General features: G+C 71.8%; 49 protein-coding genes, 3 pseudogenes and 2 CRISPR repeat arrays (1 of these 54 cut by a window edge). Of the genes and pseudogenes, 18 read left to right on the forward strand and 34 right to left on the reverse strand.

The features are described from left to right. Positions 1-500: 500 nt before the first annotated feature. Positions 501-1,550, reverse strand: coding sequence for a site-specific integrase (locus AC2CJA_RS00630; protein WP_484600640.1), 1,050 nt, complete (start codon positions 1,548-1,550; stop codon positions 501-503). 234 nt (positions 1,551-1,784) lie between these two features. Here AC2CJA_RS00630 and AC2CJA_RS00635 point away from each other — a divergent pair, with 234 nt between their 5' ends. Both AC2CJA_RS00635 and AC2CJA_RS00640 read left to right on the forward strand, forming a co-directional pair. Further along, positions 1,785-2,276 (forward strand): hypothetical protein, encoded by a 492-nt coding sequence (locus AC2CJA_RS00635; RefSeq protein ID WP_484600641.1) that lies wholly within the window; start codon positions 1,785-1,787, stop codon positions 2,274-2,276. A 1,104-nt stretch (positions 2,277-3,380) separates the two neighbouring features. Next, positions 3,381-3,560: a hypothetical protein gene (locus AC2CJA_RS00640; protein WP_484600642.1), complete on the forward strand. Its 180-nt coding sequence runs from the start codon at positions 3,381-3,383 to the stop codon at positions 3,558-3,560. Between the two features lie 146 nt (positions 3,561-3,706). On the opposite strand, the gene AC2CJA_RS00645 is transcribed toward AC2CJA_RS00640, so the two are convergent. From AC2CJA_RS00645 to AC2CJA_RS00675, 7 genes and pseudogenes are all read right to left on the reverse strand, one after another. Then, on the reverse strand, positions 3,707-3,886 hold the full coding sequence (locus AC2CJA_RS00645) for a hypothetical protein (RefSeq protein ID WP_484600643.1): 180 nt from the start codon (positions 3,884-3,886) through the stop codon (positions 3,707-3,709). A gap of 269 nt (positions 3,887-4,155) precedes the next feature. Beyond that, the gene (locus AC2CJA_RS00650; RefSeq protein WP_484600644.1) at positions 4,156-7,470 is read right to left on the reverse strand and encodes a type ISP restriction/modification enzyme; all 3,315 of its coding nucleotides are present in this window, start codon (positions 7,468-7,470) and stop codon (positions 4,156-4,158) included. Positions 7,471-7,761: 291 nt separating this feature from the next. Beyond that, positions 7,762-8,778 carry a protein-L-isoaspartate O-methyltransferase family protein gene (locus AC2CJA_RS00655; RefSeq protein WP_484600645.1) on the reverse strand — a complete coding sequence of 339 codons (1,017 nt, stop codon included), beginning with the start codon at positions 8,776-8,778 and terminating at the stop codon, positions 7,762-7,764. A gap of 84 nt (positions 8,779-8,862) precedes the next feature. Continuing rightward, entirely contained in the window at positions 8,863-9,285 is a 423-nt protein-coding gene (locus AC2CJA_RS00660; RefSeq protein WP_484600646.1) for a lasso peptide biosynthesis B2 protein, read from the reverse strand. Beyond that, a complete protein-coding gene (locus tag AC2CJA_RS00665) occupies positions 9,282-9,563 on the reverse strand; it encodes a PqqD family peptide modification chaperone (protein ID WP_484600647.1) in 282 nt (93 codons plus the stop codon). The genes AC2CJA_RS00660 and AC2CJA_RS00665 overlap by 4 nt, the downstream gene beginning before the upstream one ends. Next, on the reverse strand, positions 9,556-9,765 hold the full coding sequence (locus AC2CJA_RS00670; RefSeq protein ID WP_484600648.1) for a hypothetical protein: 210 nt from the start codon (positions 9,763-9,765) through the stop codon (positions 9,556-9,558). The genes AC2CJA_RS00665 and AC2CJA_RS00670 overlap by 8 nt, the downstream gene beginning before the upstream one ends. Positions 9,766-9,802: 37 nt before the next feature. Then, positions 9,803-10,006 (reverse strand): annotated as a pseudogene (locus tag AC2CJA_RS00675) (asparagine synthase-related protein); the annotation flags it as partial. A 144-nt stretch (positions 10,007-10,150) separates the two neighbouring features. Here AC2CJA_RS00675 and AC2CJA_RS00680 point away from each other — a divergent pair. Next, on the forward strand, positions 10,151-11,065 hold the full coding sequence (locus tag AC2CJA_RS00680; protein WP_484600649.1) for a hypothetical protein: 915 nt from the start codon (positions 10,151-10,153) through the stop codon (positions 11,063-11,065). 86 nt (positions 11,066-11,151) lie between these two features. Here the strand turns inward: AC2CJA_RS00680 and AC2CJA_RS00685 are convergent, their stop codons facing one another. Then, a complete protein-coding gene (locus tag AC2CJA_RS00685) occupies positions 11,152-11,715 on the reverse strand; it encodes a hypothetical protein (protein WP_484600650.1) in 564 nt (187 codons plus the stop codon). 90 nt (positions 11,716-11,805) lie between these two features. Here AC2CJA_RS00685 and AC2CJA_RS00690 point away from each other — a divergent pair, with 90 nt between their 5' ends. Beyond that, the gene (locus AC2CJA_RS00690) at positions 11,806-11,997 is read left to right on the forward strand and encodes a S1 RNA-binding domain-containing protein (RefSeq protein WP_484600651.1); all 192 of its coding nucleotides are present in this window, start codon (positions 11,806-11,808) and stop codon (positions 11,995-11,997) included. A 153-nt stretch (positions 11,998-12,150) separates the two neighbouring features. Further along, complete coding sequence (locus AC2CJA_RS00695) at positions 12,151-12,366, forward strand: helix-turn-helix domain-containing protein (protein ID WP_484600652.1); 216 nt, start codon at positions 12,151-12,153, stop codon at positions 12,364-12,366. Positions 12,367-12,537: 171 nt separating this feature from the next. Here the strand turns inward: AC2CJA_RS00695 and AC2CJA_RS00700 are convergent, their stop codons facing one another. The 9 genes and pseudogenes from AC2CJA_RS00700 to AC2CJA_RS00740 form a co-directional block, all read right to left on the reverse strand. Next, positions 12,538-13,362 carry a shikimate dehydrogenase gene (locus AC2CJA_RS00700; RefSeq protein ID WP_484600653.1) on the reverse strand — a complete coding sequence of 275 codons (825 nt, stop codon included), beginning with the start codon at positions 13,360-13,362 and terminating at the stop codon, positions 12,538-12,540. A 7-nt stretch (positions 13,363-13,369) separates the two neighbouring features. Further along, on the reverse strand, positions 13,370-13,675 hold the full coding sequence (locus AC2CJA_RS00705) for a hypothetical protein (protein WP_484600692.1): 306 nt from the start codon (positions 13,673-13,675) through the stop codon (positions 13,370-13,372). A 74-nt stretch (positions 13,676-13,749) separates the two neighbouring features. After that, positions 13,750-14,112 (reverse strand): annotated as a pseudogene (locus AC2CJA_RS00710) (NAD-dependent epimerase/dehydratase family protein); the annotation flags it as partial. Continuing rightward, entirely contained in the window at positions 14,109-14,840 is a 732-nt protein-coding gene (locus AC2CJA_RS00715; RefSeq protein WP_484600654.1) for a coenzyme F420-0:L-glutamate ligase, read from the reverse strand. The gene AC2CJA_RS00715 and the pseudogene AC2CJA_RS00710, both read right to left, overlap by 4 nt. Then, entirely contained in the window at positions 14,837-15,895 is a 1,059-nt protein-coding gene (locus AC2CJA_RS00720; RefSeq protein ID WP_484600655.1) for a glycosyltransferase family protein, read from the reverse strand. The genes AC2CJA_RS00715 and AC2CJA_RS00720 overlap by 4 nt, the downstream gene beginning before the upstream one ends. Further along, positions 15,892-16,770, reverse strand: a complete 879-nt coding sequence (locus AC2CJA_RS00725) for a hypothetical protein (RefSeq protein ID WP_484600656.1) — start codon at positions 16,768-16,770, stop codon at positions 15,892-15,894. The genes AC2CJA_RS00720 and AC2CJA_RS00725 overlap by 4 nt, the downstream gene beginning before the upstream one ends. Next, positions 16,767-17,993, reverse strand: a complete 1,227-nt coding sequence (locus AC2CJA_RS00730; RefSeq protein ID WP_484600657.1) for a methionine adenosyltransferase — start codon at positions 17,991-17,993, stop codon at positions 16,767-16,769. The genes AC2CJA_RS00725 and AC2CJA_RS00730 overlap by 4 nt, the downstream gene beginning before the upstream one ends. After that, on the reverse strand, positions 17,941-18,876 hold the full coding sequence (locus tag AC2CJA_RS00735) for a Gfo/Idh/MocA family protein (RefSeq protein ID WP_484600658.1): 936 nt from the start codon (positions 18,874-18,876) through the stop codon (positions 17,941-17,943). Before AC2CJA_RS00735 ends, AC2CJA_RS00730 begins: the two co-directional genes overlap by 53 nt. Continuing rightward, positions 18,873-19,730, reverse strand: a complete 858-nt coding sequence (locus AC2CJA_RS00740) for a sugar phosphate isomerase/epimerase family protein (protein ID WP_484600659.1) — start codon at positions 19,728-19,730, stop codon at positions 18,873-18,875. The genes AC2CJA_RS00735 and AC2CJA_RS00740 overlap by 4 nt, the downstream gene beginning before the upstream one ends. Positions 19,731-20,062: 332 nt before the next feature. On the opposite strand from AC2CJA_RS00740, the gene AC2CJA_RS00745 reads away from it, so the two are divergent. Both AC2CJA_RS00745 and AC2CJA_RS00750 read left to right on the forward strand, forming a co-directional pair. After that, positions 20,063-21,241 (forward strand): hypothetical protein, encoded by a 1,179-nt coding sequence (locus AC2CJA_RS00745; RefSeq protein ID WP_484600660.1) that lies wholly within the window; start codon positions 20,063-20,065, stop codon positions 21,239-21,241. Positions 21,242-21,618: 377 nt separating this feature from the next. Next, positions 21,619-22,593 (forward strand): tyrosine-type recombinase/integrase, encoded by a 975-nt coding sequence (locus AC2CJA_RS00750; protein ID WP_484600661.1) that lies wholly within the window; start codon positions 21,619-21,621, stop codon positions 22,591-22,593. 12 nt (positions 22,594-22,605) lie between these two features. Here AC2CJA_RS00750 and thrS read toward each other — a convergent pair whose 3' ends face one another. From thrS to AC2CJA_RS00780, 6 genes and pseudogenes are all read right to left on the reverse strand, one after another. Next, positions 22,606-23,832 carry a threonine--tRNA ligase gene (thrS, locus tag AC2CJA_RS00755; RefSeq protein ID WP_484600687.1) on the reverse strand — a complete coding sequence of 409 codons (1,227 nt, stop codon included), beginning with the start codon at positions 23,830-23,832 and terminating at the stop codon, positions 22,606-22,608. 188 nt (positions 23,833-24,020) lie between these two features. Continuing rightward, positions 24,021-27,078, reverse strand: a pseudogene (locus AC2CJA_RS00760) (Tn3 family transposase). Positions 27,079-27,319: 241 nt separating this feature from the next. Continuing rightward, the gene (locus tag AC2CJA_RS00765; RefSeq protein WP_484600688.1) at positions 27,320-27,796 is read right to left on the reverse strand and encodes an IS3 family transposase; all 477 of its coding nucleotides are present in this window, start codon (positions 27,794-27,796) and stop codon (positions 27,320-27,322) included. A gap of 15 nt (positions 27,797-27,811) precedes the next feature. Further along, on the reverse strand, positions 27,812-28,354 hold the full coding sequence (locus tag AC2CJA_RS00770) for a transposase family protein (RefSeq protein ID WP_484600689.1): 543 nt from the start codon (positions 28,352-28,354) through the stop codon (positions 27,812-27,814). An 85-nt stretch (positions 28,355-28,439) separates the two neighbouring features. After that, complete coding sequence (locus tag AC2CJA_RS00775; RefSeq protein WP_484600662.1) at positions 28,440-28,880, reverse strand: IS3 family transposase; 441 nt, start codon at positions 28,878-28,880, stop codon at positions 28,440-28,442. 26 nt (positions 28,881-28,906) lie between these two features. Continuing rightward, the gene (locus AC2CJA_RS00780; RefSeq protein WP_484600663.1) at positions 28,907-29,194 is read right to left on the reverse strand and encodes a transposase; all 288 of its coding nucleotides are present in this window, start codon (positions 29,192-29,194) and stop codon (positions 28,907-28,909) included. Between the two features lie 87 nt (positions 29,195-29,281). On the opposite strand from AC2CJA_RS00780, the gene AC2CJA_RS00785 reads away from it, so the two are divergent. After that, a complete protein-coding gene (locus AC2CJA_RS00785) occupies positions 29,282-29,710 on the forward strand; it encodes an NsdA family TPR-like regulatory protein (RefSeq protein WP_484600664.1) in 429 nt (142 codons plus the stop codon). 76 nt (positions 29,711-29,786) lie between these two features. Here the strand turns inward: AC2CJA_RS00785 and AC2CJA_RS00790 are convergent, their stop codons facing one another. The 6 genes from AC2CJA_RS00790 to AC2CJA_RS00815 all read right to left on the reverse strand — a co-directional run bounded on the left by AC2CJA_RS00790 (position 29,787) and on the right by AC2CJA_RS00815 (position 32,381). Continuing rightward, on the reverse strand, positions 29,787-30,203 hold the full coding sequence (locus tag AC2CJA_RS00790; protein ID WP_484600665.1) for a roadblock/LC7 domain-containing protein: 417 nt from the start codon (positions 30,201-30,203) through the stop codon (positions 29,787-29,789). 108 nt (positions 30,204-30,311) lie between these two features. Further along, entirely contained in the window at positions 30,312-30,986 is a 675-nt protein-coding gene (locus tag AC2CJA_RS00795; RefSeq protein ID WP_484600666.1) for a hypothetical protein, read from the reverse strand. Beyond that, complete coding sequence (locus tag AC2CJA_RS00800) at positions 30,983-31,471, reverse strand: hypothetical protein (protein ID WP_484600667.1); 489 nt, start codon at positions 31,469-31,471, stop codon at positions 30,983-30,985. Before AC2CJA_RS00800 ends, AC2CJA_RS00795 begins: the two co-directional genes overlap by 4 nt. A gap of 61 nt (positions 31,472-31,532) precedes the next feature. Continuing rightward, positions 31,533-31,709 carry a hypothetical protein gene (locus tag AC2CJA_RS00805; RefSeq protein ID WP_484600668.1) on the reverse strand — a complete coding sequence of 59 codons (177 nt, stop codon included), beginning with the start codon at positions 31,707-31,709 and terminating at the stop codon, positions 31,533-31,535. Continuing rightward, positions 31,699-32,133, reverse strand: a complete 435-nt coding sequence (locus AC2CJA_RS00810; RefSeq protein ID WP_484600669.1) for a hypothetical protein — start codon at positions 32,131-32,133, stop codon at positions 31,699-31,701. The genes AC2CJA_RS00805 and AC2CJA_RS00810 overlap by 11 nt, the downstream gene beginning before the upstream one ends. Then, a complete protein-coding gene (locus AC2CJA_RS00815; RefSeq protein WP_484600670.1) occupies positions 32,130-32,381 on the reverse strand; it encodes a hypothetical protein in 252 nt (83 codons plus the stop codon). Before AC2CJA_RS00815 ends, AC2CJA_RS00810 begins: the two co-directional genes overlap by 4 nt. 158 nt (positions 32,382-32,539) lie before the next feature. Between AC2CJA_RS00815 and AC2CJA_RS00820 the strand changes: the two genes are divergently transcribed. Both AC2CJA_RS00820 and AC2CJA_RS00825 read left to right on the forward strand, forming a co-directional pair. Further along, positions 32,540-33,823: an NsdA family TPR-like regulatory protein gene (locus AC2CJA_RS00820; RefSeq protein ID WP_484600671.1), complete on the forward strand. Its 1,284-nt coding sequence runs from the start codon at positions 32,540-32,542 to the stop codon at positions 33,821-33,823. Then, positions 33,820-34,134: a 4a-hydroxytetrahydrobiopterin dehydratase gene (locus AC2CJA_RS00825; protein ID WP_484600672.1), complete on the forward strand. Its 315-nt coding sequence runs from the start codon at positions 33,820-33,822 to the stop codon at positions 34,132-34,134. The genes AC2CJA_RS00820 and AC2CJA_RS00825 overlap by 4 nt, the downstream gene beginning before the upstream one ends. A 467-nt stretch (positions 34,135-34,601) precedes the next feature. Here AC2CJA_RS00825 and AC2CJA_RS00830 read toward each other — a convergent pair whose 3' ends face one another. After that, entirely contained in the window at positions 34,602-34,853 is a 252-nt protein-coding gene (locus AC2CJA_RS00830) for a type II toxin-antitoxin system RelE family toxin (RefSeq protein ID WP_484600673.1), read from the reverse strand. Positions 34,854-34,871: 18 nt separating this feature from the next. Next, the gene (locus AC2CJA_RS00835; RefSeq protein WP_484600674.1) at positions 34,872-35,165 is read right to left on the reverse strand and encodes a hypothetical protein; all 294 of its coding nucleotides are present in this window, start codon (positions 35,163-35,165) and stop codon (positions 34,872-34,874) included. 256 nt (positions 35,166-35,421) lie between these two features. Next, positions 35,422-38,075: direct repeats of the CRISPR family, unit length 28 nt; unit sequence GGACCATCCCCGCGGGTGCGGGGCCGAC. Between the two features lie 150 nt (positions 38,076-38,225). Here AC2CJA_RS00835 and cas3 point away from each other — a divergent pair. From cas3 to cas2e, 8 genes are all read left to right on the forward strand, one after another. Beyond that, positions 38,226-41,186 (forward strand): CRISPR-associated helicase Cas3', encoded by a 2,961-nt coding sequence (gene cas3, locus AC2CJA_RS00840; RefSeq protein ID WP_484600675.1) that lies wholly within the window; start codon positions 38,226-38,228, stop codon positions 41,184-41,186. Positions 41,187-41,478: 292 nt separating this feature from the next. Beyond that, positions 41,479-43,215: a type I-E CRISPR-associated protein Cse1/CasA gene (casA, locus tag AC2CJA_RS00845; protein ID WP_484600690.1), complete on the forward strand. Its 1,737-nt coding sequence runs from the start codon at positions 41,479-41,481 to the stop codon at positions 43,213-43,215. A 5-nt stretch (positions 43,216-43,220) separates the two neighbouring features. Next, positions 43,221-43,859 (forward strand): type I-E CRISPR-associated protein Cse2/CasB, encoded by a 639-nt coding sequence (casB, locus tag AC2CJA_RS00850; RefSeq protein WP_484600676.1) that lies wholly within the window; start codon positions 43,221-43,223, stop codon positions 43,857-43,859. Between the two features lie 224 nt (positions 43,860-44,083). After that, positions 44,084-45,235, forward strand: coding sequence for a type I-E CRISPR-associated protein Cas7/Cse4/CasC (gene cas7e, locus AC2CJA_RS00855; RefSeq protein WP_484600677.1), 1,152 nt, complete (start codon positions 44,084-44,086; stop codon positions 45,233-45,235). Next, positions 45,232-46,086, forward strand: coding sequence for a type I-E CRISPR-associated protein Cas5/CasD (cas5e, locus tag AC2CJA_RS00860; protein ID WP_484600678.1), 855 nt, complete (start codon positions 45,232-45,234; stop codon positions 46,084-46,086). The genes cas7e and cas5e overlap by 4 nt, the downstream gene beginning before the upstream one ends. Positions 46,087-46,091: 5 nt before the next feature. Further along, a complete protein-coding gene (gene cas6e, locus AC2CJA_RS00865; RefSeq protein WP_484600691.1) occupies positions 46,092-46,892 on the forward strand; it encodes a type I-E CRISPR-associated protein Cas6/Cse3/CasE in 801 nt (266 codons plus the stop codon). A 4-nt stretch (positions 46,893-46,896) separates the two neighbouring features. After that, positions 46,897-47,991 carry a type I-E CRISPR-associated endonuclease Cas1e gene (cas1e, locus tag AC2CJA_RS00870; RefSeq protein WP_484600679.1) on the forward strand — a complete coding sequence of 365 codons (1,095 nt, stop codon included), beginning with the start codon at positions 46,897-46,899 and terminating at the stop codon, positions 47,989-47,991. Next, a complete protein-coding gene (gene cas2e, locus AC2CJA_RS00875; protein ID WP_484600680.1) occupies positions 47,988-48,266 on the forward strand; it encodes a type I-E CRISPR-associated endoribonuclease Cas2e in 279 nt (92 codons plus the stop codon). The genes cas1e and cas2e overlap by 4 nt, the downstream gene beginning before the upstream one ends. A gap of 102 nt (positions 48,267-48,368) precedes the next feature. Further along, a CRISPR array of direct repeats spans positions 48,369-50,531; the repeat unit is 28 nt; unit sequence GTCGGCCCCGCACCCGCGGGGATGGTCC. A gap of 354 nt (positions 50,532-50,885) precedes the next feature. On the opposite strand, the gene AC2CJA_RS00880 is transcribed toward cas2e, so the two are convergent. Continuing rightward, positions 50,886-51,389, reverse strand: coding sequence for a hypothetical protein (locus AC2CJA_RS00880; protein ID WP_484600681.1), 504 nt, complete (start codon positions 51,387-51,389; stop codon positions 50,886-50,888). 217 nt (positions 51,390-51,606) lie between these two features. Continuing rightward, on the reverse strand, positions 51,607-57,241 hold the 3' portion of the coding sequence (locus tag AC2CJA_RS00885; RefSeq protein ID WP_484600682.1) for a DEAD/DEAH box helicase family protein. 2,393 nt of this gene lie beyond the right edge of the window; the window shows 5,635 of its 8,028 coding nt (coding positions 2,394-8,028); the start codon falls outside the window, past its right edge; it ends in the stop codon at positions 51,607-51,609.

Genomic DNA, 57,241 nt, shown 5'->3' on the forward strand with positions numbered 1-57,241 from the left:
TTCACACTCCGTGACTCGACACCTCGAAGCGTGGAGGACGGCCGCGTCGCACGTTCCCCGAAACAGAAGACCTCAGCAGGTCGGGTGACACGCGAGGTTAAACGCCAAGCTTAGTCAGGTCGGTATCGCTGTGGGTGGGACTGTAAAACGAGCGGTCCTGTCTCACATCCGGTGGTGACAGCCAGTCACGGGGATGGTGGCCAGGTCATCGCTCAGAAACCACAGATAGGCGTATCGCGACAGTCGTTCTCCGACCGCGGCCGACAGGTCGGCTTCTGTCCGTGAGAGGCCGGCGCCACAACCTCGGCGCCTTCGATGCGCTGCTGTCTGCTGCGGAGTACCGAGGTCAGGGCACCAGCTGCACTCTCTGTGAGACGGGGGCGCCCAGTTCTCGCGCTCTGTCACCACTGGATGTGAGACAGAGCCGAGACGACCAGGTTCGGAAAGACAACAGCTACTTACAGTCCTCGGTAGGAGCCGGGGGATCCGTCGGTCCCGCTCTACAGCACGCCGAGCAGGGCGTTGTCCTCCCACTGGTCGACGACTTCGAGGTAGCCGGCGAGGACTTTGGAGTGGGGGGCCCAGCCGCCCTGTTTGGCGATGACGATCTGGTCGTGGCCCTTGATGCGGGAGGAGGTGGCCAGGCCGCGGCGGGGGCTGTGGCCGGTGAAGCGGATCTCGATCCCGGCGCGCTGGCCGGCGCGGGTGACGATGTCGCCGATGGACTCGGGCCGCAGTCCGCTGTCCAGGACGGTGTGCCAGCGGTTGTGCAGGCGGCGCCATGCGTAGCCGTCCGGGTCGGTGAGGCCGGCGGCCTCCTTCCACGCCTGCCAGGCCCGCACCGGGCAGATCGAGGGCCGGGAGCCGTAGGGGACCGGGACGCTGCGGGGGCGGACCTTGGACACGCGCAGGTCGGCCTGGATGCCGCCGGGGGTCTCGGTGTAGTCGCGGACCCGGTTGGCGGCGAGTTCGTGCTCGCGGCCGGCGACGGCGAAGTGCATGAGGACCAGGGCGCGGTCGCGCAGGCCCATGAGGTTGTCCGGGCAGGCGGCGCTGATCTTCACCAGGTGCTCGACGAGCAGCGGCGGGGCCTGGCCGCGGCCGCGGGTCTCGCCGCGAGCCTCCATCTCCTTCACCAGCTGCTTGAGCCGGTTGCGGGCGAGGCGGGCGACGCCGTCCTCCAGGCGTACGCCGTGCTCGGCACGGGCGGAGACCACGGTGCCGGACAGGCGGCGGTCGATGGTGGAGGGCGCGGTGCACGTTCCCTTCCTGCCGCCGGGCTGGGTCCACAGCCACTCGACGAACATCACCAGCGTGCCCGGGGTGACGGCGAGCACGGGCACGCCGGAGGCGTTGCAGAACTTCGTCCAGCTCGCCCAGTCCTGGGCGTAGCTTCTGCGGGTGCTCGCCGGACGGCCGTCGGCGACGGTGCGCACGGCCTGGTGGTCGATGTGCTCCAGCGCGGCCCGGGTCGCGGGGTCGTACTCCTGCGGCCGGGCCGGCGCGGCCGGGATGACGACCGGCTCGACCGCTCTCTGACCATCTGACATGACCCACCCCGTTCGCCGGATTTGAAGCGCTTCTCTAGATCCCGGATATGGGGAGCTTATCCGGGATCCACGATCCATGGTCGACTCGTGGGGTCAAGGAAGGGGTGGGACCGGTGGCAGCCTCAGTCCGGCCGGTTCGGGGCGACCTGGTCTCGCCATCCGCCCTCTGCCGCCCTAGAAATACAAGGGTTTCCAAGGATTGCTAGGAGTGTCCTGGATGGCTAGCCTGACGGTATGACAGACACCGTGACCACCAACCGCTGCTACTGCGGCTGCCAGACCGTCATTGGCTACGGGCGCACCTTCGCCGCCGGTCATGACAAGATCGCCGAAGCCGCCTACCTCGCCGTCCATCACAACGGCTCCGTCGCCGAACTCCTCAGGAGCCAGGGCTACGGCCCCGACAACCCCGTCACCGACGCAGCCGTCGAAGCGGGCGCATGGAAGAAGTGCGACCACTGCGATTACAAGGGTGCGCCCGGGAGCATCCGCAACCACATGGCCAAGGTGCAGAAGGCCGAGAACACCCAGCGAGCGTCCCTGGAGAAGTCCGTTCGCGCGCTCGGCGGAACCTGGGACCCCAGCCGCGGAATGCAGACCCTGCGAGACGCCGGTTACCACCCCTCCGAGAAGTACATCCGAGAGGTGTACCGACGACTGGCGGCCAGCGGCCTGCTGGAGAAGGTGGATGAGCACCGGGCCATCTACTTCGTCATCAAGGAGTAGGGCCAGGCCTCCTGTCGCGGTGTCAGCAGTCGTGCCACTCGGCGCCCCGGTCGCCGGGCGCGAACTCCACCACCAGGTGGTCCGGGGGCCACCCCTTCCCCTTCGGCTCCACCTCGGCTACCGGACCCGTATCAGGATCGCCTGCTCGCCCACGCCCGGGACCCTGCGGGCCCGGGGTGAAGTCCGGCCGCCCCGGGAGCGAGGGCACCGAGGCAGCCACGGGAGGAGGCCCGGTGACATCGCGGTGCGGGGTCACCGGCTTGACCCCGATCTTTCCGACTCGCTCTCGTCGGGCCGGAGAGATGGGGGATACCTCAATCATCACGTGACGATTGACGCGGGAGTCGATACCGTGTCCGCGTAAGCGTCACGTGACGATTGATTGAGGAGGTCGCCATGGTGATGTGCCCGGTGTGCGGCGGGGTACTGCCCGCGCAGCGCGGCCCCCGCGCCCGGCGCTACTGCTCGCGTGCCTGCCAGGCCAAGGCGTACCGAGCTCGTCAGCGGCAGGGCCAGGAGCACCGAACCGCCCCTGAGGATGAGCGGAAGCTGGTGGAAGCGTACGCAGGGGTGCCCGCGACGGAACTCGCCGACAACCTGGCGGCCGCCGCCAGACGGTTGGCCGGAGCCCTGACAGCCGGAGAGCCCGCCAGTGCCTCCGACCTGAAAGCCGTGACGCGGATCCCGGCTGTTCTGGCGGATCGCGCCCGGCAAGTGGTCCGGGCCGAGGGTCCCCGGTCCGGCAGCCCGGACCACCCTGGGGCCCCAGCCGTCGATGTCGGCCCGGATTCACGCGCGGCGCAGGCTGGCCGATCCCGCGGTTCCCGGTCCAGAAGTCGGCCGACCGAGGAGGAATCACAGCGCACCGCAGTGCGGTCTCCGTTTCCCCAAGCATCACGTGACGATTCGGTAGCACCGCCCCCGGAACCCACCGGGGCACCACGGGACGACACACCCGCGAAGGCGGCACCGGCACGGCGCAAGCGGCTGTCGCAGAAGGCAGCTCGCTCTGTCGCCGACAGCGCCCGTCTGGCCAAGAACGCGAACCACCGCGACAACCATCGGTGGGATCTGATCGCCGAGGACGGCACGGTCCTGGGATACGTGGAACCGTCGTACGGCGGGACCGGCCGGACCGGACGCAACGGCTGGAACTACCGCCTCGCCGATTCCTTCGCGGTGAGCGGACCGTACCGGACGCGCGAGGAGTCCGCCGTGCAGTGCGCGCTGGCCTGGATGCGCGTCGCCACCGCTCCGGTGCGGCGCACCCTCACCGGCGATTGAGCCATATCTCAGCCCCCGGAGAAGCAGTCGGGACAGAAGGTCTTGTGGACGGGCGCTTCTGACCCGTCCCCTCGCGATTGGCTGGACGGCCTTCAGATTGGCGGCGCAGGAAGTGCGATGCCCCAGCCCTGGCTGGGGGCATCGTCTCAGCGAGAGTCTCCCTCCTGGGCCGTCTCGGCTGTCTCCTCCGGGGAACGCCTCGCAGGCGGCTGATCGTCGTCACGCTTGCGGAACTTGGTGATGCCCCAAGCTCCGGTGGCGATGGTGAGGGTGGCGCCGAGGCTGCCGACGAACTCGGGCAGCGCATCTCGAATGATTGCTTCCATGAAGAACGAAGGCCCGCCGAGGACCCCGCTGCGAGCCGCCTTCTTCCTGATCGAAGGGTTCGATAACGCCCCACACTGCCGTCTTCTCCCGGGGCCTGGAGGCGCGCACTCACCGCATCTCGGCCAGGACGGCGAACCAGCCGAGAGGTGAGTGGTGTCGGCATGTAGTGAGCAGGACGAGTATGCCGTCCGAGTGCCGACGGCCAGCGCGAAGTTGATGTCCCCGGCCTGCCTGCGGTAGAGGGGCGTGCTCCAGTTCCGAGGCTGGTCTACAGCAAGGTGTCTCCCATGCCCTTGAGAGCGGAATCCAGTGAGAAGCGGGGCTTCCGGTCCGCTGTGGCCTGCGGCCAGCGCACCCCCGCGGCAGCGAGGTCGTCCAGCGTGGCGATGCCGCCGGCGAGGATGGAATCCAGGGTCTCGGCCTGTTTGGGTTCGAGGCCGACCAGGCGGGTCAGGACGGAGAGCAGGTCGAGGAACTCGCCGGTCCAGTCCGGGTCCCACGCCGTGGCGTTGATGTCGTCGAGCGGTGAGCCGCGGCGCCCGCCGGGTTCCTTCTTGCGATAGTCGAACCATGACTTGATGATGTTGCGGCCGCCGACCGCGTAGTCCCACACCTGGCGGGTGACCGGTCCGAACTCCCCATCGCCCACGAGGATGGTCTGTCGGTCTTCGTCGTAGGCCAGTGTCTCCGGCAGGGCTGTGACGGGCTTCTGGCTGAGCGGGCGCTGCGGACTGCCCATCGGCAACCGCACATCGCCTACGGGCCGTCCCTCGCCGGTGAAGCACTGCCCGTAGGTGTGCAGCCAGAGTGCCTGACGGCCGAGGTCGACCGCCTCCGCCCAGAGCTCCGCGTCCGTCGTGACGGGGATGCGCACGCCGGGTGTGGTCAGTTCGTCGGCGAAGGCCTCGGTGAACGCCGGGTGGGCGACGATGCCGGCGACGTACGCGAGAACGTCTTCCGGGGCGACCGTGGTGCCGAGGAGAGTGGTGAGCGCCGAGGTCAGTCCCGGCGCGAGGTTGGGGACGCCGTCCGGGTGGAGGAACGGGAGAGTCCGGCCACCTTCAGAGCCCTTGAAGTAATGGAAGTCCGGGATCAGGGCGGAGAACACCACACCCGGGCCGGATCGTATGCTTTTTCGGTTTTGCTCGACGGTGAAGACCTGCCCCGGTATGCGCGCAGCCCAGAGGTCACGGCGGGGCATGTCCATCACGCGGGGGTCGGCGACCACCCACTGTCGGTCGAAGGACCGGTAGCCGACCCGTGCGAGGGCTGGTGTGGTCACGGTTTCGCTGAGAATCGGCTTCTCTGGGGTGGAACAGGTGTCGTTGCCCGGGAGCGCGGGCTTGGTCTTCTGCAGATTGGCGTCGCGGCCCTCCTTGAAGAGCCGTGCTTTGTGCTGACGGTCGCCTTCACCGATCAGCGTGGCCCACCGCCGCTCGAGGACGCTGTGGCTGGGCGCGTACACCCACCCGCGGGTGGGGAACACCCCTGGTGAGTACCAGGGGAGGAGGTTGTCGAGGGCTGGATAGTCGTCCCACTGGCTGGTGCTCGCCGGCGTGAGCGGGGCGGTCCAGTCGGTGCGGCAGTCGCGCCAGCCGTCATCGTCGAGCCGGGTGGCGGCCAGGGTGGCGAACTTGTCGGCGCGGCGCCCGGCCAGAGCGCGGTGGCGGATGCGGGCCGGTGTGGTGTTGTCGGTGTCGGCGCGGCGCACGAAGATCCCGATGGCCAGGGGCTGGCGCACGCCGGGGAAGATCCGGGTCGGTATGTCGGGGGTCTGGCCTTCCGGGGTGCAGTCGATGATCCACCCTTCGGAGGCGTAGCGGCGCAGGTAGGCGCGCATGCCCTCGAAGGCGGGCCCGGTGAGGTAGCCGGAGGTGGTGATGAAGGCGATGACGCCGAGGTCACCGTCCTCAGTGGCGGGAGTCGATTCCCAAACCTTCCAGGTGGCCCAGCGCCAGAAGAAGACGTACAGGTTCTTCAGCTTGGCCTTGAACCGGCTCATCCCGGGGACGATCCAGTCGTCCAGGATGGCCTTGTTGCCCTTCTTGTTCCTCAGCTCCAGGCCGCCGTTCTCGACCCAGCCACCGGCGCCGTTGGCGAGCTCGGCGTAGGGCGGGTTGCCTATGACAACGGTGACGTTCGCCCGGGCCTTGATCTCGTTGGCCCTGCGGCGGGAGGCCGCGATGAGCTGGAGAGCGGACCTGAGCTGGGTCTCGGCCGCGTGAGGATCGTCGAGGGTGTCGGTGACGAACAGCTTGAGCCCGCCGTCCGGCGGCACGGCCTGGTAGCGGTTGAGCTGTTCGGCGGCCCTCAGCTCGGCCACCGCGTACGGGCCCATCTGCAGCTCGAATCCGGCGACGCGTTCGGCGGCCCGGGTGACCGCGCCGGAGACGGCGCCCGGGCCGTCGTGGGCGGCGGCGTTCGCCGCGATCCGTTCGAGGACCGCGTGCAGATAGGTTCCCGTGCCCATGGCCGGGTCGACGGTGAACACCCCGGGATCGGCGAAGCCCCGCTGCTTGCCGAGTCGGGTGACGAGGACGTCGTCGGTGAGCCGGACCATCTGCTCGACGACCTCGACCGGCGTGTAGTACGAACCGGACCGCTTGCGCAGCTCGGGGTCGTACTCCTCGAGGAAGTGCTCGTACAGGTGCAGGTAGGTGTCGCGGCCACCGCGGCGGACGCGGGCCCAGTCGACGGCGTCGACGGTGCGGGCCATCAGGTCGAGGGTGACCCGGAAGTCCCGGGCCACGTCGTCGGTGAGGAGTTGGAGCGCGCGTCCCATCAGGGAGTGGTCGGCACGGAGCTTCTCGCCGATGACGTACAGAGACTCGCCGAAGACGGTGATGCCCTCGGTACGGGCCAGCAGCAGGGCGAACGTCACGGTCTGCGCGTATCCGTCGGCGAACGTCGCCTCGTCCGCGTGGGGGAACAGCATCGCCCGCCACTCGGCGGCCAGGCCGAGGAAGGGCTGCAGGCGCTTGTCGGCGCCGCCCCGCACGGCCGTGTGCTCGGCCGCGAGCTGGTCCAGCACCTCTCCGCGCAGCAGCCTCGTCATCCGGGCGATGGCAGTCACCAGACCGCCGACCGCGGTGATCGGTGCCGGCTTCCAGATGAGGAAGTCCGCCAGCAGCGCCTCGAACTCCGCCGGAGCGGTCACCTTGCCGTCGTAGAGGTCGCCCGTGAAGTACACCGTGCGCCGGTGCTCACCGTCCTGGTACAGGCGCCACTCGGTGCCGTTGGTGTACAGCAGGTTCGGCAGGTCCCGCTGCCGTTCCCACTGCACCTTGTCGTGGCCGCGTAACGCAGCCGGGGTGACGGCCTTGCCGGGGGCCTTCACCTCGACATAGCCGGTGATCGCCCCGTCGATGCTGACCCCGTAGTCCGGCCGCACCCGCCGTTCGGTGTCGCGCACCTCGTCGTGGAATACGGCCTGGACGCCGAGCTCAGGTCCGGCCGTCCGCAGCAGGTTCTCCAGCGGCGTGCGTATCGCGGCCTCGGGCTCCCCCGGCCCGGCCAGCTTCTTCGCGCACTCCCTGCCGAACACCTTGACGGCACCGGCAAGCCAACGCGGTATCTCTCCCACAGAGCCCCCAATCGAACAGAAAATGATCATGTCAGATCAGAGGCTCGGAGTTAATAGCCCGTCAGGAGAGTGGACAAGACGGAGAGTTGATGCTCCAGCCTTGATGGAACACGTGCCGGGAAGCTCGGTCGCGTACAAGGTGGTCAACGCGGCCGTCGGCGTACAGCGCACTGAACGCTGCCACAGCCGGTGCGAGCAATCCGAGCCCGGCGGAGGTCGAGCGCGATTGTGGCGGTGCCCCCCGGCCGACAAGCCAGGAGACACCGCCACGGAGGTTTCTGTGGCCTTTGGCTACCGGGACAGCCGCAGATGCCAGCCGCCGGCGGCGTCGTCCCGGTCCAGGGCGGGGGTGTAGGTCGCGGGGGCGGGGCGTCCGGCGCTCTCCCAGTCGGCGAGCCAGCCCTGGAGCGCGGCCAGGGACGGGGAGTCGGGGGCGTCGGCGGTGATCGTGCCGTCGGGCTGGACGACGGCGGCCGTGGTCGGTGTGGAGTGGCCCAGAGCCAGGGTGTCGGCGGTGAGGCCGGCCACGGTCAGATGCGGGCCGCCGGTGGTGGCCGTGAAGACCCTCCAGCTCGCCCAGTCGATCGGCTCTGCCTGGTAGGGCTCGGTGTGCGCGTTCTTCAGCAGCCGCTCCAAGTTGGTGCGGGCGCCGCCGTGCAGCCAGTCGTCCTCCTCACGCCAGGCGACGGAGACCCAGGACAGGGCGGGGAGGCGGTTCTCCCAGTCCACCCAGCGCAGCGGGACATCGGAGTCGGCGTACGGGGAGGAGTCGGTTTCGATGTAGCCGCCGCGGAAGACGGCCGTTACCTGCGGCTGCCCGCCGGAGAGAGCGATCTTCGCCACGACGGTGAGTTTGGGGACGTCGGCGATCGGCAGCGGAGCCACGATCACGGCGTGGTCGGCGAGCTGTTCCGTCCAGGCGTAGGGCAACAGGGGCGGGGTGCACCAGGCCACCAGCCGGTCGTACGGGGCGGGCTCGGGGTGTCCGGCGGTGCCGTCGGCGGTGTGGCAGCGGATGTTGGTCAGGCCGCGGTGGTGGTGCAGGAGGTTGGCCCAGCGGGTCATGTAGGGATCGACGTCGAGGCTGGTGACCTGTCCGCTGTCGCCGACGAGGTGGGACAGCAGGGCTCCGGAGTAGCCCGAGCCGGTGCCGATCTCCAGGATGCGCATACCCTCGGCGACGCCCAGGGTGGTCAGCTCGCGGTGGATCGCGGCGGGGTTGGACCGGTTGTCGGTGGGGCCGCGGTCGGCGTTGTGGGTGTAGTAGCGCTCGGGGACGGCTTCGGCGGCGTCGGCGACGGGAATCACGGCAAGACTCCTTGCACAGGGCGGACTTGTGTTCTGTCAACTGCTCCGGGCGGGTGAAGGACACGGCACCCGGCGGCATCGGGGCTACAGACGCAGGGCGGTGTAGTGGTGCCAGCCGGCCGCCGTGTACTCGCCGACCGGGCCGTGGCCGGGCAGGTCGGCCCACGCGTGGTACTCCACCGGCGGCGGGGTGAACCGCACGCCCAGGCACCAGTTGAGGCGGCGGCCGAGCAGCGCGGCAGCCAGGGTTGCGCCGAGGCTGGTCTCCAGGCAGGCGACGCGGCCGGGCCACCGGCGGCCGGTGTGCCGTACGGCCGCGACCAGGTCCTCGGCGCGCGTCGGCGTCAGCGGGCGGCGACCGATGCGGCGTGCGGTGCGGACGGCGGCCGTGGCGCAGCGAAAGGGCAGCCGGAGCAGGATCAAGGCCAGGGCGATGCCGGCAGCGGCTGCCAGGCGCTCGGGCGGAGTGCCGGCGCGGGCGGTGGACCACGCCTCGGTGCTGGTCACCGGCGCCACCTCCACGCACGGGGCCGGGGCAGGGAGGCGACGGTGAGCCCGGCGGCGGTGAGGGCGCCGGCGACCGCCCGCACGTCCCGATGAGCCTGGTGGGGCGGCAGGCCGTAGCGGGTGGCGTAGGCGGCGGCGGCCTGTTCCATGGTCTGGCTCGAGCACAGCAGCAGCACCGCGGCGGTGGCCGTCGGGGTCAGGTGTGTCCACCGGCCGGTGTGCTCGTCCAGGATCGCCCCGCCCTCGTCGGTGAGCACCGGATGGGTGCCTTCACGCAACGCCCACACGGTCGGTCACCTCCCACCAGGAGCCGGTTTCCGTCGCGGTGTCGAGTTGCCGCAGCCACACCTCGACGGCGACCGCCAGGTGCAGCGCAGCCTGGGCGACCGGCTGCCCGGCCGCCGCGCGGTCCAGCAGTGCCAAGACAGGCCCAGGGGTGATCAGGCCGAGCGCGGCCAGCCGCGAGGAGGCCCCCAGCAACTCCCGCAGGACGGGGGGCGTTGCGTTGCAGGCCCGCGTACGCCACGGCGTTGAACCCGCCCTTGGTGGTGCGGGCCAGCACGAAGTCGGGCAGCACGCCGCGGCCGGTGAACGCGGCGGCCAGCAGCTGCTTGTACCGAGTGGGGGCGCCGCGCTGGTCGGCGGGGACGGCGAGCGCGGCGCGCAGCACCTCGTTGTCCAGGTAGGGGGCAGCCAGGTCGATGCCGTATCCAGCGGTGATCTGCCGACATCCGCAGGTGTCGGCCCTGTTCTCGTATAGCTACGGCCAGGTGGCGTGTAGCTCTGAGTAACCGCTCTGGGCTCCGACATGACTCGGCGTGAATGCGGTCTGTTGCGGAGCGAGGGTGATCTTTAGGCTCTGCTCATGTCGAAGCAGAAGCGGGGCAGGAAGCACCGAACGCCGCAGAAGCGGGTCCCAGGCCGCTCCCCGGTGCCGCGTCCGCGCGGGGCGATCGCGGTGTTGCCGGGCGGCGGGCTGCCGCTGCGGGGGAGCATGGACCACACGGCGCGGATGCTGGAGCACGCGAAGCCGGACCAGCTGGTGGAACTGGTGCTGCCGTACCTGTGGGTGGCCCTCGCCGACGGCCGCGTCCCGGCGAACGTGTGCGTGGACGCCTGCATGACGCTGCGCAACGCCTACGGCCAGCTCGGCGTGCGGGCCGAACTGCTACCGGTCGACCTGGCCGTTCAACACAAGGACGGAGGCGGCACCCGCTACGGATCGCTCACCCCGAGCTGGACGGGCACTTCGTGGAACGGGCACTGCGTGCTGGTGCTGCCCGACTCCGAGCGGTTCGTGGACGCCACGGTGGAGCAGTTCGACGAGGTCCGTGAGATCGGAATGGGCCCGATGATCGGCAAGGTGGCCTTGACGATCGACGGTACACAGGACTCGCCGATGGAGCCGGGGGCGCAGGTCGTGCTCCGGCGCGGGGACCTGCTGCTGACGTACACGGTCGCCGGACCGGAGGCGCTGGCCTCCATCGTGGAACACCCCGAAGCGGTGGCCCACGCCGACGGTCACCGGCGCACCGGGGTGAACGTCGCCTCCTTCACCCTGGTCGCCTTGCGCGGTGAGGGGGTGCGTGGCCGGGCGATGCAGGCCCCCTATCCGAGGCTGCGGGCCCTGCTGCGGGCGGTCGGGGATGCCCCGTACGAGGCTGACGAGGCCGGGGATGTGCGGTTCTGCCTGCCCGATGAGGCCGGCCGGGAGCGGTGGCTGCGCCTGGACGAAATCCCGCTGCCGCCGACCACCCCGGCCGCGTGGCCGCGTCCGTAGAGGCGTCAGCCGAGATACGTCCGAATGGGATGGCAGGCCCCCGGCGGTGTGATCGCCGGGGGCCTCGTGTTCCGCGGTCCGTCAGGTCACGAGGCCGGAGCCGCGGGCGGAAGTTCGGCGTCGAGCCAGGTGATGAAGGCGAGCGCGGAGCCGCCGAAGTACTCGCGTACGCGGGCCTGGATAGCGCGCAGCTCGTGGCCGGGGACGAAGTCGTGGGTGGTGGTCTCGCCGCAGCCGCACGCGCAGTCTCGGGTACGGAAGGGCAGTTCCTCGGGCAGGTCGCCGTACTTGACGCTGTTGCGGGAGTCGTTGGCGAGCGGGTCGGGCTGGTTGATGTACCGGTCGTACATCGGGTGTCCGGGGCCGAGGAGGTCGGCTTCCAGGGCCTTCTTCCGGCCGCGGTCGGTGTCGTGCTCGGTGACGGCTCTGATCTCGGCGACGGCGCGGACCAGGCCCTGGCCTGTATCGGTGATGAGGACGAACCGCTCGCGGCTCACGATGCGCATGTCGAGCCGCCACACGCCGCGGCCGGCTTCCAGGGCCTCGGCCTCGGTCATGCGCGGGAAGTAGCCGATCGCCTGGTGTGAATGTCCGTAGTCGTGTGCACGGGTGAGCTGGGGGTTCACCGTGATGGGCAGGGGACTGTGCATCCTCCGGACATCCCGGAGTCGCCTGCACTACGGTCGTTTTGGCCGTAGTCGTGTGCGCGACGAGGGGGCTTCCGGATGGGAGATGGGTCGGTGGCCGAGCGCGGGGTACTGACCGCGCCCGACGAGGTCTGGGATAGGGCGGTGGAAAGGCCCGAAGAGGTCGTTCAGGTCGGCGAAGCACTCGCTGTCAAAATCCTCGAAGTCGACCCCATCCGGCGCCGGATCGCACTGTCACACAAACAGGCGCTCGCCGTCGCTCCGGAGAGGCACCGTCATCCCTGACGAGGAAGTCGACTCGATACAGCCGCATAGCGGGCGTGCAGAGGACTGCAGACATCAGCGCAGACGACTACGGAATCCGACACTGGTCGTCTGCGGCGGTCGCAGGGGATCATGACGGCAAGCCGCTGTCTCATAAAGGGGAGGAACCCGTCGATGTCCCGCAAGTCTCCGGCCCGCAGGCTGTTGCCCGGGCCCGAACGCGACAAGGTGGCCGCCGAGCTGAAGGCGAGGTACGACGTGGGCACCTCGATCCGGGCGCTCGCGGAGGACACCGGTCGCTCCTACGGCGGCGTGCACCGGCTCCTGGCCGACGCCGGGGTGACCTTCCGCTCGCGCGGCGGCGCAATGCGCGGCGACGCAGCTTCGTGATTCCCCTGCCGCCGCACCGCACCAAGGGCGGTGTCCTGCTCGGCGCCAGCGGTCCAGGGGACGAAGGCCCCTTCGGGCTATGGGGCGGTGCGGACCCAGAAGGGGAGGAGGGGCCCGGCGGCGGCAGCATCGGCCGGACGTCGTCGCGCCGCCGGGCGCGTCCAGTCTCGCCTACGCGCTCGGAGTGACCTCGCCGAGGGCTGCTTCGGCGGCTTTCCGCATCGCAGCCACGGGTGCCGGGGTGCGGCCGGTTTGGAGCTCGACCTGCCGGGCGGCCTGGTGCAGGAGCATGGGCAGGCCGCCGATGACGGTGCTGCCGGCGCGCCGGGCAGCCCCGGCGAGCGGGGTGGGCCAGGGCCGGTAGACCACGTCGAGCAGGACGTTTTCCGCCGCTGGCCACTGGAGCGCGAGCGGATCGGCGGCGCCGGGCGGCAGCGCGGAGACGACCAGTCCCGCCTGAAGGTGCCGGGCGGCCTCGTGCCATGGCCGGATACGCAGGCCGATCCCGATGCGCTCGGCCGCGCACGCCAGTTCGCCCGTGCGGGTCGCGTCGCGGGCGACGGCGGTCACCTCGCGGCAGCCGAGGGCGTTCAGGACGGCCAGGGCTGTGGCGGCGGTCGCGCCCGCTCCGAGCACGCACGCCGATTCCACCCGGGTGATCGCGGCGTCGAGGAGGGCCTGGAGCATGCCGTCGACGTCGGTGTTCTCGCCGATGAGCCGGCCGCCGCGGACGGTGACGGTGTTGGCGGTGCCGGTGGCCTTCACCGTGGGCGAGACCTCGTCGAGCAGGGGGACGGCGGTGCGCTTGAGCGGCATGGTCAGCGACAGCCCCGCCCAGGTCTCGTCCAGGCCGGCGAGGAAGGAGGCTAGCTTCTCGGGGGTGCAGTCGATGGCGCGGTAGCTCCAGTCCAGGCCGAGTGCCTGGTAGGCGGCTTGGTGCAGCACCGGGGACAGGGCCTGGCCGATCGGGGAGCCGAGCACGGCGAGCTGCTTCATCACGCTCCTACGTGGGGAGTTCGTCGTCGGCGAAGGCGCCGCCCATGAAGCGGTCGGCCAGCGGGCCGGTCTCGGGGTGCTGGTCGGCGCTGTCGGCCGGCTGGTAGCCGAGGGCGTCCCAGCCGGTGCGCGGCCACCATGACTCGTGGTTGGCGGAGGTGCCGTACACGGTGAGGAACGGGCCGGTCAGGGGCCGGGTGGCGGCGTTGTAGAACAGGGTGGTGGCGTCGCGGGGGCTGAGCCAGGTCGCCCGGTGGCGGGGTTCGGTGGGGCTGTTGCGGTAGCTGCCGATGCGGACGGCGACGACCTGCACGTTGGTCTTGTGGGCGTAAGGGCCTCGGCGGTGACCTTGGATACGGCGTAGAAGCTGTCCGGCGCCAGCGGCGCCGGTCCGTCGGCGGGGTTCAGGCCGGTGACGTGGTGGCTGCTGGCCAGCACCACGCGCGGTACCCGCTGGCGGCGGGCGGCCTCCAGCACGTGGTGGGTGCCGGTGATGTTGTGCCCCGCCATGTCGGCGAACGGCCCCTCCTGGGTGATCCCCGCGAGGTGCACGACGGCGGATATCCCGGCGGCGGCCTTCTCGATGGCGTCGAGGTCGCGCAGGTCGGCCTGGACGAACTCGGCGCCCGCGGGCGGCCCGGCGTGCGGGGGCCGCTGGTCGAGCAGCCGCAGCGGTATCCCGTGGGCGGCGAGGTCGGCCGCCAGCCGGGTCCCGATGGCTCCGGCCGCGCCCGTGATCAGCAGCGTCACGGCCGGTGGTGAAGCATCGACGCCACGCCCTCGTCGCTCACCTCGTACGCGATGCCCCGCAGGACGGCGACGGGGGCGCCGCGTCCGCGCTGGCCGAGGATGATCCCGGCCGCCGCAGCGATGAGGTCGGTGAACGTCTCCTCCTGCCGTTTGCTGCCGTGCTCCGTCGTCCGCAGCGGCGCGACGCCGGCCGCGCCGATGGAGATGACGGTGGCTCCGCGACGGTCGGCGCGTCCGTCGGAGTCCGCGATCACCACGGCGACGGTTGTGCCGGTGTAGGTGATCAGGGCGTCGCGCAGGGCGCGGGCGGAGGCGTCCGGGTCCACGGGCAGCAGCCAGGCACCTTCGGTGCCGGCGCGGTCGATCCCGGCGGAGGTCAGCTGGTAGCCGAGGGTGTGCCGGGCGATGATGGGGCCCTTCTCGGTGGCCAGGAAGTAGTTGCTGCCGCTGGCGTCCAAGATCAGTTGCACGATCTCGGCGGGCTTGCCCGTCTTGGCGGACAGTTCCAGGGCTTCGGGGCCGGGGGTGACGCTGGCGAGGTCGACGTACCGCTTCTCCGCGATGCTCACGACCTTGGAGGCCACTACCACCACATCCCCGTCGCGCAGTTCGGTGCCGGTGCGGGCGAGGACGTCGGTGATGGTGCCCGCCAGGTCGTCGCCTGGCTGGAGCTCGGGGAAGGGCTCCAGGGCGAAGGCGGAGAAGCCGGAGGTCGGGGCGGCGGTCATCGGCGGGCTCCTGCTGGGGTGAGGACGGCGGCGTGCAGGCGGGCGTGCGCGGCGGCGAGCGTCTCGGCCCGCTGCCGGGTGGTGGCGTGCTGCCCGCTGGTGAGCCAGTCGGTCACGCGCCTCAGGTAGTGCGGCCACAGCCGACGGGCCGCGTCGGGCGCAGGCGCGCCGGAGTTGACGGCGTGCCAGGCGTCCGCGGCGGGCAGCGGCCACGGGTGTTCATCGTATCCGCCGGGGTGTGGGCCAAAGCTGTCCAGCGCGGTGAGCATGGCCTGAAGACGGGCGGGCTCGACCATGCGGTCAGCAGCGCGGTAGAGCGCTGGTCCGCCGCCCGGCGGTGCCGGCGGCGGGGTCCACGGCGCGGTCAGGTGCAGCAGGACGGGGACGGCCTGGTGGTAGATGGCCGCCAGGTGGGGGAAGGACCCGGCGTGCTGCTTGGGCCCGTCGAACCGTACGGAGGCGATGGGCCCGACTGTGGCGGCGGTCAGCAGCAGGAACGCGTCGATGCCGTAGCCGTCCACGCACGCCGCCACCTCCGCGGGTAGAGCCCGGGCGGCGTCGAGGACGGCGTCCAGGGCGGCACGGGAGAGGGCGAGGTCCCCGGCGAGTGGCTGGGGAACGTCGTGGCCGGTGGTGGCGGCGATCAGCGGCCGGGCAAGGTGGTTGGTGAGGTTGGCCTCGTCCCAGTGCCGTGGGTAGTCGGCGATGGCCAGGGCTGCCCCGTCGCGTACGCGGTCCAGCAGCGCGGTGTAGACGGCGGGGTCGGGGCCCCGGGTGTCGGTGTCCGCGATCAGCACCGCGTCGGCGTCGGAGAGGTCTGGGCGGCGGGCGGCGGCCAGGATCTGGGCGCCCTTGCCCCGCACCAGCCCGGTCAGCGGCACCTTCGCCGCCCGCGTGCCGGTGGCGGCGAAGCATTCGGAGGTGTCCGGGGTGTCGGAGGAGTCGGCGTGCACGATGACCGACCGGTGCTCGGCGAGCGCGGTGTCGACGGCGGCGGTGACGGCGGCGATGGTGGCCGGCTCGTTGCGGCTGGGCAGGATCGCGGCGGTATTCATCCGGTCTCGGCCTCCTTGGCCAGCAGGTCGGCGGCCGTGGCGGGGCCGGGGGCGTGCAGGTAGTCGAACCGGCAGTCGGCGAGCCAGGTGATGAGGTGGCTTCGCCAGCGGGCCAGGGCGGGGGTGTCCAGCGGCCACATCGGCCCGTACGGCACCCCCCTCACGCCGGTGAGGGGGGTGGGCAGGCCGGAGATGTAGCGGCCCAGCATCTCGTGCAGCCGCAGCCGCTCGTTCACCGACAGCGGCACCGCGGGCGTCAGCGAGGCCGCCTCCAGCGCCGGGTGGACGGCCACGCGCACAACCCGGGCCAGCGGGGCCGGGCCGGCGGCGAACGGCTCCAGTGCCCACAGGGGTTTCGGCGCGAGCGGCCGGGCCGGGTCGCGGACGGCGGCGGTGGGCTTGCCCGGCCACACCGCCACCGTGCCGTCATCGCTCTCGCCGAGGACGACCAGGTCGTCCCCGGCATGCGTCCAGCCCCGCTCCGCGAGGGAGAGCGCGGTGGACGTCTTGCCCGCGCCCTTCGCGCCGAGCAGCACCACCGCCCGCCCGTCGGGCGCGATCAGGGCGGTGGCGTGCACGGTGATCTTGAGCTGCTGCTGGCGGGCGCGTTCGAGCGCGGTGTAGGCGACGTACGCGAGCGTGTCCGAGGCGGCCACGTCTGCCGGCAGACGGAGGCGCACGGTGTCCCCCGCGACGGTGACGGCCGCGGCCCCCGTAGTGACCTCGACATCCGCCGCACCCGTCGCGGAGCCTGCCGTCAGGGTCCAGCCGCCGGGCAGGGCCCGATCAGCTGCCCGCGCGGCCGTGGTGTCCAAGCGCTCGGGCAGGGCGAGGCGGGCTAAGACGTGGCCGGTGACGAGCCGGTGCACGCTCATCCGGCCGCCCGCTCCAGATCGGCCAGCAGCTCCTCGACCGGCGCGACGGCGGGCAAGTACCGGCCGGCCAGCAGGTCCTCCATCCAGTCTGTCCGGGACAGCGTGGCCCGCACCAGCTCCTCGGCCGCCCCGGGGGGCGCCTGGTTGACCGTGGTGATCTCGATCGAGGCGGGCTCGTCGTACGGGGCGCCGTTGCGCCACAGCAGCGCGATACGGCACGGCCCGAACTCGGCGGCCACCGCGCGGGCGGCGGTATCGGCGAGCCAGCCGCCGACCTTGCCGACGTGGTAGGCCGGGTTCTTCCCGAACGTCGCCTCGTTCCCGGCCAGGTGGGCGCCGCTGATCACGCCGGTGCGGGCGTTGCCCCGACCCACGAGGCCGTCCTCGCCGTAGTCGACGGCCGACCCCGACAGCGTGAAGTACTGCCCGGAGATGGGGCCGGTGCGGGAGTTGCGGGTGTTGCACACCACCGTCACCCGGCCCGCCAGCCGCTGGGCAAGCAGCTCGGTCAGTTCACCGGCGGCGGCGGTGACCGCGTCGGCGAACTCGGCGGAGCTGGTCAGGTGACCGGCCAGGGCGGGCACGCACACCGTCACCGTCCAGGTCGCGCCGTCGCGGACGGCGAGGGCCTTGATGTCACTACCCGCCCACGACAAGCGGCGGAACCATGCCTCGGCCAGCAGCACCACGGTCTCCGTGGCCGTCCTCGGGGCGGAGCCGACGAGGTAGGCGGTGTCGTTGGAGAACGCGGCTCGCCGCTCGGGCAGATCGTCCAGGGAGCGGGGGGCGAACCAGTGGGGGAACTTGGAGGAGTCGGTCGTCTCGTGCCGGATCTCCAGCTTCACCCGGTCGAAGCCCGGCAGGGCGGTACGCAGGTGGTCGACGGCCGCCTGCTCCAGGATCTCCCGCACCGGCAGCGGGCGGCCGGCGAAGCTGGTGGAGATCCGGCCGCCGAAGACGACCCGCAGCGGCCGGTCGTAGACGCCGTCGGCGTCGGTGAACGCGGCCCGGCCGCCGAGGACGGCGACCTTGTCCAGGTTGTGGTGCAGCACCGCCCCCGCCACGTCCAGGCAGTGCCGGCTGTAGCGGATGGAGGCGAGTTCGGCGATGCCGTCGGCGAGGGTGTCGGGGTGGCCGATGCCCTTGCGTTCGACGACCTCGACGGGCAGTTCATGCGGCAGCGGCGTGCGCAGCGCGGACAACGCGGGCGTCGCGGTAGACACGGTCGATGACCTCCAGCGGGCGCCGCAGCGCCGTCAGCGGGAACAGGCAGGGGTTGGCTAGGCGCCCGTCGGCGGCGTCCAGGACCGCGGCGTACATCGCGCGCCGCAGCTCCTCGTGCGTGGGGGCGGCGGAGATCTCGCCGAGTCCGGCTTCGAGGTTCCGGCCTCGCACCTCAAGGCGGCGCCCGTCGGCGAGGTGGAGGACGAGCTCGTGGACCGGCGGGCCGTCGTGGTCGACGCGGGCGTCGACGTGCACCGTGGCCCCGCTCGTCAGGCTGACGGCGGCGGTGAGAGAGTCCTCGGTCTCGGCCAGGCCCCGGCGGTGGGCCACCATGGCGTCGACCGCCTCGACGTCGCCGGGCACGAGCCGCAGGGCGAGGGCCAGGCCGTGGATGGCCTGCTGGTGCAGCACGCCACCGGCGGCGGCGTAGGTACGGCGCCAGCCGCGGAAGTAGCCGGGGTCACGCCGTACGGCCAGCAGCACCTCGGCCCGTACGACGGCCGGACGCTCGGTGAGCAGAGCGTCGAGGCCGGGAGCGAAGTGCGGCTGGAACGCGACGAAGATCCGTCCGTCGCCCGGCCGGGGCGCCAGGGCGGCGGGGTCGGTGGTGCCGGGCTTCTCCACGAGCACGGCGGCTCCGGCCTGGGCGGCGTCCCGGGCCGCGGCGAGCGCGGTCCCCGGCGGGGCGGCCACGACCACCAGATCCGGCGTCACGGCCCTCAGCGCCGCCCGCCAGGATGCGAACAGCGGGACGTCCGGCGGCAGCTCGGTGTGCGGGTCGGGGTCGGCGACCGCGGCGACCGCCAGGCCGGGAGCGTCGGCGAGGGTGGTCAGGTGCTTGGCTCCGACCTCCCCGGCCCCGACCAGCAGCACCCGCTTCACGCGACGCCGCCCGGGACGGCCGAGCGCAGGAACGCGGCCCCGGCGGTGAGCGCGTCGGTGGGCGTGTCGCGCACGTGGGTCTCCAGCGCGTACGGCAGCGCCTCCCGGGCCGCGTGCAGCAGCGGCAGCACCTCGCCGTACGGCACCACGCCCTCTCCGGCCGGACAGAACGCCCGGCCGCCGCCGTCGGCGGGCCGGTAGTCCTTGACGTGCACGTAGCCGACGTACGGGGCCAGGGCGCGGACCACGTCGCCGGTGGCCTGGCCGACCTCGTGGAGGTTCGCCACGTCCAGCCACAGTCCCAGGCCCTGCCCGTGGTACCGCTCCAGGACTTCGAGCAGGGGTTCGGCGTGGGCGACGGTGCACACCGGCTCGTTCTCCAGCAGCAGCCGCACTCCGGCGGTGTTCGCCGCGTCCAGGGCCTTGGCCAGCAGCGGGTCACCGAGCAGCTGCTCGGTGAGCTCCGGCTCGACGCGCAGGTGGGAGAAGACCCGCACCACCGGAGCACCCAGGATGCGCGCGGCCTCGATGGCCCGTTCGATCCAGCCCAGCCGGTCCTCGGACGGGACCTGGGTGGGGAAGCCGAAGGTGTCCACCCGGCCGGGCGTCGCCTCGGGCCTGCACCACTTCCACAGCGGCGAGGCCAGCGCCGCCACCGCCAGGCCCCGCTCGTCGGCCAGGGCGCGCAGGTGCCGCAGCCGGTCAGCGGGCAGGGTCACCGCGTTGGCGCCCTCGGCCGAGCGGATCTCCAGGTACCCGATGCCCAGCTTCACCGCCAGGTCCATGCCGGCTACCGGGTCGGGGCCGAGCTCATCAGGGTTGAGCACCAGCGTGCTCGCCGGGCGTTCGTCCACGGCCGTCTTCTCCTTCTTCCTTCGGTGACGCGGGTGGTGGGACCGGGGGCGCCCCCGTGCCGGGGCGTGTCCTTCCGGCACGGGGGCGCTCGGAACCTCAGGCGACGGTTTTCAGTCGTTGTCGCTGGTCGGCGGAGGCGGCGGGACCGGCGGAGGAGGAGGGGGCGGGGGCTGCGGCCCCCAGGTCGGGGCCGGTACGAGCGCGGCGTGCATGGTCACCTCCAGCGGTGAGAAAGGAGCCCTCACCGTCCCCGCGGCCCCCGCAGGGGCGACATCCCGCCAGCTGCCCCAAAACCAGGACAGATCCCGCCCGTTGGACAACCCTTGGACAGATGGCGATCCCCCCGCCCCGGCTCTCGCCCGAGGACGTACGCACCGAGCTGCTGCGACTGCGCCAGGGCCCCGCTCTGGGTCACCCCGGGGCGGTCACCGCGCTCAGCGACCCGCTCCGGACGCTGCTGCTCGCCCGCACCCCGCCGCTGTCGAACGCGGCGAGCGAGACCACCCGCCTGGTGGGAGCCCTGCGCAGGGCGATCGACGCGCTGACCCCGCACGAGCGCCGCTACGCCGCAACCGACTTCAACCTGCTGGGCGAGCACTCCTGGCCGAGCCTGACCGAGCGGCAGGAATCCCTCGCCCGCGTGCTGGGCTGCTCGGCCAAGACCGTGCGCCGCCACGCTGGACAGGCACTGGACACCCTCGCCCTGCTCATCTGCGACGGCAGTTACGTCACCGAACCGCCCCCGCCCGGCAGCGACGCCCCCGCCACCACCCCGGCAGGAACCGACCCGGACGACGGGACGGGCCGGTTCTTCGGCATCACCGCCGACTCCCGCGTGGACGTCATCTGCTCCGCGCTCCCCGCCGCGGACCGGGCGCGAGGACGGCCCAGCGACCCGCTGTACGCCCGCTACGCCGGCTTCGCCGACCTCGACGCCCTGCTCTACGTCCGCGTCCACCTCGCCCAGGGCTTCCCGGCCGCCACGATCCGCGACTTCCACCCCGGCGAGTACTACAACGCCGAACCCGACAGCCTGATCGTCCTCGGAGCCCCCGACCGCAACACCGCCTACGCCGAGTTCGGCCCCCACCTGCCCTACACCTTCACCCCGCCGCCGGAGGCGGCCGTCACCTTCCCCGGCCACGGCGACATTTGCCTGGCCCCGCTGTGGGCGCCCGAGGGCGAACTCCTGGCGGACCTGACAGTCATCACCCGCCTCACCCTCGGCCAGGGCACCACCGTGATCCTGCTCGGCGGCTGCATGACCCTCGGCGTCCTGGGGGCCGCCAAGTGCCTGCTGAACGGCGAACGCGGCCGGCGCAACACCGCCTACCTCGACCACATCGCCCCCGGCGGCGACCTCATCGCCGTCACCGCCACCCGCAAGATCGGCGGCATCACCGACACCCCCGACCTGACCACCACCGAACCGCTCCTGCTCCTCACCCGCGACACCGCGGGCGGCTTCACCACCCGCCTGAACAACGCCACCCGCTACACAGGCAGATGACCGGACCCGTTCGGGTGAAGCGCCGGACCCGGGGCCGCGGGCGGTGGGAGACTGCGGCGATGTCGGGATTCACGCGGGACACCAAGCGCTACGGCGACAAGCTCGTGTACGAGGCGCTGGGCTCGAAGTGGCGCCGCTACCACGACGGCCATTGCGGGTGCGGGCTGAACGGGGGTTGAGGAACATCCATGTCAGATCGTGCGCTAAGCCCTCGTCGGCCCTGGTGGGCGGCTGGCGGGGTGTCGGCGGCTGGACCGGTCTGAAGTCTTCCCGCGGATAACACCCCAATATCTGCGGTAGCTTGATTCGTCACCTGCGGTGACGTTCGCCGGCCGCTGCGTGAAGCGGCCCTGTTATCTGTGGCAAGAGGGGAAGCGGTGCCTACCGTCATACAGCTGCCGACTGGGAAGGCGTTGACCGTCCGTGCGGCGGCGGACGTGTTCCTCGACTCGCTCGGCAACCCGAACACGGTCCGGAACTACGGGATCGGGGTGGGCAAGACCGCCGAACGGCTCGGCGAGGCCCGGCCGCTGGAGTCGGTCGCCGACGACGAGATCGGCGAGACCCTGGAGCTGCTCTGGGGTACCGCGGCAGTCAACACGTGGAACTCCCGCCGGGCGGGAGTGCTGTCCTGGCTCGGCTGGTGCCGTGAGCGGGGCTACGAGGGGCCGATGGTCCCGGTCTGGGCGAAGCGGCTGGCGGTGCCGGACTCCGAGACCCCGGCCCGCTCGAAGATGGCGATCGACCGGCTGGTCGCGCGGCGCGAGGTGCACCTGCGGGAGAAGACGCTGTGGCGGATGCTGTACGAGACCGCCGGCCGTGCGGAGGAGATCCTCGGTGTGAACATCGAGGACCTGGACTTCGCCGGGCGTCGCTGCCTGATCAAGGCGAAAGGTGCGCGGAGCAAGGCCCGCCGCCGGGGCCAGGCACGCGAGGACTTCGTGCTGGAGACGGTGTACTGGGACGCCGGCACCGCCCGGCTGCTGCCTCGGCTGTTGAAGGGCCGCACGCGCGGGCCGGTGTTCGTCACCCACCGCCGCCCGGGACCGGGCAAGGTAGTCAGCCCGCGTGACGTGTGCCCGGACACCGGGCTGGCCCGGCTGTCGTACGGGCAGGCCCGCGCCCTTCTCGACGAGCACACCGCCGTGCGCGGACCGGGCACGGGCTGGGACCTGCACGAATACCGTCACTCCGGCCTCACCCACCTGGGCGAGGCCGGGGCCAGCCTGCTGATGCTGATGGCCAAGTCGAGACACAAGAAGCCGGAGAACGTCCGCCGCTACTTCAAGCCCTCGCCCGACGCCATCGCTGAGATCACCAGCCTCCTCGCGCCGGGCGACAGCAGACGCTGATCGCGACGCCTGCTATGAAGTGGCGTCGGCCCACAGTTCGGTGCTGTGGTCACCGATGAGAGCGCTGATGCGGGTCAGTACGTCACTGACCGGCTGCGGGTCGAGTCGGCGTCCGTCACGCAAGCGCAGTGCGACGTGATCGTCAGCGGACTCCTTGGCACCGATGACGGCTTGGTAGGGAACCAGGCGGGCCTCTCGGATACGGGCGCCCAGGCTGCCGCGGTCCGGTCCCGCGATCTGGGCACGCAGCCCGAGACGAGTGCAGTGTTGGGCAAGGGCTGCGGCGTTCGGCAGTTCGGTGTCGGAGATCGGGAGAATGACCAGCTGAGTGGGGGCGAGCCAGGCGGGGAAAGCACCGCCGTGCTGTTCGATGAGATGGGCGACGGCTCGCTCCACACTGCCGATGATGCTGCGGTGGACCATGACCGGGCGGTGCCTGGCGCCGTCCGCGCCGATGTAGTGCAGGTCGAACTGCTCGGGCTGGTGGAAGTCGACCTGGACGGTGGACAGGGTGGACTCCCGGCTGGCGCCGTCGGTGACCTGGACGTCGATCTTGGGGCCGTAGAACGCGGCCTCGCCCTCGGCCGCCTCGTAGGGCAGGCCGGAGCGGTCGAGGACGTCGGTCAGCAGGGCGGTGGACCGCTGCCACTTCTCCGGTGCGGCAACGTACTTGCCACCGGGCCCGGGGAGGGAGAGCCGGTAACGAGTGGGGGTGATGCCGAGCGCCTCGTACGCCTGGCGGATCATCTCCAGCGCCGCCTGCGCCTCCTCGGCGACCTGATCCAGGGTGCAGAAGATGTGCGCGTCGTTGAGCTGGATGGCCCGCACACGGGTCAGTCCGCCGAGCACGCCCGAAAGTTCGGAGCGGTACATGCCGCCCAGTTCTGCCATCCGCAGGGGCAGTTCGCGGTAGCTGTGGGAACGGGATCGGTAGATCACCGCGTGATGGGGGCACAGGCTCGGCCGCAGGACGACCTGCTCCCCGCCGAGGTCCATCGGGGGGAACATGTCGTCGCTGTAGTGCGCCCAGTGCCCCGAGATCTCGTACAGCTCTCGCTTGCCGAGTACCGGTGAGTACACGTGCTGGTAGCCCGCCCGGCGCTCGGCGGCACGGATGTACTCCTCCAGGGTGTGCCTCACGGCCGCGCCGTCGGGCAGCCAGTACGGCAGGCCGGCGCCGATCAGCGGATCGGTGTCGAACAGGCTCAGTTCACGGCCGAGCTTGCGGTGGTCGTGCACGGTGGTCATCGCGGTCTCCTTGCTGGTTGCGGGGCAAGTGACCGGGCCTACGACGAAGCCCCGGGGCACTCGCCCCGGGGCTTCGGATCAGATCATCTGTCAGCGCGCCGGGACACTCTCCGGCGTCGTCGTCATAGCGGCGCGCTTCATGTCGAAGACGTTAGCAGGACGCAGCGATGTCCACACGGTCATTCCTCGTCAGGAGTGCCCGGGTCACGCAGGGGTCGCAGGCCGCCAGGCAGATCAGGGAGTTGGAAGGAGTACCGGCCGAGCATGTTGATGTGATGCCGTACAAACGGTGAGAGGCGGGCCACGTCCTCGTCACGGACCTCGAAGCCGTCCGCACGCAGCTGGTTCACTGCGGCGTCCATGTACCGGGTGTTGAACAGCACCAAGGCGTTGAGGACCAGGCCCAGGGCGCCGATCTGGTCTTCCATACCATCCTGGTAGCGCTGGTAGAGCTGCCCGGACCGGCCATGGAAGATCTTCCGGGCGAGGGAATGGCGGCCCTCCTGGAGGTTGGCCTGGCTCTTGATCTGGCGGCGATAGCCGGGCTCGTCGGCCAGACGCAGGATGTGGAGGGACTTGGAGATCCGCCCGTAGTGGGCGATCGCGTCGCCGAGCGGGGTAGGGCGGCCGTCGCGGGACAGCATCCGGATCACGTCGTACGCGCGCACGGCGCCGGTGTGGATGGAGCCGATGATCCGCAGGATGTCCTCCCAGTGCCGTTCGATCCTGGCGAGGTCTACCCGGCCACGGGCCGCGTCCTGGAAGGCGCCGTAGTCGGCCGTGCGGTCGATGCGCCACATCTTCTGATCCGGCAGGTCAGCGAGCTGCGGCGCGTACGCGAACCCAGCGAGCGTGAGCAGCCCGAAGACAATGTCGCTGTAAGAAGCGGTGTCGGTGACGATCATCTCGGGGCGTTTGCCGCCGTCGCGGTCGTAGAGGACGTCCAGCACGTACAGCGAGTCGCGCGGGGTGCCGGCCACCACCTTCCCGCCCAGCCCCGCCGCCTGGTCGTTGATCATGTTCAGCCAGGTCGCCCCGGCCCCGGCGCCCGAAGTACTTCGGGTTCGGCCGGGCGTACACCGACGGCACGGGCACGACGAACCGCATACCGTCCACCGAGGCGACCAGGCCGCCGCCCCACGCCTGCGCGAGCGGGATCGACGCCTGGCAGTCGATCAGCGTGGCGTTCGCCGCCCGGTAAGTCGCCAGCCGTAGGTACGTCTGGTCGACATGGGACAGCCGCCCGTACTTCAGCGCGTCCGCGGCCCCGATGACCGGGGTGTAGCCGACGTTGCAGCTGTGCGCGACCAAGAGCGCGGCGATCGTCACGTGCAGGTCCTTCAGCCGGGCCTCGCCGCCGGTGACCGACGTGAACGCCTGGTCGGCCCCGGTCCACGAGAACACCTCCAGCAGCACCTCCGGCAGGTCGACACGGGGCAGCATCGCCTCCACCGCCTCCCGCAGCTGCCGCAGGGAGGCAGGTTCGGGCTCCGGCTCCAGGGCGGCGAAGTGCAGGCGGCCGTCGTCGTCGAACACGATCTGGGAGTTCGCCGGCACCCGTGCGGCGACCTCCCGGTAGGTGCCGTCCAACAGCGCGGCCCGCGCTGCCAGGTACTCACCCGCCCCGGCGGGCAGACCGAGCGAGGCGAGCACGGTCGGCTTGGCCTGCTCCCACGCATCCCCGTCCAGCAGCTTCGCGCGGGGATCGCCCCACTTGGAGGAGTTCTTCGCGAACACCTCCCGCCGACGCAGCATCCGGTGCATCTGCTCCAGCACGCAGAACGCGTACGCCTTCCAGTCCACCGTGCCCGGCTCCAGGTGCGGCGCGGACAGCACCAGACGCCGCCAGGAGCCCGCGAGCAGACTGGTGTCGATCTCGGCGGGCCCGACCTTCTTGCGACCCATCAGGTCCGGCAGCGACTTCAGTGCCTTCAGGACCGGCTGGCCCTCCGGGGTAGCGTCGAGGTCGACCACCGTCACCAGGAGCTTCAGGAACGGCCGCACGGTGCTGAACCGGGTGACCAGTTGGGTCCGCCATGCCGCGTCCGCGTCCGAGTCGAGCGGTGGCGTCAGCTCGAACAGCGCGGCGATCGCCGCCGCCAGCTCGTGCCGGGGCACCACCTGCTCGATCCGCTCCCACATCGCCTCCAGCGTCTCCACCTCGGGCGGGGTGATCTCCCCGGTGTCCGTGTCGACCTGCTCACTGGTGCTGTCGAACACGATCTGGAACGCGGCGGCCAGCTTCGCCGACGCCCGCTCCACCCGCGGCAGGGTCTTCAGCTTCTCCTTCGCCGTCTCCCGCTCCGCCCTGGCCAGCAGCTTCGTCGAGATCAGCACCTCCAGCAGGTCCAGGGCGTCATCGACTGCCCGGGACGTCAGGTAGACCGCCGTGGCCAGCAGCGTGGCCAGGCGCCGGGAGTCACCGTGCCGCTTGAGCAGCGACGCCTTGCCATCGATGCCGTACCGGGACAGCTCCGCCAGCCGCCGCGGCGGTATCGCGGACACATCCACCTCCCCCATCCCGAAGGCTGCGATCTCCTGCGCCCGCTCCAGCGCCCACTTCATCTGGGGCCCGGAGATCCGCACCGGCCCCCGGCGCAACCGGTCCAGCTCCGAAATCCGGGCACCCGGCGGAACGGACAACAGCGAGTCCAGCACCGCCCGCTGGCCGATGCTCAGCAGGCCGTACAGCGTGTCCCATAGCCGGTTGTTCGCCGCCTCCCGAACCGAGCCCACCAACCGGGCCAGGCGACTCGCCCCGGGCAACAGCACCCGGCGCTCGCGCAGCCACCCGGCCGCCGCGTCGAACAACGACTTCGGCCCGTCCCCGGTCGTCCAGGCCCGCGCGTCGAGCCACACACTCAGCTCGTCCCGCACCTCAGCGAAGTCACGCCAGCCTCCGGCCTCCTGGATCTCCCCGGCGTGCGTACGAGCCGTCCCGTCCCGCTCGCCGTACTCCTTGAGACACGACGGATCCGCAATGCCCAACTGCTCGGCCAGGTACTCGGCCACCTCCCCCGGAACCTGCCGCGGGTCCGGCATGAACCGGCCCAAGTAGCGCACGCTCGTCAGCTGGACCGCGAAGCCGAGCCGATTGTGCGAACGCCGTTTGGCCTGCACTTTCTCAAGATCCGAGTCATCCAGGAAGAAGTACCGCTCCAACTCCGCACGTGATGGCGCTCCGTTGAACGCCGCGTACTGGGCTGCCTGCTGATCCGACAGGAACTCGACCGCCACCAGGTCCTCCGAAGATCGACAACATCGACCCGCGAAGGCTGCGCCGTACGATCAGCCCAGGTCAAAGCGTCAATCGAAGCCACGAGGGCTTAGCGCACGATCTGACATGGATGTTCCTCAACCCCCTGAACTGGGTGACCGAGCACGCCGAGCCGACCGGGTTCACCGTGGTCCGCTCCGGCAGCGGCTGGGTGGCCTGAGGGGCCTCGCGTTTTCCGGACAGGTAATTTAGCCGGTTATTTCATGCGGCGAGGCGGAGTCGTTCATGCTCGGCGTGCGCTTCTCGTGGCGGACGATAACCGATCGCCGAGTGAAGACGCCTGCGATTGTACCAGAACTCGATATACCGAATAACGTCCCGCCGGGCCTCCTCGCGAGTGTGATACGTCACGCGTGACACACGTTCGTTCTTCAAGGCGCCGAAGAATGATTCGGCCATGGCGTTGTCAAAACAGATCCCGGTCCGGCCGGCCGAGCGCCGCAACCCGAGTCTCCCGAGGGCCTTCCCGTACTCAGTCAACATGTAGTTGCTGCCGCGATCGGAGTGAAATATCGCGCCCTTTGCGAGCTTCCTGTTGCGGGCCGCGTTCCGGATCGCCCGGGATATCAGCGGTGTCTGGTAGTGGTCGTCCATGGCGTAGCCGATGATCTCCTTGGTGCAGCAGTCGATAACGGTCGCCAGATAGAGCCACCCCTCACCGGTCGGAATGTAAGTGATGTCACCGAACGCTTCTCATCCTGAGCGCCAGGCGATCTCGATGGCGTGAACGGCGGCGACCGTGCGACCGATGCGGTTGGTGCTGCACCGGGCCTTGCGGAGGATCCGCCATTGCTTGAGGCGGGCGAAGGCGCGTTCGCCCGGAGCGCGCAGCCGGGCGTGGTCCCGGTTGTACTGCTGGTAGTGCTCGGGCAGGTCGTGGCGGCGGTGCTTCTGCGAGTAGTACGGCTCGTCCGCCGCGATGCGGTCGGTAGTGATCAGCGTGCCGTCGAGGATGACGAACCCCTCCGGCGGCAGCTCGCGCAGGGCCTCGTGCAGACTCGGGGCACGCTCGGCGAGGAGGTCGACCGTTTCACTCACATACCGGCCAGCGGTGGCGGTGGAGACGCCGAACCCTGCTGCGGCCTGGGCCAGGGTCTCGTTCTTGCGCAGGTGCACCAGGACCAGCAGGGCTTGCCGGAAGCAGCCCAGCCTGCGCCAGCGGGAGTTCAGCTCACACCTTCGGGCGTAGATGAGCCAGGAAACGTGCTCCACGACCTCGTGCGGGACGTCGAGCATGGCACGATACGGGACCAACAGGGCTCCTGTGTCGAGACGTTGGCGAGTGAGATCACCAGCCGCAACGACCAGGAGCCCTGCCGCGTTACGGCCCCCGACCACCAGCCGCCATCACCCACGAACCACAGGATGAGAAGCGTTCACCGACGAGCTTTTCACCAGGCGCGTCGGCGGTGAAGTCGCGCCCGACGAGGTCCGGCACCGGGCCCGGCGCCGCCCGGGTCAGCGCCCACCGCTTCGGCCGCGGCTGGCAGGGCACCAGGCCCAGCTCGCGCATCAGCCGGCGGATCAGCTCCGGGTCGGCGGCGACGCCCCAGCGCAGCAGCTGGGCGTGGATGCGGCGGTGTCCGTAGGTGCCGTCGGACATGTCGAATGCCTTCTTGGTGAGCAGCCGCAGTTTCCCGCGCCGCTGGGTGGTCGCGGAATCGGGCCGGTTTCGCCAGTCGTAGTAGCCGGACTTGGACACGCCGAGTTGTCTGCACATGAACTCGACGGAGTAAGCGCACTCCGCGTTGTCGAGCCGCATCGAATCGATGAACTCGTACTTGCTCGCTACCGGGGATCCCTCGCGAAGTACGCTGCGGCTTTTTTCAGGAAGGAGTTTTCCTGCTCAAGTTCTCGGTTCCGGCGTCGCAGTTCCTTCAGCTCGGCACGCTCGTCTACCGGCAGCGGTCCGTCCGGCTGTCCATGTTCGCGCTCGTGCTGGCGCACCCAGGTGCGGAGCGTCTCGGGGTTCATGCCGATTTCCCGGGCCACATGGGCGATGGGCTTGCTGGATTTCAACGTCAGATTAACCGCTTCTTCACGGAACTCCGGCGAGTACGGACTCGAACGTGTCACTTGATTCTTCCCTCGATTCCTTACAGGACAACCCTATTGGGTCCCTGTCCGGGATCTTCGGGGCCCCTCAGCACCACCGCCACTCGGATGCTCACCGCCGCCCAGGCCGCCATCGAACACGCCCCGCCCCGGCCCGGCGCCTCATGGGCCTCCCACTACAGCCACGGCCGCTGGGCCCACGAATCCGGCATGATCCACGCCACCCTCGGCGACCTGGCCGCAGCCGAAGAACACCTTCACCTCGCCCTCGACATCCACGGCCTGGACCGCCGCCGCACCCGCGCCATCGTCCTGGCCGACCTCGGCCACGTCCAGCTCAAGCAAGGCTCCACCGCACAAGCCCTCGCCACCTGGACCTCGTTCGCCGACTGCGCGGACGGCGTGCACTCCGTCCGTATCAACGACGCCATCGGCAACATCCACGCCCGCCTCCAGCACCTACCGGACACCGCCACCGTCCAGGGCCTCAAGGACCGCCTGGCCACATGCACACAGGCCCATCCCTCCCCCAACTGACCCCGCTGTCCCAGGCTCCGCCCGGTGAACACGCAAGGCCCCCGCCCGGATTGGGCAGGGGCCGAGTGCTGTGTCCTTACCCTCGCGCAGGGGTGGTGATGTGGTCGTGGAGGCTGCCGGCGAGCTTGGCCATCTCGAAGCCGACCTCGCCGTGGTCGGCCTCCCGGTCGGCGGTGACCACCAGGCGGCTGCCCTCCACGCCCGCGCACACCAGCAGCGCGACGGCACCGAGGTCGATCACCACCACGTTCAGGGACAACTCCTCGGCCGTGTTGGGCGCCAGGAGCCGCGCGGCGCCGTCGGCCAGCCCGGACAGGCCGGAGGCCAGAGCCGCCAGACGGTCGGCGGCGTCCTTGTCCAGGCCGAACCACGACTTCGCCAAACCGTCGGACGACAGCAGAACCGCGCCGCGGGTGTGGGGGACACGCTCCACGAGGCCCTGGAGGGCCCAGTCGAAGCCGTCCAGACGGAAGCGTGCGGGGGTGGGGAACATGCTCGGTGTTCTCCTGGCGGTAGGGGCGAGAGGGGGCTCATGCGGCGGCGGTGAGGCCGCTGACCGGGCGGTGTGGGGCGATGGTCCGCCGGTTGGACAGTCGCCCTTTCAGTCGGGGTCGGTGAGTTCGGCGAGGTTCACGGGGGTGCAGCCGTGCAGGGCCACGACCTGCCGGTAGGCGAGGGTCCAGGCGAGTGCGGGGGCGTCGTAGGAGACGTCCACCAGCCCCTCGCAGGGGAGAGGCCGGACGAAGTAGGGGTGGTGGACGATGCCGGCCACGCCCCACGGGACGGCGTCGCGCACCCACGCGGCGACGTGCCCTTGGACCAGGTGGGGGCACTCGCGTACGGCGATGTGGGCGCAGGGCACGCACACCGGCGGTGCCGTGGTGCGTTCGCCTTCGAGGATCGGGCGGCCCACGTCCCGGAGCAGGAACAGAAACCGCTCGCCGATCGCGCCGGTCACCGTGGTCGTGCCGCAGACCTGGCACAGCAGGTCGAGCATGGCGCGGCGCTGCCGCTGCACATGGACCGTCTCGTACCGGGGTTCGCCCTTCCCCGGGGCGGGGAACTGCCGGGCCCACAGCGTGCCGCGCCAGTCGTGGGCGTAGGAGGTGGCGTCTTCGCCGGGGAAGCCGAGGCGGCCGCCGCCGAAGGCGATCCGGACGGGCCGGGGGTGGACCATCGGCTCGCCGGACCAGGCGGCGATGTAGGGCACCACGCTCATCCGCCCGGCGCGGCGCGCGGGGCGGCCGGCGTCGGGTGCCGTGCGGGCTCCGCTCACCGGGCGGCCTCCTCCGCCGCGCGGGCGGCGGTGTAGGCGTCGCGCAGGGCGGGCCCGTCGGTCAGCGTCCCGCCGGTGGGGCGCACGATCCAGGACCGGCCTCCCAGGTGGCGGGGGTCGGTGTAGTCCGGGTGCGGCAGCGGCACCAGCGTGCGGTCGGGCAGGCGGGCGCTGCCGGAGGCGTGCCAGCCGTCCGCCGAGCCGGGCGTGAGGAGGAAGTCCACCCCGAGCGGAGTGGCCAGGACCGGCCCCAGCGGTACGCGGGCCGCGCGCAACTGCCGCACCGTCTCGTGCGCGGTGCCGGTGGGCAGGCGTACCACGTCCCAGGCGAGCCCGGCCGGCGCCTCACCCAGCGCCCCGTGCTCCCAGGCCAGCAACACGTCCGGGACGCGGCCGGTGGGCCGCAGCCACCCCAGCTCCAGGGGGCCGAGGATCAGATCCGACAGGTCCGCGGCGGTGTGCGTCAGGGTCGGGGTCGGGTTCACGGGTCGTGGTGCCTCTCGATCGGGTGGTACAGGAGTTGTTCCGGATTGGGTGGGGTGAGCGCTACCGGCCGAGGGCGAGAGCGACCAGCGGCCACAACTGCCAGGCAGCGAAAGCGAGAAGGCCGATGACCACGGCGAGAGCGCCGGGGTTGGCCTTGACGGTCAGGCACGCGCAGCCCAGTCGGCCGGGCTGCCCGGTCTTCGCCCCGTCGGGCGTCCGGGGTGCGTCAGCGGGCATGGTCGGCCCTCCCGGTCAGCAGCAGTCGCGGCCGGTAACGACGGCCGCATGGGGGGCGGCCGTTGACCTCCGCCAGGCGCAGGAAGAGCACCGGGCGGGCCTGCCAGGTCAGGTGCTGGATGCCCGGGTAGAGGGTCAGTGAGCAGGGTTCGCCCCGGCGCAGACGGGCGCATGCCCGCGCCGAGCCGGGTCCGTCCACCCAGTGGTCCAGCACGTATCCGGCCTGGTGCGGGCCGAGCACGCAGGCCACGGTGCGCACCCCGGCCCGGATCCACCGGACCGCCGCCTCCGGGCTCAGCGCCGCGTACCCGTCCCGGCGCGTGGCCGTCTTCGGAAGGCCCGTGAAGGTGCTGACCGCCTCGCACCACACCCCCGGCCGAACGAGCGGGGTGGTGTGGGCGGCCTGTTCGGTGGGAGCGGTCACCGCGCCGACCTCCCTCCGGGGGCGAGGTGCCGTGGCAGCCACTGGCAGTCAGGGGCAAGGAGCAGCAGTCGCGGCCGGCTGCGCAGGTAGGCCGCGAGTACCACCGGTTTGTCGTAGCGGGGCGGCCCACTGCGAGAGGCCATGGCCCGGGTGACGGTGGCCTCGATGGTGCCTGTGTCGACTGGAGCCGGGCGGATGGGCAGCGGCTTGAGGTCGACCAGGCCGGTCGAAGGGGCAGCGTCGACCACAGGCACACTCAGCGCATTCGCTGAACGTGACGTCCTTGTGGCGTTCGGTGTACGTCCGTAGCTCACAGAGGGATGATGTGCCTGCTCACACAGGCCGACCTAGGCCGGAGCGTGGCCACTTAGCGGCCACTTCGCGGCCATATCCGGGAGCAGCGCCGATGGCATCTCACACTGCACAGGTGGCTGGCAACGACATCCTGCGGGCAGCCCGTCTGAAGAAAGGCTGGCGCTCGGGAGAAGCAGCCGCCAGGGAAGTGTCCGCAGCGGGACGTAAGGCTCTGGATGACATGCACTTTGAGGTGTCGCCCCGCACCTGGCGACGATGGGAATCAACACGGCCGGGCTGGCCGCGCGAGGACTACGCGATCGCGCTGCACGCCGCGTTCGGTCTGTGGCCGGAGGGTCTCGGCTTCGAAGCCCCTGCTGGCTGGGTGCGCGCCGAACAAGGCAAGAACACGGCCGCGGAGGCAGAGGTGAAGCGCCGCGCGTTCGTGTCGGTGACCGCAGCAGCTCTGGCCCCCGGGCCCATCCCGCCCCGCCATGTTGATCCCGCGCTCATCACCTACTTCCAGGAGCAGTTGGAAGGCCACTATCGAGCGGACATGCTGCTGGGCCCGCACGATCTGATCGGTACGGTCTCCGCGCAGTACCAGCTGATCGACCGGTTGGTGCGCATCGCCAAGGGCGAGACCCGCCGGGGTCTGCTGCGCGTCGGCGCCGCGTACGCCGCGCTGGTGGGCTGGCTCTACCAGGACGCCGGCGATCTGGGCGCGGCCACGTTCTGGCGGGGGATAACGCAGGAGATCGCGCTGCGGTCCCGCGACCCCCACCTGATCGGCTACTCACTGGTCAACCAGGCCCAGGTCCGCACCGACCTCGGTGACGGACACGGCGTGGTCGACCTGTGCGAGGCCGCGCTGGAGGACACCGGGCGTCTGGCGCCGAAGGTGCGTGTGATGGCCATGCAGCAGCAGGCCCACGGCGCGTCCCTGACCGCGGACCGCAGCGCGGTGGACAGGCTCATCGACCAGGCCGCGAGTCTCCTCGGCCGAGTCGATGACGACCTGCCGTGGGGAAACGCCTGCCGCCGCACACCGAACTACCTGGAGGTGCAGCGCGCCACCTGCTACGGGCGCCTCGGACTCGGCTCCGAAGCCGGACGCCTGTGGGAGCAGGTCCTGACCGGAGTGCCGGAGACAGCGCGCCGAGACCGGGGCGTGTACCTGGCCAGGCACGCGACCGCCGCCGCAACAGCCGGGGAACCGGAGCAGGCTGTGGAGATCGCCAGGGAGGCGGCGCAGATCGCGGTGGACACCGGATCGGTGCGGATGTTGCGGGAGCTGAAGGGTCTGGAGCAGGTGATGAGGCCGTGGCACGATGCCTCGGCAGGCCAGGATCTGGCCGAGGCCCTGGCATCGGTGGCAGAGAAGGGAATCCTGTGACGCAGACTCCGAAGCCGCTGACCGACGAAGAGGTCTCCGAACGGCTGCGCGAACTGCCCGGCTGGAACCGCGAGGAGGATGAGATCACCCGCACGTTCGGGATCCGGTACCACGGTGGAGTCGCGATGATCGTGCACGTCGCCGATGTGGAACGACTGATCGGCCACCACGCGGACATCGATCTGCGCTGGGACCGGGTCCGGTTCGCGATCACCACACACGACGCCGGTAACCGGCTCACCGGGGCCGACTTCGACCTGGCCCGGCGGATCGACCAGATCGCCGCATCCCACGACGCGAAACCCCTGTGAACAGTCGGGCTCTCGCTCAATCCGGTTGATGAACTTGCCTGGTCACAGCAGGAGAGGTGTGCGGTCGGTCAGCCCGTCGGCTGGGACGCGGGTGAACGGGTCGCGGGCCTTCTCGCCGATGGGCCGGGTGTAGTCCCGCTGACGGATCGGCGAGCCGGTCGTCCAGCGGCCGGCGGCCTCGATCTCCGCTGCGGTGGCGCCCGCCTTCGCCAGGCCGGTGACGCCGTGGCGCAGTCCTTGTGCGGTGACCGGCAGGCCGTTGGACGACAGACCGGCCTGCCGGAAGCGTTTCTACGCGATCTCGTTGACGGTGTGCCCGCGCAGGGCGTCACCGCGGCGGGTGGCCTCGCGCGAACCGTCCCCGCGGGTGCGGGGCCGCTGACATCCTCCAGCGGTAAGGACCTGGTCGTGGTCCTCTCGAATTCGGGAGGACAGCCTGCTTACGTGAGTAGGCTGAGCGGGCGCGGTCAGCCGAGGTATTCAATGCTGTGAATGCGGATCCGCCGCACACCGGGCGTGCCGTCGATGACGACGCAGGCGACCGCGGTGTGGCGGAGGGTGAGAACGCGGCGGTGGGGTTCGCTGTCGCTATGGGGCTCCGTGGCCGTGTAGGGATCCTCACAGACGCCGAGGATGGCGGCGTCGAGTTCTTCCCGAGCCTCATCGGGCAGAGCATCCCAGACAGCCTCGACGGCAGTGCTGTAGCGCAGCTTGTACACCCCGTAGATGCTGCCAGGTCAGGCAGCCCCGCGTGTGGGGTTTCGATCAGTTGCCCGCCGAATGCGTTCGACGCGTTCGCCACCGTCGATCCACACGCCGGACGGCTCTTCCCCGCGGGCCTCGGCCGCGGTGATCTCGTCGGCTTCCGCAAACGCGACCTGCATGTTCTTGGCGATCCGCTGCCACTTCGCGAACACGGTCAACAGCTCGTGAGCCGGCGCCCGGTTGATCTCGAAGAGGAACCGCTGGGCAAGGGAGGGCGCGCCGAGGGCTTCACTGATGGTTTCGATGGTCCACTGTTCGCCGCTCATGACCCTGCCCCAAGATCGCACCGCCGATGAAGGATGTATCGCCTATGCAGCGTAGCGGCGAGCCCGGGCGGATACACAAGGTTGGGCTCACATCCAGCGGCGCGATCAACCGTCCGGCTCGTACAGCACCCGGGCGTACACCGCACGCCGCAGGCCGCTTCACCTGTTCGACGCCCCACCTCCTGCGCCCTGGGGCAGCGCGAAGGACGAGCTTTTCCCGACAGTCCTCACCGAAGCCCTCCCTCAGGCATGCGAAGGACCATCCCCGCGGGTGCGGGGCCGACCTCGTCTACTACGCCCACCGGAACGCGGACCGCGGACCATCCCCGCGGGTGCGGGGCCGACCCGTCCTCGACGTAGATGGCGCCGCGCTCGGTCGGAACATCCCCGCGGGTGCGGGGCCGACGGCATCACGGCCGTGGCGGACTTCTTCGTGGCAGGAACATCCCCGCGGGTGCGAGGCCGACCGTCGGTGGAGCAGTGCGCGCGCGAGCGTCGTCGGACCATCCCCGCGGGTGCGGGGCCGACCAGACCACCCGGCTGACCGCCGCGACGGCCCTGGGACCATCCCCGCGGGTGCGGGGCCGACGACTGGGGCACCTCGCTGAAGGACAGCGAGGGAGGACCATCCCCGCGGGTGCGGGGCCGACCACGGGGCGCACAGGACGCGCAGCTCCCCGGCGGGAACATCCCCGCGGGTGCGGGGCCGACCGGGGTGCCGTCGAGGAGTCCGGCGGCGACGTGGGAACATCCCCGCGGGTGCGGGGCCGACAGATCCTGGAGGTGGATGGACTGGCCGGCGATCGGAACATCCCCGCGGGTGCGGGGCCGACTTTCTTCCCAAGGTGGCCACCGTCGGCGGCCCCGGAACATCCCCGCGGGTGCGGGGCCGACGACGCGGTTGGACGGGTCGGGCGCGTCCGCCCCGGAACATCCCCGCGGGTGCGGGGCCGACCCCCCCGCCACACATGCGAGAGGGGCCCGGAGTGGAACATCCCCGCGGGTGCGGGGCCGACATCGGCGCCATCACGATCGTCAACCAGACCGTCGGAACATCCCCGCGGGTGCGGGGCCGACGTGCGGATGGTGAGTTCCGCCCAGCCTCCGCGCGGAACATCCCCGCGGGTGCGGGGCCGACCTCACAGTGACCGATGGCACGGATAACGGGCCAGGAACATCCCCGCGGGTGCGGGGCCGACACCCCGATCAGCGGGCCAAGGGCCACCAGCAGCGGAACATCCCCGCGGGTGCGGGGCCGACCAGTCCAAGACCGCGTTCCCGTACAGCGGCGTGGGAACATCCCCGCGGGTGCGGGGCCGACAGCGCGGTCGGCTCGAAGCGGGAGATCCAGCGGGGAACATCCCCGCGGGTGCGGGGCCGACTCGGTTGGTGCCCGGAGGTCACCGAACATCTGGGGAACATCCCCGCGGGTGCGGGGCCGACGCCCGATCACCATGCGGCTGTGGAGCAACTACGAGGAACATCCCCGCGGGTGCGGGGCCGACCCCACGCGCCGACCGCGCGGGAGCGCGGTGGTGGGAACATCCCCGCGGGTGCGGGGCCGACCGACCCAGCTCGATCGCCAGCGCGCTGTTGGGGGGAACATCCCCGCGGGTGCGGGGCCGACCGGATGGCGACGGTGTCGCGCAGGTTCCCGGTGGGAACATCCCCGCGGGTGCGGGGCCGACGCCGTAGGTCCGGAAGGGCAGCACGCCCTCGACCGGAACATCCCCGCGGGTGCGGGGCCGACAGCAGCCACGCGGTGACCGTGGTCGGCTGGTGCGGAACATCCCCGCGGGTGCGGGGCCGACGCAGTGTCCGAGCCGAACGCGGCGGTGGCGGTCGGAACATCCCCGCGGGTGCGGGGCCGACGGGGGCGGGACCTTCATCCGCCCGCCCAAGCCCGGAACATCCCCGCGGGTGCGGGGCCGACCTCCGAAAGACTCCGGCAGCGCGCCGGACGCAGGGAACATCCCCGCGGGTGCGGGGCCGACGCGCGCGGAGGATGACGGCGAGGTCGTCGCGCAGGAACATCCCCGCGGGTGCGGGGCCGACTTCTGCGACGGATACGACACCTCAGCCGGTACGGGAACATCCCCGCGGGTGCGGGGCCGACCGGGTGATCTCCAGTCCACGGGAGTGCCGGATCGGAACATCCCCGCGGGTGCGGGGCCGACCACGACGAACTCACCCGCCACGTCCTCACCGCCGGAACATCCCCGCGGGTGCGGGGCCGACACGGCCGCGAGGATCAGCAGCACCACGATGCCGGGAACATCCCCGCGGGTGCGGGGCCGACGTGGCCACCGCCCTGGCGGTACGGCTCGGCGCGGGAACATCCCCGCGGGTGCGGGGCCGACGTGTCGCCTCGTGTGACACCGGACCTGTCCCGGGGAACATCCCCGCGGGTGCGGGGCCGACACCGGCGAGCCGGTCCGCCTGTCGCCCTACGGCGGAACATCCCCGCGGGTGCGGGGCCGACCTGAAGCGCGCCCGGAAGGGGGGCATGCAGCCCGGAACATCCCCGCGGGTGCGGGGCCGACCCTATGCGCACCGCGATGCGTCAGGTGGTCGGAGGGAACATCCCCGCGGGTGCGGGGCCGACGGCGGCGGTGGTGGTGGTGGGGTTCATGGGCGGGGAACATCCCCGCGGGTGCGGGGCCGACCCCCACGCGCGCTCGAACCGCTTGCGCCAGACCGGAACATCCCCGCGGGTGCGGGGCCGACAGGTGCCGGGTCCACTCGATCGCCCTGCGGCCCGGAACATCCCCGCGGGTGCGGGGCCGACTCGCCCGCGCGCTGACGGTCCAGGAGGCGACGCGGAACATCCCCGCGGGTGCGGGGCCGACGGTCCCCGCGCGCGACCTCGAGCCCCGGCTGCTGGAACATCCCCGCGGGTGCGGGGCCGACACTTCCTGACCTGGGGTTTTAGGCCGGGCAGGGCGTGTTTTTGATTAGTTCGATTTCGGGTTCTCCGGGTGCAGGAGTGGATGGAGGGGGCGTTGTCAGTGGTGGTGTCTAGGGTGGCTCGCCAGTGTATTGCGTGATGGGGGTTTGACGGTGAGTCAAGATGTGTTGGGGGAGCGTCCGGACCTGGTTCGGATGCTGGGAGCGCTGTGGGGGAAGTCGGCGGAGAAGGCGGGTGGGAGGAAGAACCTTCTGCTGTCGCATCTGCTGGATACCGCGGCGGTGGCCGAGCGGATGTGGGACGGCTTCCTGGCGCCGTCGACCCGGGAGTTGCTGGATGAGGTGGCCGGTGGGGACGGCAGGGGGCGGTCTTTCTTCGCCTGGCTGTGCGGGGTCCACGATTGCGGGAAGGCCACGCCGGCGTTTCAGCGACTGTGGCCCGAGGGCGCGGATGAGGTGCGTGCGGCCGGGCTGGGGTGGCATGAGCCGACGGCGTCGAACCACCGGTGGCGGCATGACTGCGCCGGCGGGCACGTGCTGCGTCCGCTGTTGGCGGAGGCCGGTTGGCGGGACGAGCAGGTGGCGTGGGTGTGGCCGCTGGTGGCCGGGCACCACGGGCTGTTCCCGCGGGAGGACCGGTTACGGCCGCCGTTGAAGGCCCGGGGGCAGTTGTCCGGGGTGGGGCGCTGGCCGGATGTGCAGCGGGCGGTGGTGGAGCGCTTCACCGGGGAGTTGGGCTTCGGCGGGCTGGCGGCGGTGGCGCCGGCGCGGGTGCCGTCGCGTGCGGCTCAGCTGCACCTGAGCGGTCTGGTGGTGATGGCGGACTGGATCGCCAGCGACGAGCGGCACTTCCCCGGGGTGGACGAGCTGGATCGGGTGGGGTTGCCGGCTGCCCGGGAGCGGGCGGAGGCGGCCTGGGAGAGGCTGGGGCTGCGGGGCGGCTGGGGAAAGCTGGCCGAGCCCGGGCCGGGGTCGTTCGAGGAGCGGTTCGGGCAGGTGCCGCGCCCGTCGCAGGCGATGGTGGTCGAGGCGGCCCGGCAGATGACGGCTCCCGGTGTGCTGGTGGTCGAGGCGCCGATGGGGGAGGGGAAGACGAAGGCCGCTCTGCTGGCGGCCGAGGTGCTGGCCGCGCGGTTCGGTGCCTACGGGGTGTTCGTGGGGATGCCGACGCAGGCCACCAGCGATCCGATGTTCTCCCAGGTGCGGCAGTGGGCGGACCAGGTCGGGGAGGGGCTTGCGTCGCAGGTGGCTCTGCTGCACGGCAAGCGGATGTTCAACCGGGAGTGGCGCCGGCTGGTGGAGGGCTCGGCCGGTGGTGCCGAGGCCGAGGACCGGTTCGGCGGGGTGGACGAGTACGGCGACTGCTGGGACGACGACCCGTACGGCCTTCAGGGCGATGGTGGCGGCGGGGTGGCGGCGCTGGGGCCGGCGCAGTGGTTTCTGGGGGCCAAGCGGGGGCTGCTGTGTCCCTTCGTGGTCGGCACGATCGACCAGCTGCTGTTCGCGGCGACCCGGACCAAGCATGTGATGCTGCGGATGGCCGGTCTGGCGGGCAAGGTCGTGGTGCTCGACGAGGTACACGCCGCGGACGTGTACATGTCTCAGTTCCTGATGGAGGGTCTGCGGTGGCTGGGCCAGGCCGGGGTGCCGGTGGTGCTGCTGTCGGCGACGCTGCCGCCCGGCCAGCGCCGTGATCTGGTCTCCGCCTATCTGGCGGGGGCCGCGTCCCGCGAGGAGTACACCGCGCGGGAGTTGCCCGCGCCGGGCGGGTATCCGTCGGTGACAGCGGCCTGGCCGGCACCCGACGGGAGTGGTGCGCGGTTCTCGGTCGCCGACTGCGACGGCTGGCGCGCCGACCTCGCGGTGGCGGTGGAGCTGCTGCCCGAGCCGGTTCCCGGCCGGTCGGCGAGCCGTGAGGAGCGCCGGGCGGCTCAGGAGACCGCCGACCGGGAGGTCGCCGCGCTGCTGGAGCGTGAGCTGGCCGACGGCGGGTGCGCGCTGGTCATCCGCAACAGCGTCGGCCGGGCCCAGAGCCTTTACCGGCGGCTGCGTGAGCAGTTCGGCGGCCAGGTGCGGCTGCTGCACGGGCGGCTTGCGGTGGGCCCCAGGGCGGACCGCACCGAGGAGTGCCTGCGTCTGCTGGGCGCCCCGGCACAAGGCGGCGGGGGAGAGGGACGGCCGTCGCGGCTGGTGCTGGTGGCCACACAGCTGGCCGAGCAGTCGTTCGACATCGACGCCGATCTGCTGGTCACCGATCTGGCCCCGATCGATCTGCTGCTGCAGCGCGTCGGCCGTCTGCACCGGCACGGTGGTGTGCCCCGCCCCGAGCGGCTCGCCTCACCGCGGGTGGTGGTCACCGGCTTCGGCCCCGCCGGCGGGGCCTTGAGCCCAGGTGGCCCTGGCGGTGGGTCCGGTGCCGCGGCTCTGGACGGGCCGCCGCCGCGGCTGCTGGGTGCGTCGGAGTACGTCTACGGCCGCTGGCTGCTGGTGCGCGCCGCGGCGCAGGTGCGGCAGGCGGCCCTCAGCGGCGGGTGGCGGGTCCCCGGTCAGGTGCCGACCCTGGTCGCCGACGGCTACGGCACCTCCGGCGAGGTCGTGCCCTCGGCGTGGCGGCAGGACGAGGAGGAGGCCCACCGCGGGTGGAGGACCGAGCAGCGTGAGCGGGCCGAGCGGGCGGCCGGCCACCTGCTGACCCGGCGCGGTGACCGGGAAGGGGCGACACTGGCCGGGCTGCACTATGTCAGCCTGCCCGGCTCCGGCGGGGACGGCGACCTGGACGCCGTGGTCCGCGATGGAGAGCCCAGCGCGGAAGTGATCCTCGTGGCGCGGGAGGGCGGGGTGTACCGGACGCTGTCGGGCCGGGCGCTGGGCGTGAACGGGGATGTGTCCGAGGATCTGCTCGACGAGGTGCTCGGGGGTACGGTACGGCTTCCTCCCCGCTACACCCCCGAGGTGGGCCGGCAGCTGCGGCCGCTGCCGGGCTGGCTGGGGCACTCCCGATTGCGTTTCAGCCCCGCCCTGGTGCTGGACGAGCAGCGCAGCTGCGTCCTGGCCGACCGGCGCCTGTCCTACGACGGCGAGCTGGGGCTGGTCGAGGAGGACGTGGCGGGCTGACCGGGGGCGTTGCGGCAGGGCCTGCCCTATGAGGGCCCGCTGCCGCCGGCGTCAGAGGGCCGCAACGCCCCGGGTCCCCGCGGGTGCGGGGCCGATCTGTCCCGTTAAACACAGAAACGGGCCATCCCCGCTGTCTATCACAGGTGCGGGCTCTGAGAGGGATTCTCGCATTTACCCCTCCCCGGCGACAGGGACCTGGCACACTGCGAACTCCCCCTTAAACAGAGAAATTTGAGGGATCACTGTGTTATTTCACCTTCTCGACGATCCGTGGCTGAGTGTCAGCCCGGCGGTGGAGGCAGGCGCGGACAGCCCACGGGACGGGCGGGCCGTGCCCGAAGTCGGGGCGCGGGAACTACTCCTGGACGCCCACCGGTTCAAGGACCTGGTGGTCGACCTGCCCACGCAGAAGCCCGCCGTCTTCCGGCAGGTGCTGCTGCCGGTCGTCGTGGACGCCCTGGGCCGGCCGTCCGACGCCGCCCAGTGGGCGGCGATGTTCCAGGCCGGGGAGTTCTCCGCCGAGCAGCGCGAGAAGCTCGCCGCCTACTGCGATCAGCACCATGGGCGGTTCCATCTGTTCGACGCGGACGATCCGTTCGGGCAGGTGGCGGGGCTGCGGACGCAGAAGGGGGAGACCAAGGGCTCGGGGTTGCTGGTGGCCACGGCGGCCACCGGCAACAACGTGCCGCTGTTCTCCTCCCGCACCGAAGGCGACCCGCCTCCGCTGACACCGGCTCAGGCGGCCCGGTGGCTGCTGCACACCCACTGCTGGGACACCGCCGCGATCAAGACCGGCGCGGTGGGCGACCCGCAGGCCAAGAAGGGGAAGACCACCGGCAATCCCACCGGCCCGCTGGGGCAGCTGGGGGTGGTCATGCCCATGGGGCGCACCGTCTACGAGACGCTGCTGCTGAACATCCCTCACGGGCCGCCGCTGCTGTCGGACGATCTGCCGCAGTGGCGCCGCCGGTCCGCGGACGGCGACCTCGAGGACATGCTGTCGTGCGCCACGCCGGCCTGGCAGACCCGTACCAGCCGGGGCCTGCTGGATGCGTGGACCTGGCAGTCCCGCCGGATCCGGCTCATCCCCGAGCAGACACCGGACGGGCCCCGGGTGACCCGCGTGATCGTCGCCGCCGGGGACCGGCTCGCCGCCGTCCCCGACCACGAGCCCCACACCGCGTGGATCATCGACTCGGCCAAGGCTCGTGCGAAGAAGACCAGCGGCCGGACCACTACTGCCGCCGCGGTGGCCCGGCCGCGGCGGCACCAGCCCGGCAAAGCCGCCTGGCGCGGCCTGGAGGCGCTGCTGGCCGTGGACCGGCAGCAGCGCGACGCGACCGCGACCCGCTCCGGGTTCCACACCAGCGTCCTGCTCGGCCAGCTCAGCGAGGTACGCGAGCGGCTGCCGGCCGCCTATCCGCTGCAGGTGGAGCTGACCGGCGTCGCCTACGGCAACCAGTCCGCCGTCGTCGAAGACCTCTTCTTCGACGCGATCCCGCTGCCGCTGACCGCCCTGGACACCGACGGCATCCTCTACGGCTGTGTGCTGGAGGCCGCCGACCAGGCGGAGAAGCTCGCCACCGCGGTCAACCACCTCTCCGCGGACCTGCGGCGGGCCGCCGGAAGCGACCCCATCCCCTGGGACAAGGGGCAGCGGCCCGGAGACACCCTGCTGCACGCCCTCGACCCGCTCATGCGCCGCCTGCTGGCCGGGCTGCGGCAGGTCGGTGAGGACTTCGACGCCACCGAGCGCGGCCTGCTGGCCTGGGAACACAAAGCCGCGGCCGAGACGTGGGCGGTGGCCGAGCAGGTGCTGTCCACCGCGGCTCCCGACACCTTCACCGGCCGGACCGTCACCCAGGGCGGCAAGGAGCACACCTACCGGCTCAGCACCGCCGAACGCGGCTTCCGCCGCCGCCTGGACGACGTCCTCACCCTCCGGGCCGCCGAACGCAAGGCCGCCCGCACCGCCCCCTGCCCGGATCCGACCGACGGTGAGGCCGGCGGCCTCACCTCCGAAGGGTGACCCTCATGCCCTCCCACCCCGCCCCCGGCACTCCGTCCACCGGGGACGTCCCCGGCAGCGCGCCGACCGCACCGGCCCGCTACTACTGGGACGACCGCGTCACCCCCCACGGCGCCTGGCGCACCGACCCCAGGACCGGGCTGCCGATGGAGCCTCCCGGGCAGGACCTGGCCGCCATGCGCTCCGGCCTGGGCCGCGGCGCCGGCACGGTGCCCGCCCTGTGGCCCTTCTACGTCACCTGGTCCGACGGGCATGCCTCCCTCGACCTGGAGGCCGAGCACGCCGCGCTGTCCCTGTTCGGCCTCCACCAGCAAAGTCGGCAACAGCCCATGCACCACCCCGGCACCGGCGCCGGCGCGGCCCTGCGCGCCCTGCGCACCAGCGGCCGCTTCAGCGAAGAGGCGGTGGACCGCCGGGTGGCCGCCGCGGCGAACGCCACCTCCGTGCCCGCCCTGCTGTACCGGCTGCGCGCCCTGGTCACCCAGTTGCGGACCGTCGGGCAGCCGCTGGACTACACCCTGCTGCTGCGGAACATCAAGGACTGGCACCATCCCGAAGCCCGCCAGCGGGTCCGCCGAGCCTGGGGCCTTGCCTACCACTCCTGGGGCCCCACACCAGGCAAGGGACAGGCGAAGACCCCCTGACCCCCCGGAGGCGGCCGGGGACGCCCCCGCCGCCGAGCAGTACGCGGGGCGGTACACGCGCCAGCCCCCACCCGGTGCACAGACGCGGCTGAAAAACCCGCGCTGCTCCCGTAACTGCCCCGCAGGCACCCGCGCCCGCTGCACCGCGCCCTGCCCGCAGCCATGTCCTGCCGGCCCGCCAGGGCCGCTGCTTACCCGTATCCACGACCTACCCGGAGATCACCATGTCTTCCCGCCTGTACATCGACGTCCACATCCTGCAGACCGTGCCCCCGGCCAACCTCAACCGCGATGACCAGGGCAACCCCAAGGAGGCCTTCTTCGGCGGGGTCCGCCGCTCCCGGGTCTCCTCCCAGGCGTGGAAGCGCGCCACCCGCCTGCACTTCGCCGAGCGGATCCCCGAGCAGGACCTGGCCACCCGCACCCGGCGGATCGCCGGCAAGCTCGCCGACCGCATCGCCGACACCACCGACCTGGAGCCCGAGGCCGCCGCACGGCTCGCCGCCGCGCTGCTGGCCCCGCTGAAGATCAGCGCCGGGAAGAAGGAGGGCGACACCGCCTACCTGTTCTTCTACGGCCGCCGCCAGCTCCAGGCCGTCGCCGACCTCGTCACCGGCCGCGCGGCCGAGCTCGCCGCCCTGGAGGACGAGAAGCTGGCCGAGGAGATCGGGAAGCTGCCCGTGCGGGAGAGGTTCAGCACCGGCCACCCCCTGGACGTCGCCCTGTTCGGCCGGATGGTCGCCGACATCCCCGCCCTCAACGTCGACGCCGCCACCCAGGTCGCCCACGCCCTGTCCACCCACGCGGTGGAGCTGGAGTTCGACTACTTCACCGCCGTCGACGACGAGACCAGGAAGGACAACGAGACCGGCGCCGGCATGATCGGCACCATCGGTTTCAACTCCGCCACCCTCTACCGCTACGCCACCGTCGGCCTGCACCAGCTGATGGACAACCTCAGCGACAGGGACGCCGCCGCCACCGCGGTCACCGAGTTCGTCACCTCCTTCGCCCGCTCCGCCCCCACCGGCTACGGCAACTCCTTCGCCCACCGCACCCTGCCCAGCCTGGTCGCCGTCGTCGCCCGCGCCGACCAGCCCGTCAACCTCGTCTCCGCCTTCGAGGAGCCGGTCACCGCCTCTTCCGGCATCGCCGCGGCCTCCGCCCGCCGCCTGGCCCGCGAACACGCCACCGCCACCCGCGCCTGGGGCGACACCCCGGCCTTCAGCGCCGTGTGCCACACCTTCGGCCCCGAAACCGGCGACACCGCAGGCCTCCTGAAGGACGCCTTCGGCCAGACCGTCACCTTCCACGAGCTCCTGGCCGGGCTGCGCACCCACCTGACCGCCGACACCGCCCAGCAGGCCGCCCGGTGACCGCCCCCTCCACCCCACCGGCCGGCGACGGCCAGGCGGTGCTCCTGCTCCGCCTGGCCGGCCCCCTGCAGTCCTGGGGAGACCGCAGCGCCTTCAACCGCCGCGAGACCCGGCCCGAACCCACCAAATCCGGTGTTCTGGGCCTGCTGGCCGCCGCGGCCGGCCACACCCGCGACCAGCCCCTCGAAAGCCTGCTGCCGCTGCGCCTGGGAGTCCGCGTCGACCAGCCCGGCACCCTGCTGCGCGACTACCACACCGTCAGCGACTACCGCGGCCGCCCACTGCCCCAGGCCGGGGTGTCCGCCAAGGGCGTCCAGAGGCCGACCTCACCGGCCAAGCACACCCACGTCACCACCCGCTACTACCTCCAGGACGCGGTCTTCGTCGCCGCCGTCGCAGGCCCGGCCGACCTGCTGGCCACCTTGGACCAGGCCGTCACAAACCCCGCCTTCCCCCTGGCCCTGGGCCGCCGCTCCTGCCCGCCCACCCAGCCCCTCAGCCTGGGACTGCGCACCGGCGACCTGACACAGGCCCTCACCGAAGAGCCCTGGCAGGCCTCCGGACGGGCCCGCGAGCACCACGCCCGCCGCCTGGGCCGCGAACGCGGCCTCGGCCAACCGGCCTACCCCGCCCGCATCGACCGCTCGGCCACCGTGGAGGACCCCCACGGCGACGACATCGCACACGACGTCCCCGTCTCCTTCGACCCGCACACGCGCGCCTTCACCAGCCGCCGGGTCCAACACCACTGGCTGAGCATCCCCACCGGCTTCCCCCGCACCGACACCACCACCGACGGCCCCGCGGCCGACGACACCGGACACGACCCCTTCGCCCTCCTGGGCTGGTGACCGCCATGACCTACCTCTCCCGCATCCGCATCAACCCCCTGCGCGCCCACAGCCGCACCCTGCTGGCCAACCCCCGCGCCATGCACTCAGCCGTCACCGGCGGCATCACCGGCACACCCGACGACGAACGGATCCTGTGGCGCCTGGACGCCGACAACCCCCACCGCCCGCACCTGTACGTCCTCACCCAGTCCAAACCCGACTGGACCCACCTCGCCGAAAGCGCCGGCTGGCCCGGCTCGGACGGCGAACACGCCGCCGTCCGCGACTACACCCCCCTGCTGAGCCAGATCACCGCCGGACGCGAATTCGCCTTCCGCCTCACCGCCAGCCCCGTCCAGAACGCCCACACCCCCACCAAACCCACCCCCGCGCAGGCCTCCCACCTGGCCGACGGCACCCCCGGCAGACGGCCCCGCGGCCTGCGCATGGGCCACCGCACCGCCGCCGCCCAACTCCACTGGTTCCTCACCCGCACCGAGAAGTGGGGCTTCACCGTCCCCGGCTCCCGCACCGACCAGCCCGCACCCGGCCTCACCGCCGCCGCCCGGCCCACCCCGGACGAGACACGCCCCTGGGACCCCAACCCCGCCCGCGAAGTCCGCATCACCGAACGCCGCCGCCACTCCTTCACCAAAAGCGGCAGAAACTCCCGCGTCACCTTCCACACCGCCACCTTCGAAGGCCGCCTGCGCGTCACCGACCCCGCCGCCTTCACCGACCGCCTCCTCGGCGGCATCGGCCCCTCCAAGGCCTACGGCTGCGGCCTGCTCACCCTCGCCCCCCTCACCGGGCAGAAAGGCTGAGAACATGGCCGACATCTGGTGGAAAGCCGACCCCCACGACCTGCACCGCATCACCGACCGCGTCTCCAGCGTCTACGTCGAACGCAGCCACCTCGACCGCGACGAGAACGCCGTCGTCATCGTCAACAAACGCGAAACCGTCCGCGTCCCCGCGGCCATGATCGCCGTCATGCTGCTGGGCCCCGGCACCCGCGTCACCCACGGCGCGATCCGCCTCCTCGCCGACTCCGGCACCGCCGTGTGCTGGGTCGGCGAACAGGGCGTCCGCATGTACGCCGCAGGCCTCGGCCCCAGCCGCGGCGCAGGCCTCCTCCACCGCCAAGCCTGGCTGGTCACCCGCCCCAAGGAACGCCTCAACGTCGCCCGCGCCATGTACGGCATGCGCTTCCCCGGCGAAGACGTCTCCAAGGCCACCATGCAGCAGCTGCGAGGCCGCGAAGGCACCCGCATCCGCAAGCTCTACCGCCGGCACGCCCAGCGCACCGGCGTCCCCTGGGACGGCCGCGTCTACAAAGCGGGAGACCCCTTCGCCGCCGGCGACGACCTCAACCGGCTGCTGTCCGCCGCCAACGCCGCCCTCTACGGCATCTGCCACGCCGTCATCGTCGGCCTCGGCGCCAGCCCGGGCCTCGGCTTCGTCCACACCGGCAACGCCGTCTCCTTCGTCCTGGACATCGCCGACCTCTACAAGGCCGAGTACACCATCCCGCTCGCCTTCGACCTCGCGGCCAAAGGCCTCACCGAGGAACGCGACGCCCGCACCGGCCTCCGCGACAAGATCGCCGAAACCAAACTTCTGGGCCGCATCGTGCGCGACGTCAAAGCCCTCCTCACCCCCGACGGGGTCGACATCGACACCCCGGAGACCAGCGAGCTCTGGGACGAACACCTCGGCACCGTGCCCGCAGGCGTCAACTGGGCCACCCCCTCCGCAAGCACCCCGGCGACCGACGAGACCCCTGCGGAAACCACCGACGGCACAGAAACAGCCCCTCGGCCTCACCCCGCCTCCGCGGTACCGGCCGACATGGGCGAACAGCACATAGCGATCATCGGCCCCGACCTCGAAGACCCCACAGCCCCAGAGCAGCCCACATGACCGTCATCGTCCTCATCGCCGCCCCCGAAGGCCTCCGCGGCCACCTCACCCGATGGATGGTCGAGGTCAACGCCGGCGTGTTCGTCGGCAACCCCAGCCGCCGCATCCGCGACCGCCTGTGGGAACTCCTCGCCACCCGCATCGGCGACGGCCAGGCAGTCCTCGTCGAACCCGCGGCGAACGAGCAGGGCTGGGCCGTCCGTACCGCAGGCCGCGACCGCTGGCGCCCCACCGACTACGACGGACTCATCCTCTCCGCACGGAACCGACGATGACACCACGAACCAATCCGGTGCGGGTCAGGCGATACCTCCCGCCGCAGAATCCAACTAAACGAAAACAGCCCCCCGCCCGGACATAACCGCAGCTCAGCAAGTGTCGGCCCCGCACCCGCGGGGATGGTCCTGACGACGTGTCCAAGGTGCTGCCGAGGCTGGCGTCGGCCCCGCACCCGCGGGGATGGTCCGCCATGCACATCCACTGGACGGACGTGCGCGAGGTCGGCCCCGCACCCGCGGGGATGGTCCGCGCGCCTTCCCGCGCAAGCTGGGATGGCTCCTGTCGGCCCCGCACCCGCGGGGATGGTCCCCTCTTTCCCCAGGTCGACAGGGGGGGTGGGACGTCGGCCCCGCACCCGCGGGGATGGTCCACGCCAGGAGCGGACGCTCTGGGCCGACAAGCTGTCGGCCCCGCACCCGCGGGGATGGTCCGGCCGTCGACCAGGGCGCCGACCGTGTCCGTCAGTCGGCCCCGCACCCGCGGGGATGGTCCCCTTCTTCAGCGCCTCCTTGCGGACGACCATCGGTCGGCCCCGCACCCGCGGGGATGGTCCGATCGTTGAGGCCGTGTTCCGGGTGGCCTCCCAGTCGGCCCCGCACCCGCGGGGATGGTCCCTCGCCCTACGGGCCGCGCGACGCCTTGTGGGGGTCGGCCCCGCACCCGCGGGGATGGTCCGATCCGCGTCAGTCTGACCCGCGGGCAGGAGGCGTCGGCCCCGCACCCGCGGGGATGGTCCGGGACGCGTCCCCGTCGGCCTTTCCGGCTGGACGTCGGCCCCGCACCCGCGGGGATGGTCCGGTCGGCATGGGTGTCCGGATCGCCGGTCAGTCGTCGGCCCCGCACCCGCGGGGATGGTCCGCCCAGGACATCGCCGACGCCGCCGCGCGCTTCGTCGGCCCCGCACCCGCGGGGATGGTCCCGTGACCGTGTCGATCACCGTGTTCTGCGGTCCGTCGGCCCCGCACCCGCGGGGATGGTCTGACCCAGGATGGGAAGGACCCGGGGCTCGAGGTGTCGGCCCCGCACCCGCGGGGATGGTCCGGGATCGTCGAGACCGGCATGCCGCTCGGGCCGGTCGGCCCCGCACCCGCGGGGATGGTCCCGCCACGGCGGAGGTGAACGCCTCCAGCAGCAGGTCGGCCCCGCACCCGCGGGGATGGTCCGGGCGAGGGCTTGATCTACAGCCGCCCCGGTAAGTCGGCCCCGCACCCGCGGGGATGGTCCTTCGGCTGTGAGCTGCACCAGGGAGGGCACGCGGTCGGCCCCGCACCCGCGGGGATGGTCCCGGCTACGACCTCACCTTCACGTTCTTCCAGGCGTCGGCCCCGCACCCGCGGGGATGGTCCGTGACCGATGGGTACGGGCTCGGGGTGCAGGAGGTCGGCCCCGCACCCGCGGGGATGGTCTGACCCAGGATGGGAAGGACCCGGGGCTCGAGGTGTCGGCCCCGCACCCGCGGGGATGGTCCGGTACTCGCGGTTGCGGTCCCGGCACCGGCGGCGTCGGCCCCGCACCCGCGGGGATGGTCCTCAGTCGTCTAAGAGTGAATGGTAGCCCTCTACGTCGGCCCCGCACCCGCGGGGATGGTCCCGGTGCCGGCCGGGCGGGAGCGGGGCTGGGCCGGTCGGCCCCGCACCCGCGGGGATGGTCCTTCCTTTCCAAGGTGGCCACCGAATTCGGGGCCGTCGGCCCCGCACCCGCGGGGATGGTCCCCCTGACGGTTACACCACCTCGCGCGCGGGCGAGTCGGCCCCGCACCCGCGGGGATGGTCCGCTGATCTCGCAGGTCGGGGGCGACCTTGCGGTGTCGGCCCCGCACCCGCGGGGATGGTCCCGGCTTCAACTCCCGGTCCGCCAGCCTCAGCCGGTCGGCCCCGCACCCGCGGGGATGGTCCTGCAGTCGCGGAGGAGCACGACGTGGCGCGGAAGTCGGCCCCGCACCCGCGGGGATGGTCCCGTTTTCGTCAGGACCCACCGCAGCCGGGCGGTGTCGGCCCCGCACCCGCGGGGATGGTCCGACGGCTGGCTACGGGGGAGGGGTGCCCGGCCGGTCGGCCCCGCACCCGCGGGGATGGTCCCTCCGGCCCCCGTCGACCGGGCGGGGGCCGGCCGTCGGCCCCGCACCCGCGGGGATGGTCCCGTGGGGGAGGTTTTGAACGTCACCCACAGCCGGTCGGCCCCGCACCCGCGGGGATGGTCCCGGCGGGAGCGCTCCGGCGCTCGGCGCCTGGGCGTCGGCCCCGCACCCGCGGGGATGGTCCTCCGCCCTGTCCGGTGGCGCGGTGCTGAAGGTGGTCGGCCCTGCCGGTCAGCAGCGGTAGCGGCCCGGTGCCGACGGCCGCGCAGTAACGCCGCCTCCACTCGCGTGCGCTCCGCGCTGTGCGCGGTCGCCGCGGCCCTGGCCACCAGCGCCATGTGGGCCGTCATCGACGGCCTTCGCGTTCACGAGGAGCGCGTCACCCTCCTGCTGAATCCGCGGCAGGCGGACGGCCGGCCGAAAGCCGTGTGTGAGTCCTGGGGTTACGAGGAGATCGGCCGACAGCAGCCGTTTCCCAACTCGCCCGTCTTCACCGCCATGGTGCGCGACCCCCTCAGGGCGCCCGCCGGGACGCGACCTACGTGGCCGGCGTCCGGTCCACCATGGCCACCCGTACATCCTTGATGTCCGCCAGGTCCCCGTTCTCGATCTCCACATCCAGGGGAGCGGTCTCGCCCTTCTTGGACTTGCCCGGGCCGAGCTTGTCCGCCGTCACCCCCGTCGAGCCCAGCACGTCACCATCGGCGTCCAGGAACTCCAGTCCGACGAAATAGTTCGCGGCCTCCTCGCCGCCGTTGGTGATCCGGTATTCCACCACGTAGGCGTTCTCACCCCACGTGTCGTGGTCCCGCACCCCGGACGCGGTGATCTCCACATCCCGCCCCGCGCCACCCTCTCCGGCCTCCGCCTCCACACCGGAGGACCCGGCCGCCTCCGCCGACTCCTCCGCCGTGGCAGCAGGAGCCTTCTCCGTGCCGGTGGAGTCCCCGGAGTCGGAGCACGCGGTCAGTCCCCCCACCGCAGCAACCACCGAAGCCGCGACCAGCCCGATCTTTCGCATGATGTCCTCCCTGGTGATCATTGCGGTATCGGGAGCGTAGTGGCGCCCCTGACTCCTCCGCCGCCCAAACCACCAATTCCACTCAGTCCTTGCACCCGGCACAGGCGAAACACCGTCCCGGCAGCGTATGAGGTGTCCCTTCGGAGCCATCCCTCGAAATCTGGCCGCGCATGCGGCGCTGAACTTCACGGATTATCTGGCTACATTGACCAACCGAAGGTTGCCCAGCCAGGATCGGTCAGCGCTGGCTGGGTTTACGGGCCTGCTGCTCGGTGTCGCTGCGGCGGAGGTGCCCGGCCTGCTCTGCGCTGATGGCGGGCTTCTTCGTTTTCCCCTTGGCAGTGGTCGACCGACCTCGGGCGGCCGCCGTGGAGACACGCTTGGCAGCGCCCGGCAGCGGCCGGTTCAGGGCTTCCCCCATCTTGCGCATCGCGGGGACGTCGACCGCACCCGGCGCCCGGTCCGCAGGCGGGGTCGAGGTACCGCCGCCACCGCGCCGGGGCCCGCTGTACTCGAGGGCCGCGTCTCCCAGCCGCAGCAGTGCCTCCGCACTCGGCAGGTCCCGATGCTGCTCGGTACCGCGCTCGTCGCTCCTCCGGAGCCTGTCCGCGCCGGCCTGCGCCCATCCGGCGACCTTCTCGCACACGCGGATCGAGACGCGGCGGAGGAAGTCGGCGACACCGCCGTCGTTCATGAGCTTGTCGAAGTGCTCACCCGCTCGTTCCTTGATGACGCGCACCAGGTTGCCGAAGGCGCCCCGGACGGTCTGGATGCGCTGCCACTCCGGCAGGTCCTGGAGTGCGGGGGCGTGCGCGTCGGCCTGCCGCAGCGCCGTGTTCACCGCGCCCGCTTCCCCCTGTGGGGCACGGTCTCTCTGCGTCCCCTCCTGCTCTCCAGAGGATTGCGCGGCCGCGGGCTCGACCGGAGCGGGCTGGGGCGCGGCGGTCTGCGGGGCCTCGGCGGTGGCGTCGGCCAGCATCTGCCGGAGCTTGAGCAGATCTGCCTGCACAGCGGCGAACAGATCCTCGCTCGTGCCCTCATCGGCGGGGACGGTCTCGTCCCAGGCCTGTCGGACCGCTGTGAAGTCGGCGACGATGTCGACCGGCCGGTCTCCTGCCCGGCCGGAGGCCTTCGCCGGGCCGGTCCACAGCGGCAGTTCCCCGGGGGAGGCCGGCGCGGCGCCCTCCATGTCCTCGGCGTGAGCGGGCTGCCCGTCGCTCTGCGCGGGGGTGGCACCTGTGTCAGCGGGCGTCTCCTGGCTCTCGGGTGTCGCGGGAGGAGCGGGTGTGGCCATCTCGGGATCCTCCGGGGCTTCAGGGCGCGGGGCAGGTGGTTCGGTCGGGGTGGAAGCGGCTTCCGGTTCCGGGCCGGGTGCGGGCGCGGCCGTGGCCTGCTGCTCGCGCAGGGCCGCCCGCTCGGCCTGAACCACGTCCAAGGTGGCCTGGAGACGGCCATGCAGACGAGTCGTGTCGTAGAGCAGGTGCGCGAGCGGCCACGCCAGATGCCGGCGCTCGTCCAGGGCCGCGTCGGTCGGCAGGGTGCCGCCCCAGGCGGCGACGGCCTGCTGGACTGCGGTGAGGTTCGCGGCCATCTGCCGGGAGCTGTGTCTGGCGGTGACCGCCGCGGTCATCTCGGTGAGCCGGGCGCTCAGCTCCCGGTACTGCGGGATCCCGGTGTAGTCCACGCGCACCCGGGAGGCCGCCGCGGTGATCCTGTCGAAGTGCTCCTGAGCGGCGTCGCGCAGGTCTGCGCGCAGCCGGTCCGCTCGCGAGATCATCCCGTCGTCGGCGGCGGGCAGCGGTGCCCCGTAGGGCGTTCCGGTGAGCGCCGAGAACAGGATGGCCCCCTCGTGCGCGGCGTCCTGCGGTGAGCCGTTCAAGGCCGTGACATCGGGGGGCATGCCGTCGACCGCCAGGCGGGCGAACCAGCGCCCGGACGCGGACAGGCGCACGGCGGCGATCGTGATGTCGCCGCGCCGCAGCTCACCCGCGCTGGGCCCCTGCCCGTCCAGGCCGGTCAGGTGCAGCTGATAGCCGGGGTCGTCGGCCAGCGGCGTGATGTCGGTGTACGGCAGGGGCTCGGGTGGGTCCTCGACCGGTACGTCGTCGTCGGTGTCCGTGGTGGACGGCGGCGTGTCCATCTCCCCCCTGTCGGTGGTCGTCGGTTCCGGCTCCTCGGGGTCCGGTGCGGGAGCGTCGTCCTGTGCCGCCGCACCGGCGGTCGGCACATCGACGGGTTCGGTGTCGGCAGCCGGTTCTTCTGCTGCGGCCTCCGCGTCCTCGGGGTCCGGTGCGGGGGCGACGGGGTCGGCAGGCCCGTCCGGCTGGAGCTGCTCGTCATCGGCGGTGGCCGGCTGCGCGGGCTCGGCCGCTTCCTCCGTCTCCCCTTCCGGTGCGCCTGTGCCAGCGGGCGGGTCGGGTTCGGCGGTGGCCGGCGGCGGGACGGGCTGCGCCTCGTCCGCCTCCGGGGTGCTCTCGGCCTCGCCATCAGAACCCGGCGGAGCGTCAGCCGCCGTCTCGAACAGGCTGGGCTGCGCACCGGACCGCCGGTCCGTCCTGGGCGCGGATTCGGCGGTGGGGGCAGCCTGTTCCGCGGTCGTCTCCTGCGTGGCCTCAGCGGCCTCTTCAGGACCTTGCGGGCCGGGAACGGAGCCGGCGTGCTGCTTCGGTTGCGGCTGCCCTGGTGCCGGGGCGTCCGGCTCGCCGGCAGCCGGTCCGGCGGCGGGGTCCGCCCCGGGCCACGATCCGTCGATGTGCGTCACCGGCGCGCGGTCGCCCGGCCCCACCATGGTGTCGTTGAAGGGCTGCTCCCCCTCGGGGACGGCCTCTGTGCTGGAGTCCGCTCCCTGGGATGCGATGGTCGAGTCCTCCGCCTCGGCCGCCGGTGCGACATCACCGGGCGTCTCTTGCTCTTCCGGCTCGGGGGACGGTTCCGTCTCAGTCTCTGGCGTGGTGGGCTCGGTGCCGGTCTGCACGGGGTCAGCGTCCATGCTCAGCTGGCCGAAGTCCGGCTGGTCCTGTGGTTCGGCCGGCGCGGTTCCGTCGTTCGGCTCGGCGCTGGCCGCGGCCGCGGACGGCGCGGCAGCCGGTTGTTCGCCCCCCGGTGCGGCTTCGGCCGGCTCAACGTCCTGGTGCGCCACGGCCGGTGCGCTTTCCGGGTCGGCGTCGCCGCGGACGAGCGCCTGGGCCTGCCGCTGGACGTGGTGCTCTTCTTCGATGGCCTTGCGCAGGGATGCGATGTGCTCTCGCAGGGCGGTCAGTTCCTCGTTGACCTCTTCGGCGGCGTCCTCGTTGACGCTCGCGGCCCGCTCGGCGAGGGCGGCTTCCTTCTCGTTGGCGACGACGAGCTTGCCCAGGGCGCGTTCCTCGCGTTCCTTGGAGCGTGCCTGGATCCGGTAGGGGTTCTCGTCCTTCGGCCGCAGGTTGGCGGCGATCTCCTCGCGGCGGCCGCGCAGGGAGGCGGCCGACTTCTCCAGCTTGTCGAGGTCGTCGTCCAGATGGTTGAGGAAGTGCTCCAGGGACTGGATGGCTCCGCGCCCGTTGGCCTCGGTGACGGAGGACGCCTGCCACTGGGCGCGGTCCTCGCGCCGGCCCATGGGGGCCACGTGCCCCCAGGCGAAGCGCAGGCGCAGTTGGCGGCGGCCGCTGGCCCCGTAGGCGATCTCCGCGTGGAAGTCCTGTCCGCCGAAGGTGCCGACGGGAACGCGTTCGCCGGGCCGGACCGACTGGTCCGCGGCGATGGCGGCCATGCGGCCGCCGAGCGCGTTGGCGGCCGCTTCGCGGCTGCGGTAGGTGGCGTCGCCCACGGTCATGGCGAAGTGGTCGCCGGTGGTGGGGCGCCGGTTCGGCGCTGCCGCGCGCATCCCTTCCAGGGCGGTGTCCGCCCGGGTGAGGAAGTCGTCGATGTCGGCGATCTGCTGGGTGCGGTCGTCCTGCCGGCGGTCCCAGCTGCGGGCCAGGCCCTGGAGGCGGGCGCGTTCGGCGGTGGCCTCGGCCAGTTGCAGGATCGCCGGGTCGCCGGAGGCCAGGGCGGAGAGCATGCCGAGGTTGATGGCGTCGGCGCCGATGTCCTCGATCTCGCGCGCGCTGAAGTCGCGGCGCTGGATCTGGCCGATGAAACGGGCCTTGCGCGCGAGAGTGGTCAGCCGGAACTCGTCGAACGTCCGCTCGGTGATGTAGTAGAGGATCCGGACGTCGTCGGGGGTGTTGCCGACCCAGGGGGCGTTGAGGTTGCCGCGGCGCTCGATACGGCCGTCGCGCTGGGCCATGTCCGCCGGCCGCCAGGGGTAGGACAGGTGGTGCAGGGCGACCGCCCGGTCCTGGATGTTGGTGCCTGTGCCCATCTTCTGCGTGCTGCCGATCAGGACGCGCACCCGTCCGGCGCGGCAGTCGGCGAACAGCTTCTCCTTCTTGCGGTCGGTGCCCGCCTCGTGGATGAAGCGGATGGACTTGCGCGGCATCCCCCGGGCGACCAGTTCGTCGCGCAGGTCCGCGTACAGGTCGGCGGCGTGTCTGGCGGTGCTGCCCGGGGTGCCCTCGTCCAGGAAGACGAGCTGGAGGCCGCCGGGCAGCTCTTGCGGGGCCGGGTCGTCCGCGGAGACCGGATAGACGACGTCCTTCGTCTCCTGCCAGATCTCCGCGATCTTGTCGGCCGCGTAAGGGATCTTGCTGCCCATCTCCTTGCCGCCGCCGGCGGAGCGCATGTCGGTGCCGGCGGTCTGGCCCGGCGTGACGCCGAGGTCGCGCAGAGCCTCAGTGGCGTCGACCAGGTCCAGGTCGATGGAGGCGCGCAGGCCCTCTCCGAGGGCCTTCAGGACGCCGCCGGGCTTGTGCACCCACGGCTTGTGCGGCAGTTCCTTGATGAACTGCCGCTGCGCCGGTGTGGGCGGGATCAGGACCGTCTCGCCGCGCTGCCCGTCCTCGTTCTCCCGGACGGGCGGAGTGGGCAGGTCCAGGTCCTCGGCCATCCGGACGTCCGCGAACGTCCGGTAGGCGGCCATCAGCTCCGGCACGTTGAAGAACCGGGAGAAGCGGGCCTTGTACTTGTAGCCGTCGCCCTTGGGATCGGGCTCCAGCTGGCTCACGACCTCGCCGAAGGTCGCGGCCCAGTTGTCGAAGGCGTCGAGCCCCATCTCCTCCAGCAGTCGCGGGGCCAGGTAGCGCTTGAGGACGTAGGCCTCGGTCACCGAGTTGGCGATCGGGGTGCCGGTGGCCAGGGTCGCCACGCGCTGCGACTCGTTGGTCTCGCGCAGCCAGGACAGCACCATGTGGAGCTTGGTGGCCTTCGCCGAGCCCTGGATTGCGGCGCCGGGGATCGCCGAGACGGTGCGCAGGTTCTTGTACTCGTGCGCCTCGTCCAGGAACACGTAGTCGATGCCGGTGTCCTCCAGGAAGACGCCGTTGTCGTCACCCATGGACTCGATCTGCTGCTCGAGTCCGGCCTCCGCGTTGGCCAGGGACTCCTCGATCTGCTTGACCGTGTTGCGGTGCATCCCCGACGAGGCGGCGTTGTCGAGCTGCTCGCGCAGCGACTTCATCTCCCGGCCGAGGTAGGAGCGCATGCTCTCGGGGCGCAGCGGCACCCGGTTGAACGCCTCGTGGGTGAGGATCACCGCGTCCCACTCGCCGCCCGCGATCCGGCCCATGAACTTCGCCCGGCGCTTCTTGTTCAGGTCGCTCGCGGTGATCGCCAGGATCCTGGCGTTGGGGTAGAGCTGCCGGAACTCCCGTGACCACTGCTTGAGCATGTGGTTGGGCACGATGACGCACGGCTTCCTGGCCAGGCCGGTGCGGCGCAGCTCCATCGCGCCGGCGGCCATGGTCGCGGTCTTGCCCGCGCCGACGACGTGGGCGAGGAGCGCGGTCGGCTCGTTG

This window comes from Streptomyces sp. ATLC9 (assembly GCF_057196705.1).

What these genes read in the sequence shown, in the direction of transcription:
- AC2CJA_RS00775 (WP_484600662.1), bottom strand. Translation starts at nt 28,880, where the DNA reads ATGCGGCTCGACAACGCGGAGTGCGCTTACTCCGTCGAGTTCATGTGC.
- cas7e (WP_484600677.1), top strand. Translation starts at nt 44,084, where the DNA reads ATGTCTTCCCGCCTGTACATCGACGTCCACATCCTGCAGACCGTGCCC.
- AC2CJA_RS00680 (WP_484600649.1), top strand. Translation starts at nt 10,151, where the DNA reads ATGTCGAAGCAGAAGCGGGGCAGGAAGCACCGAACGCCGCAGAAGCGG.
- AC2CJA_RS00835 (WP_484600674.1), bottom strand. Translation starts at nt 35,165, where the DNA reads ATGAGCGGCGAACAGTGGACCATCGAAACCATCAGTGAAGCCCTCGGC.
- AC2CJA_RS00770 (WP_484600689.1), bottom strand. Translation starts at nt 28,354, where the DNA reads ATGCTCGACGTCCCGCACGAGGTCGTGGAGCACGTTTCCTGGCTCATC.
- AC2CJA_RS00805 (WP_484600668.1), bottom strand. Translation starts at nt 31,709, where the DNA reads ATGCCCGCTGACGCACCCCGGACGCCCGACGGGGCGAAGACCGGGCAG.
- AC2CJA_RS00685 (WP_484600650.1), bottom strand. Translation starts at nt 11,715, where the DNA reads ATGCACAGTCCCCTGCCCATCACGGTGAACCCCCAGCTCACCCGTGCA.
- AC2CJA_RS00695 (WP_484600652.1), top strand. Translation starts at nt 12,151, where the DNA reads ATGTCCCGCAAGTCTCCGGCCCGCAGGCTGTTGCCCGGGCCCGAACGC.
- AC2CJA_RS00635 (WP_484600641.1), top strand. Translation starts at nt 1,785, where the DNA reads ATGACAGACACCGTGACCACCAACCGCTGCTACTGCGGCTGCCAGACC.
- AC2CJA_RS00790 (WP_484600665.1), bottom strand. Translation starts at nt 30,203, where the DNA reads ATGTTCCCCACCCCCGCACGCTTCCGTCTGGACGGCTTCGACTGGGCC.
- AC2CJA_RS00630 (WP_484600640.1), bottom strand. Translation starts at nt 1,550, where the DNA reads ATGTCAGATGGTCAGAGAGCGGTCGAGCCGGTCGTCATCCCGGCCGCG.
- cas2e (WP_484600680.1), top strand. Translation starts at nt 47,988, where the DNA reads ATGACCGTCATCGTCCTCATCGCCGCCCCCGAAGGCCTCCGCGGCCAC.
- AC2CJA_RS00820 (WP_484600671.1), top strand. Translation starts at nt 32,540, where the DNA reads ATGGCATCTCACACTGCACAGGTGGCTGGCAACGACATCCTGCGGGCA.
- AC2CJA_RS00645 (WP_484600643.1), bottom strand. Translation starts at nt 3,886, where the DNA reads ATGGAAGCAATCATTCGAGATGCGCTGCCCGAGTTCGTCGGCAGCCTC.
- cas1e (WP_484600679.1), top strand. Translation starts at nt 46,897, where the DNA reads ATGGCCGACATCTGGTGGAAAGCCGACCCCCACGACCTGCACCGCATC.
- casB (WP_484600676.1), top strand. Translation starts at nt 43,221, where the DNA reads ATGCCCTCCCACCCCGCCCCCGGCACTCCGTCCACCGGGGACGTCCCC.
- AC2CJA_RS00715 (WP_484600654.1), bottom strand. Translation starts at nt 14,840, where the DNA reads ATGACCGCCGCCCCGACCTCCGGCTTCTCCGCCTTCGCCCTGGAGCCC.
- AC2CJA_RS00720 (WP_484600655.1), bottom strand. Translation starts at nt 15,895, where the DNA reads ATGAATACCGCCGCGATCCTGCCCAGCCGCAACGAGCCGGCCACCATC.
- AC2CJA_RS00785 (WP_484600664.1), top strand. Translation starts at nt 29,282, where the DNA reads ATGCTCACCGCCGCCCAGGCCGCCATCGAACACGCCCCGCCCCGGCCC.
- AC2CJA_RS00745 (WP_484600660.1), top strand. Translation starts at nt 20,063, where the DNA reads ATGGCGATCCCCCCGCCCCGGCTCTCGCCCGAGGACGTACGCACCGAG.
- AC2CJA_RS00700 (WP_484600653.1), bottom strand. Translation starts at nt 13,362, where the DNA reads ATGAAGCAGCTCGCCGTGCTCGGCTCCCCGATCGGCCAGGCCCTGTCC.
- AC2CJA_RS00725 (WP_484600656.1), bottom strand. Translation starts at nt 16,770, where the DNA reads ATGAGCGTGCACCGGCTCGTCACCGGCCACGTCTTAGCCCGCCTCGCC.
- AC2CJA_RS00880 (WP_484600681.1), bottom strand. Translation starts at nt 51,389, where the DNA reads ATGATCACCAGGGAGGACATCATGCGAAAGATCGGGCTGGTCGCGGCT.
- cas6e (WP_484600691.1), top strand. Translation starts at nt 46,092, where the DNA reads ATGACCTACCTCTCCCGCATCCGCATCAACCCCCTGCGCGCCCACAGC.